General features: G+C 66.7%; 55 protein-coding genes (2 of these 55 running past the window's edge). 27 read left to right on the top strand and 28 right to left on the bottom strand.

From position 1 onward, the window contains the following. Positions 1-121 carry the final stretch of an alanine racemase gene (gene alr / locus ACT531_RS02905; protein WP_476016405.1) on the top strand. 995 nt of this gene lie to the left of the window's left edge, so only the last 121 of its 1116 coding nucleotides appear in the window; its start codon lies off the left edge, out of view; its stop codon occupies positions 119-121. 135 nt (positions 122-256) lie between these two features. After that, the gene (locus ACT531_RS02900; RefSeq protein WP_476016404.1) at positions 257-1126 is read left to right on the top strand and encodes a hypothetical protein; all 870 of its coding nucleotides are present in this window, start codon (positions 257-259) and stop codon (positions 1124-1126) included. Between the two features lie 94 nt (positions 1127-1220). Here the strand turns inward: ACT531_RS02900 and ACT531_RS02895 are convergent, their stop codons facing one another. Beyond that, a complete protein-coding gene (locus ACT531_RS02895) occupies positions 1221-1712 on the bottom strand; it encodes a MarR family winged helix-turn-helix transcriptional regulator (RefSeq protein ID WP_476016403.1) in 492 nt (163 codons plus the stop codon). A 71-nt stretch (positions 1713-1783) separates the two neighbouring features. Here ACT531_RS02895 and ACT531_RS02890 point away from each other — a divergent pair, with 71 nt between their 5' ends. Further along, entirely contained in the window at positions 1784-2593 is an 810-nt protein-coding gene (locus tag ACT531_RS02890; protein ID WP_476016402.1) for a siderophore-interacting protein, read from the top strand. A gap of 33 nt (positions 2594-2626) precedes the next feature. On the opposite strand, the gene ACT531_RS02885 is transcribed toward ACT531_RS02890, so the two are convergent. Further along, positions 2627-3514, bottom strand: coding sequence for a LysR family transcriptional regulator ArgP (locus ACT531_RS02885; RefSeq protein ID WP_476016401.1), 888 nt, complete (start codon positions 3512-3514; stop codon positions 2627-2629). A 77-nt stretch (positions 3515-3591) separates the two neighbouring features. Between ACT531_RS02885 and ACT531_RS02880 the strand changes: the two genes are divergently transcribed. Next, positions 3592-4200 carry a LysE/ArgO family amino acid transporter gene (locus ACT531_RS02880; RefSeq protein WP_476016400.1) on the top strand — a complete coding sequence of 203 codons (609 nt, stop codon included), beginning with the start codon at positions 3592-3594 and terminating at the stop codon, positions 4198-4200. A gap of 88 nt (positions 4201-4288) precedes the next feature. Next, a complete protein-coding gene (locus ACT531_RS02875; protein WP_476016399.1) occupies positions 4289-5869 on the top strand; it encodes an ABC transporter substrate-binding protein in 1581 nt (526 codons plus the stop codon). Between the two features lie 77 nt (positions 5870-5946). Here ACT531_RS02875 and ACT531_RS02870 read toward each other — a convergent pair whose 3' ends face one another. From ACT531_RS02870 to hpaI, 3 genes are all read right to left on the bottom strand, one after another. Further along, positions 5947-6570 carry a glutathione S-transferase family protein gene (locus ACT531_RS02870; RefSeq protein WP_476016398.1) on the bottom strand — a complete coding sequence of 208 codons (624 nt, stop codon included), beginning with the start codon at positions 6568-6570 and terminating at the stop codon, positions 5947-5949. Positions 6571-6761: 191 nt separating this feature from the next. Continuing rightward, on the bottom strand, positions 6762-7739 hold the full coding sequence (locus ACT531_RS02865; RefSeq protein ID WP_476016397.1) for a 2-dehydropantoate 2-reductase: 978 nt from the start codon (positions 7737-7739) through the stop codon (positions 6762-6764). 34 nt (positions 7740-7773) lie between these two features. Continuing rightward, positions 7774-8604, bottom strand: a complete 831-nt coding sequence (hpaI, locus tag ACT531_RS02860) for a 4-hydroxy-2-oxoheptanedioate aldolase (RefSeq protein ID WP_476016396.1) — start codon at positions 8602-8604, stop codon at positions 7774-7776. A 114-nt stretch (positions 8605-8718) separates the two neighbouring features. Between hpaI and radA the strand changes: the two genes are divergently transcribed. From radA to ACT531_RS02825, 7 genes are all read left to right on the top strand, one after another. After that, positions 8719-10098: a DNA repair protein RadA gene (radA, locus tag ACT531_RS02855; RefSeq protein WP_476016395.1), complete on the top strand. Its 1380-nt coding sequence runs from the start codon at positions 8719-8721 to the stop codon at positions 10096-10098. A 60-nt stretch (positions 10099-10158) separates the two neighbouring features. Further along, positions 10159-10578: a glycerate kinase gene (locus ACT531_RS02850; protein WP_476016394.1), complete on the top strand. Its 420-nt coding sequence runs from the start codon at positions 10159-10161 to the stop codon at positions 10576-10578. A gap of 114 nt (positions 10579-10692) precedes the next feature. Beyond that, positions 10693-11643, top strand: coding sequence for a branched-chain amino acid transaminase (locus tag ACT531_RS02845; RefSeq protein WP_295942608.1), 951 nt, complete (start codon positions 10693-10695; stop codon positions 11641-11643). Between the two features lie 163 nt (positions 11644-11806). After that, on the top strand, positions 11807-12013 hold the full coding sequence (locus ACT531_RS02840; protein WP_056057299.1) for a zinc-finger domain-containing protein: 207 nt from the start codon (positions 11807-11809) through the stop codon (positions 12011-12013). 15 nt (positions 12014-12028) lie between these two features. Continuing rightward, positions 12029-12844 (top strand): glycosyltransferase family 2 protein, encoded by an 816-nt coding sequence (locus ACT531_RS02835; protein WP_476016393.1) that lies wholly within the window; start codon positions 12029-12031, stop codon positions 12842-12844. Further along, positions 12841-14124 (top strand): O-antigen ligase family protein, encoded by a 1284-nt coding sequence (locus tag ACT531_RS02830; protein ID WP_476016392.1) that lies wholly within the window; start codon positions 12841-12843, stop codon positions 14122-14124. The genes ACT531_RS02835 and ACT531_RS02830 overlap by 4 nt, the downstream gene beginning before the upstream one ends. Positions 14125-14136: 12 nt before the next feature. Continuing rightward, positions 14137-15111: a glycosyltransferase gene (locus ACT531_RS02825; RefSeq protein ID WP_476016391.1), complete on the top strand. Its 975-nt coding sequence runs from the start codon at positions 14137-14139 to the stop codon at positions 15109-15111. A 202-nt stretch (positions 15112-15313) separates the two neighbouring features. Here ACT531_RS02825 and ACT531_RS02820 read toward each other — a convergent pair whose 3' ends face one another. Together ACT531_RS02820 and ACT531_RS02815 are read right to left on the bottom strand one after the other, a co-directional pair. Beyond that, positions 15314-16435 (bottom strand): NAD(P)H-dependent flavin oxidoreductase, encoded by a 1122-nt coding sequence (locus ACT531_RS02820; protein WP_476016390.1) that lies wholly within the window; start codon positions 16433-16435, stop codon positions 15314-15316. A 32-nt stretch (positions 16436-16467) separates the two neighbouring features. Beyond that, entirely contained in the window at positions 16468-17352 is an 885-nt protein-coding gene (locus ACT531_RS02815) for a LysR substrate-binding domain-containing protein (protein ID WP_476016619.1), read from the bottom strand. A gap of 72 nt (positions 17353-17424) precedes the next feature. Between ACT531_RS02815 and ACT531_RS02810 the strand changes: the two genes are divergently transcribed. Further along, positions 17425-18669 (top strand): YbfB/YjiJ family MFS transporter, encoded by a 1245-nt coding sequence (locus ACT531_RS02810; RefSeq protein WP_476016389.1) that lies wholly within the window; start codon positions 17425-17427, stop codon positions 18667-18669. 24 nt (positions 18670-18693) lie between these two features. Here ACT531_RS02810 and ACT531_RS02805 read toward each other — a convergent pair whose 3' ends face one another. Both ACT531_RS02805 and ACT531_RS02800 read right to left on the bottom strand, forming a co-directional pair. Then, positions 18694-19950 (bottom strand): HAMP domain-containing sensor histidine kinase, encoded by a 1257-nt coding sequence (locus ACT531_RS02805; protein ID WP_015012130.1) that lies wholly within the window; start codon positions 19948-19950, stop codon positions 18694-18696. Between the two features lie 41 nt (positions 19951-19991). Then, positions 19992-20714 (bottom strand): response regulator transcription factor, encoded by a 723-nt coding sequence (locus ACT531_RS02800; protein ID WP_291446498.1) that lies wholly within the window; start codon positions 20712-20714, stop codon positions 19992-19994. A gap of 546 nt (positions 20715-21260) precedes the next feature. On the opposite strand from ACT531_RS02800, the gene ACT531_RS02795 reads away from it, so the two are divergent. Beyond that, positions 21261-21947: a response regulator gene (locus ACT531_RS02795; RefSeq protein ID WP_476016388.1), complete on the top strand. Its 687-nt coding sequence runs from the start codon at positions 21261-21263 to the stop codon at positions 21945-21947. Between the two features lie 226 nt (positions 21948-22173). After that, complete coding sequence (locus tag ACT531_RS02790; protein WP_476016387.1) at positions 22174-23859, top strand: sensor histidine kinase; 1686 nt, start codon at positions 22174-22176, stop codon at positions 23857-23859. On the opposite strand, the gene ACT531_RS02785 is transcribed toward ACT531_RS02790, so the two are convergent. After that, complete coding sequence (locus tag ACT531_RS02785; protein WP_476016386.1) at positions 23741-25171, bottom strand: AmpG family muropeptide MFS transporter; 1431 nt, start codon at positions 25169-25171, stop codon at positions 23741-23743. The genes ACT531_RS02790 and ACT531_RS02785 overlap by 119 nt on opposite strands. Before the next feature lie 130 nt (positions 25172-25301). On the opposite strand from ACT531_RS02785, the gene ACT531_RS02780 reads away from it, so the two are divergent. Next, a complete protein-coding gene (locus ACT531_RS02780; protein ID WP_476016385.1) occupies positions 25302-26153 on the top strand; it encodes a M48 family metallopeptidase in 852 nt (283 codons plus the stop codon). Between the two features lie 28 nt (positions 26154-26181). Here ACT531_RS02780 and ACT531_RS02775 read toward each other — a convergent pair whose 3' ends face one another. The 8 genes from ACT531_RS02775 to ACT531_RS02740 form a co-directional block, all read right to left on the bottom strand. Then, a complete protein-coding gene (locus tag ACT531_RS02775) occupies positions 26182-27285 on the bottom strand; it encodes a GGDEF domain-containing protein (protein WP_476016384.1) in 1104 nt (367 codons plus the stop codon). Between the two features lie 245 nt (positions 27286-27530). Beyond that, complete coding sequence (locus tag ACT531_RS02770) at positions 27531-28169, bottom strand: MBL fold metallo-hydrolase (protein ID WP_476016383.1); 639 nt, start codon at positions 28167-28169, stop codon at positions 27531-27533. Between the two features lie 170 nt (positions 28170-28339). After that, entirely contained in the window at positions 28340-28954 is a 615-nt protein-coding gene (locus ACT531_RS02765) for a chemotaxis protein CheC (RefSeq protein ID WP_295942565.1), read from the bottom strand. Position 28955: 1 nt separating this feature from the next. Next, positions 28956-29318 carry a response regulator gene (locus ACT531_RS02760; protein WP_343736196.1) on the bottom strand — a complete coding sequence of 121 codons (363 nt, stop codon included), beginning with the start codon at positions 29316-29318 and terminating at the stop codon, positions 28956-28958. 23 nt (positions 29319-29341) lie between these two features. Then, complete coding sequence (locus tag ACT531_RS02755; RefSeq protein WP_476016382.1) at positions 29342-31003, bottom strand: sensor domain-containing diguanylate cyclase; 1662 nt, start codon at positions 31001-31003, stop codon at positions 29342-29344. Next, positions 30984-31532 carry a putative pterin-binding protein gene (locus tag ACT531_RS02750; RefSeq protein WP_476016381.1) on the bottom strand — a complete coding sequence of 183 codons (549 nt, stop codon included), beginning with the start codon at positions 31530-31532 and terminating at the stop codon, positions 30984-30986. Before ACT531_RS02750 ends, ACT531_RS02755 begins: the two co-directional genes overlap by 20 nt. A 196-nt stretch (positions 31533-31728) precedes the next feature. Continuing rightward, positions 31729-33636 carry a GspE/PulE family protein gene (locus ACT531_RS02745; RefSeq protein ID WP_476016380.1) on the bottom strand — a complete coding sequence of 636 codons (1908 nt, stop codon included), beginning with the start codon at positions 33634-33636 and terminating at the stop codon, positions 31729-31731. Positions 33637-33661: 25 nt separating this feature from the next. Next, positions 33662-34465 (bottom strand): exodeoxyribonuclease III, encoded by an 804-nt coding sequence (locus ACT531_RS02740; protein ID WP_476016379.1) that lies wholly within the window; start codon positions 34463-34465, stop codon positions 33662-33664. Positions 34466-34475: 10 nt separating this feature from the next. Between ACT531_RS02740 and pyrE the strand changes: the two genes are divergently transcribed. Next, a complete protein-coding gene (gene pyrE, locus ACT531_RS02735; RefSeq protein ID WP_060986588.1) occupies positions 34476-35174 on the top strand; it encodes an orotate phosphoribosyltransferase in 699 nt (232 codons plus the stop codon). A gap of 5 nt (positions 35175-35179) precedes the next feature. Continuing rightward, the gene (locus ACT531_RS02730; RefSeq protein ID WP_476016378.1) at positions 35180-35878 is read left to right on the top strand and encodes a DUF4124 domain-containing protein; all 699 of its coding nucleotides are present in this window, start codon (positions 35180-35182) and stop codon (positions 35876-35878) included. A gap of 108 nt (positions 35879-35986) precedes the next feature. Here the strand turns inward: ACT531_RS02730 and gatB are convergent, their stop codons facing one another. The 3 genes from gatB to gatC are packed head-to-tail and all read right to left on the bottom strand — an operon-like array spanning position 35987 to position 39242. Further along, positions 35987-37435, bottom strand: coding sequence for an Asp-tRNA(Asn)/Glu-tRNA(Gln) amidotransferase subunit GatB (gene gatB / locus ACT531_RS02725; RefSeq protein WP_476016377.1), 1449 nt, complete (start codon positions 37433-37435; stop codon positions 35987-35989). A 1-nt stretch (position 37436) separates the two neighbouring features. Beyond that, positions 37437-38930: an Asp-tRNA(Asn)/Glu-tRNA(Gln) amidotransferase subunit GatA gene (gatA, locus tag ACT531_RS02720; protein WP_476016376.1), complete on the bottom strand. Its 1494-nt coding sequence runs from the start codon at positions 38928-38930 to the stop codon at positions 37437-37439. A gap of 12 nt (positions 38931-38942) precedes the next feature. Next, positions 38943-39242 carry an Asp-tRNA(Asn)/Glu-tRNA(Gln) amidotransferase subunit GatC gene (gene gatC / locus ACT531_RS02715; RefSeq protein ID WP_015012145.1) on the bottom strand — a complete coding sequence of 100 codons (300 nt, stop codon included), beginning with the start codon at positions 39240-39242 and terminating at the stop codon, positions 38943-38945. A gap of 207 nt (positions 39243-39449) precedes the next feature. On the opposite strand from gatC, the gene ACT531_RS02710 reads away from it, so the two are divergent. The 4 genes from ACT531_RS02710 (at position 39450) to mrdA (ending at position 44145) form a co-directional block, all read left to right on the top strand. After that, entirely contained in the window at positions 39450-40493 is a 1044-nt protein-coding gene (locus ACT531_RS02710; RefSeq protein WP_008907364.1) for a rod shape-determining protein, read from the top strand. Positions 40494-40625: 132 nt separating this feature from the next. Then, positions 40626-41549, top strand: coding sequence for a rod shape-determining protein MreC (mreC, locus tag ACT531_RS02705; protein WP_060986583.1), 924 nt, complete (start codon positions 40626-40628; stop codon positions 41547-41549). Positions 41550-41592: 43 nt separating this feature from the next. Further along, positions 41593-42111 carry a rod shape-determining protein MreD gene (mreD, locus tag ACT531_RS02700; RefSeq protein WP_476016375.1) on the top strand — a complete coding sequence of 173 codons (519 nt, stop codon included), beginning with the start codon at positions 41593-41595 and terminating at the stop codon, positions 42109-42111. 93 nt (positions 42112-42204) lie between these two features. After that, a complete protein-coding gene (gene mrdA / locus ACT531_RS02695; protein ID WP_476016374.1) occupies positions 42205-44145 on the top strand; it encodes a penicillin-binding protein 2 in 1941 nt (646 codons plus the stop codon). 83 nt (positions 44146-44228) lie between these two features. On the opposite strand, the gene ACT531_RS02690 is transcribed toward mrdA, so the two are convergent. From ACT531_RS02690 to ACT531_RS02670, 5 genes are all read right to left on the bottom strand, one after another. Next, positions 44229-45116: a DMT family transporter gene (locus ACT531_RS02690; protein WP_476016373.1), complete on the bottom strand. Its 888-nt coding sequence runs from the start codon at positions 45114-45116 to the stop codon at positions 44229-44231. A gap of 79 nt (positions 45117-45195) precedes the next feature. After that, complete coding sequence (locus ACT531_RS02685; protein WP_015012150.1) at positions 45196-45951, bottom strand: amino acid ABC transporter ATP-binding protein; 756 nt, start codon at positions 45949-45951, stop codon at positions 45196-45198. After that, positions 45948-46730 carry an amino acid ABC transporter permease gene (locus ACT531_RS02680; RefSeq protein ID WP_110960436.1) on the bottom strand — a complete coding sequence of 261 codons (783 nt, stop codon included), beginning with the start codon at positions 46728-46730 and terminating at the stop codon, positions 45948-45950. The genes ACT531_RS02685 and ACT531_RS02680 overlap by 4 nt, the downstream gene beginning before the upstream one ends. Positions 46731-46861: 131 nt before the next feature. Then, positions 46862-47626, bottom strand: coding sequence for an ABC transporter substrate-binding protein (locus ACT531_RS02675; protein ID WP_476016372.1), 765 nt, complete (start codon positions 47624-47626; stop codon positions 46862-46864). Between the two features lie 262 nt (positions 47627-47888). Then, entirely contained in the window at positions 47889-48647 is a 759-nt protein-coding gene (locus ACT531_RS02670) for a sulfite exporter TauE/SafE family protein (RefSeq protein WP_015012153.1), read from the bottom strand. A 351-nt stretch (positions 48648-48998) separates the two neighbouring features. On the opposite strand from ACT531_RS02670, the gene ACT531_RS02665 reads away from it, so the two are divergent. Both ACT531_RS02665 and ACT531_RS02660 read left to right on the top strand, forming a co-directional pair. Further along, complete coding sequence (locus tag ACT531_RS02665) at positions 48999-50351, top strand: ammonium transporter (RefSeq protein WP_476016371.1); 1353 nt, start codon at positions 48999-49001, stop codon at positions 50349-50351. 78 nt (positions 50352-50429) lie between these two features. Continuing rightward, positions 50430-50759 carry a hypothetical protein gene (locus tag ACT531_RS02660; RefSeq protein WP_015012155.1) on the top strand — a complete coding sequence of 110 codons (330 nt, stop codon included), beginning with the start codon at positions 50430-50432 and terminating at the stop codon, positions 50757-50759. 36 nt (positions 50760-50795) lie between these two features. On the opposite strand, the gene ACT531_RS02655 is transcribed toward ACT531_RS02660, so the two are convergent. Next, positions 50796-51146, bottom strand: coding sequence for an antibiotic biosynthesis monooxygenase family protein (locus ACT531_RS02655; RefSeq protein ID WP_476016370.1), 351 nt, complete (start codon positions 51144-51146; stop codon positions 50796-50798). A 14-nt stretch (positions 51147-51160) separates the two neighbouring features. After that, entirely contained in the window at positions 51161-52852 is a 1692-nt protein-coding gene (locus ACT531_RS02650) for a GMC family oxidoreductase (protein WP_476016369.1), read from the bottom strand. A 286-nt stretch (positions 52853-53138) separates the two neighbouring features. Between ACT531_RS02650 and ACT531_RS02645 the strand changes: the two genes are divergently transcribed. The 3 genes in view from ACT531_RS02645 to ACT531_RS02635 are tightly spaced (each overlapping or abutting the next) and all read left to right on the top strand, a layout consistent with a single transcriptional unit that may run on beyond the window. Further along, positions 53139-54263, top strand: coding sequence for an MlaE family ABC transporter permease (locus ACT531_RS02645; RefSeq protein ID WP_476016368.1), 1125 nt, complete (start codon positions 53139-53141; stop codon positions 54261-54263). Beyond that, positions 54260-55135 carry an ABC transporter ATP-binding protein gene (locus tag ACT531_RS02640; protein ID WP_291446464.1) on the top strand — a complete coding sequence of 292 codons (876 nt, stop codon included), beginning with the start codon at positions 54260-54262 and terminating at the stop codon, positions 55133-55135. Before ACT531_RS02645 ends, ACT531_RS02640 begins: the two co-directional genes overlap by 4 nt. Continuing rightward, positions 55135-55599, top strand: partial view of an MlaD family protein gene (locus ACT531_RS02635; RefSeq protein ID WP_476016367.1) — the 5' end (the start) only. 504 nt of this gene lie beyond the right edge of the window; only the first 465 of its 969 coding nucleotides appear in the window; the start codon lies at positions 55135-55137; its stop codon lies off the right edge, out of view. Before ACT531_RS02640 ends, ACT531_RS02635 begins: the two co-directional genes overlap by 1 nt.

The following is a 55599-nucleotide window of genomic DNA, read 5'->3' as shown; positions in this document are numbered from 1 at the left end:
CGCCAGCAATGGCGTGGTGTTGTCCATCGACGAAGTGGCGCAGGCGGCTGGCACCGTGGGCTATGAGCTGATGTGCGCCCTGGCGCAGCGCGTTCCGGTGGCGGTGGACGGCGGGGCCTGAAGCCCCCTCATTGGCGTGCGGCAGGGCGCGGTTCGCGCACAAGTTCACGCCGCAGGGCCCGCCGGTGTGGGGCGCGGCCTGAAACTGGTGTGAAATGGCGCCGTCTGTTTGCCACCGCGCCAGCGCGCTCCTTCCATGGCCACACCCCGCAGCAACCCCTCAGCTTCCAAGAAGAAAAGCAGCTCCACCTGGCGCTCAGTGCGCATGCCGCACCACGGCGCGGTGGCGCGCACCCTGCAGCAGCGCTACAGCCTGCGCTGGCATGGGCTGCTGATCGGCAGCTTCACGCTGCTGCTGATGTGGGCCACCTCGCACCTGCAGATGGTGCTGGGCGTGGATTCGCTGGCGCTGCGGTACTTGATCACGCTGTCGGTGGGCTACGTCGGCTATCTGCTGGTGCTGCGCGCGTGGGCGGCGCGACTGGTGCAGCGGGACGGGCCGTCGGGCGACGGCAGCAGTGTGGAATTGCCCGACATCTCCTGGCCCAGCGGCAATGGTCCCTCCGGGGGCGGCCAGGTGCCCCTGCCGCGCACCGGTGGGGGCGACTATGGCGGTGGTGGCGCATCGGGGGACTTTGGCGGCGGGTGGACACAAGGCCTGTCCAGCGGGGGCTCCAGCAGCGACTCCAGTGTGCTGGGCGACATTGCCGGGGGCGCGGCCGATGCGCTAGGCAGCGCCGATGAGGGCGCCGTGGTGGTCGTGCCCGTTGTGGCCATCTTTCTCATTGGCGCGGCGCTGATCCTGGGCGCGGGCTCGCTCGCCATGCTGTTCTTTGGCTGGGACGTGCTGCTCACGGTGGCGGTGGAGATCGCCTTTTCGGTGGCCACGGCCCGCGCCGCCGTGGGGGTGGAGCGCGAGGGCTGGCTCAGCGCCGCTGTGCGCCTGACCTGGAAGCCCCTGCTGGGCGCCCTGGTCTGCGCCGTGCTGCTGGGCGCCACCATCGACCACTTCCTGCCCCATGTGCATTCGCTGCCCGAGGCGTTGCGCGTGATCCAGGGGCGGTGACTTGCTCTCTATTTGATAGCTGTTAGGACATATTGCACTAGCGCTTGGGGCAAAAATCCCTTCAAAAAGCGTCGGAAGCGTCTCCGAGAGGGCCCTACCGAGAGGACCGGCCCTTGCCGTGGCCGCAGTCCTCGCCAGTCTCCAGGGGTGGCAGCGCATCCAGGTTGGTCCGCACCCGTGCCAGCAAGGCGAGCAACTGCGCCTGGGTGTAGTCGTCGCAGCCCGCCAGCACCTGGGCCGACAGGGTTTGCCGCGCGGCCTGCAGCGCCTGGTACAGCGCCTGGCCCTCGGCGCTCAGCGTGAGGCACAGGCTGCGCCGGTCTTCGGCGTGGGGTTGGCGCTCCAGCCAGCCCTTGTCCTGCAGCAGGCCCAACATGCGCGCCACCTGGGCCTTGTCGGCGCCGCTGTGGCGTACCAGTTCTTTCTGTGTGGCGCCGGGGTGGCGGCCAATGAAGTTCAGCGCGCGCACCTCGTTGAAGGTCAGGTCCGGGTGCACGGAGGTCATCGCGCGAACCATGCGCGCCCGGTAGGCGTGCATCAGGTCGTGCAGGGCTTCAAACACATCGGGGCGGGCGCGTGGGGGCATGGCGTGGCTATCGGTTGACAAAGTCAACTGAATGGCGGATGATTTGGTTGATTAAATCAACATTTTACGCCATGAACGCTTCCTTGCCCTTGGCCGCCACGGCCCCCTCCCTCGCTATCGAGCGCATTCGCCATCCCCTGCAGGGCCGCCATCTCCAGGTGGTGCGCCGCACCCAGGTCAGCCCCGGCTTTGTGCGGCTGACCCTGGCCGGCCCCGAGCTGGCAGGGTTTGTGAGCGCCGGGTTTGACGACCACCTCAAGCTCATCCTTCCCTCGCCCGGTCAAGACCGCCCCACCTTGCCCACGCTGCAGGACGGCCGCCCCGTGTTCGACGGCCCCCGCCCCGTGCTGCGCGACTACACCCCCGCGCGTTTTGACGCCGCTGCGGGCGAGCTGGATATCGAGGTCGCCCTGCACGACGCCGGCCCCGCCACCGACTGGGCCGCCAGCGCCACCGTCGGCCAATGGGTGGGCATTGCCGGGCCGCGCGGCAGCATGGTGGTGCCCACCGGGTTTGACTGGCACTGGCTGCTGGGCGACGAAACCGCGCTGCCCGCCATCGCCCGCCGCCTGGCCGAGCTGCCCGCCAGCGCGGTGGCCACCGTGCGCATCCAGCTGAGCAACTCGGCCGACCAGCGGGTGTTGACCAGCGCGGCGCAGGTGGATCTGCAGTGGGTGAGCGCGCTGCCTGCCGCTGTGGAGGCGTTGGCGCTCCCCACCGGCGCGGGCTTTGTCTGGGCTGCGGGCGAACACAGTGACATGGCCGCCGTGCGCCGCGCCGTGCTGGCCAAGCCGGGCGTGGACCCGAAACGCATGCGCATCTCCGCCTACTGGAAGCGCGGGGCGGCGGACCACCACGAGGACCTGGCGAATGCTGCGTAGTCGGCGCTTGCTACGCCACTCTCGACTTTCCTCTCAGCGCAGCAGCGTCAGCGCCGCCGCCTTCTGCACTGCTTGCGTCATGTGCTGCAGCGCCTGCACGTTCAGGCGCCAGCACTGCCAGTACAGCGGCACATCCACCGGCTTGTTCGCAATCAGCTCCACCAGTGCGCCGGTCTTCAGGTCGTCCTCCACCAGCGGGTCGGGCGTCATGCCCCAGCCCAGGCTGGCGCGGGTGGCTTTGACGAAGGCGTGGGCCTCGGGCAGCCAGTGCACGGGTGGTGCGAGCTTGCGGCGCGTGATGCGGCCCACAAAACGTGCCTGCAGCGCATCCTTGCGGTTGAACACCAGCATGGGCGCCTGCGCCAGCGTGGTGGCGTTCACCCCCTGCGCAAAGTGGCGCTGCATGAAGGCCGGGCTGGCCAGCGCACGGTAGCGTAGCGTGCCCAGCGGCAGCACCTGGCAGCCCTGCACGGGCTGGGGGTCGGCCGTCACGGCGGCCATCACGCGGCCTTCGCGCAGCAGGTTGGCCGAATGGTCCTGGTCCTCCACATGGATGTCGAAGGTGATGGCCTGCCCCTCGGCCGCCTGCGCCATGGCGTGGGGGAACCAGGTGGCCAGCGAGTCGGCATTCACGCCAATCGCCAGCCGCGTGGTGCTGTGCTGTCCGCCGCCAATGGTGGCCAGCGCGTCGGCCTCGCTCAGCGCCACCTCGCGCGCATGGCGGTACAGGGCCTGCCCGGCCTCTGTGGGCGTGCAGGGCGTGGCGCGGCGCACCAGCACCTGGCCCACGCGCTCTTCCAGCAGCTTGATGCGCTGCGACACCGCCGAGCGCGTGACATGCAGCACGACCGCCGCTCGCTCGAAGCTGCCCTCGTCGATCACCGTGGCAAAGGCATTGAGCTGGGCGGAGTCGAGTTGCATGGATGGTTAGCGATTCTGACGGATCGTTAAAAAGTATAGCTGGCGTCAACGCAGGGGCTTGGCCAGAATCCGTGCCCATGGTCTCCACTGCCTTCGTCCACGGTTTCACTTCCACCGCCATGCTCATCATGGCCATCGGCGCGCAGAACGCGTTTGTGCTGCGCCAGGGCTTGCGGCGCGAGCATGTGATGCCCGTGGTGCTGGTGTGCGCGTTGTCGGACGCGGTGCTGCTGCAGGTGGGCGTGTGGGGCATGGGCGGCGTGCTGCTGGCCCGGCCCGAGTGGGCGCAGTTCATGCGTTGGGCGGGGGCGCTGTTCCTGTTGATGTATGCGGCACAGACGGCCGCGCGGGCGTTGCGCCCGGGCCAGTTACTGGTCGCTACCAACGGCCCCGGTACCAGCCTGCGCACCACGCTGGCCACGGTGGTGGCGCTCACCTGGCTCAACCCGCATGTGTACCTGGACACTGTGGTGCTGCTGGGCACCATGGCCACGCCGTACCCGGCCTGGGGGCGTGCGCTGTTTGCCGGAGGGGGCTCGCTGGCCAGCGCGCTGTGGTTCTTGCTGATCGGCCTGGGCGCCCGCTGGCTGGCCCCGTTGTTTGCCACATCGGCGGCGTGGCGGGTGCTGGATGGGGTGACGGCCACCACCATGCTGGTGCTGGCAGGGGTGATGGCTCTAAGCTAAGAAGAATAAGTTCGTTTTCTAAAAGCGCCGCTTGGGGGATAGTCTGGCCATTCAGCATTCTTTGGCGTTTTTGCCTATCCTCCCGCCCATGCGCTTCAAACACCTTCTCCTGGCCGCCGCCGTTGTTGCGGCCCTGCCCCTGGCCGCACAGTCCGCCACCTTCCGCTGGTCCCGCTCGGTGGACATTTCCACCTGGGACATCCACACCCAGAACGTGGGCGTGAACAACACCATGCACGGCGCGGTGTACGACACGCTGGTGGAATACAACAGCAAGACCTTCAAGCCCGAGCCGTCGCTGGCCACCGAGTGGAAGCTCATCAAGCCCACGCAGCTGCGCCTGACCTTGCGCAAGGGCGTGAAGTTCAGCGACGGTAGCGAGTTCACCGCCGACGACGCCAAGTTCTCGCTGGAGCGGGCCAAGGCCAAAAGCTCCAACTTCGCTGTCTACACCCAGGGCATCGACCGTGTGGAAAAGGTCGATGCCTACACCATCGACATCCACTCCGACCTGCCCAACCCCGTGCTGGTGAACCAGCTCACCGAGCTGCGCATCATGAGCAAGGCCTGGGCCGAAAAGAACAAGTCGGTCGAGCCCAAGGACATCAAGACCAAGGACGAGAACTTTGCCCACCGCAACGCGCTGGGCACCGGCCCCTACCAGCTCAAGCAGTGGACGCCCGACCAGCGCGTGGTGCTGGAGCCCAACCCGCACTGGTGGGGCAAGGGCAAGTACCCCACCAACCTGACCGAGATCGTCTACACCCCCATCAAGGCCGACGCCACGCGCACGGCGGCGCTGCTGTCGGGTGAGGTGGACTTCGTGATCGACCCCAGCCTGCAAGACCTGGCGCGCATCAAGCAGACGCCCAACCTGCAGGTGCTGGAAGGGCCGGAGTACCGTACCATCTTCCTGGGCCTGGACCAGTTCCGCGACGAGCTGCCCGGCTCGGACGTGAAGGGCAAGAACCCGCTCAAGGACCTGCGCGTGCGCAAGGCGCTGTACCAGGCCATCGACATCCAGTCCATCCAGCGCGTGGTGCTGCGCGGGCTGGCCCAGCCCACGGGCACGCTGATTGCCAATCAAGTGAACGGCTGGACCAAGAAGGCCGACGTGCGCTACCCCTACGACCCCAAGGCTGCGCAAAAGTTGCTGGCCGATGCGGGCTACCCCAACGGGTTTGAGGTGGATTTTGCCTGCAGCGCGGGCCGCTACATCAACGACGAGCAGCTGTGCCAGGCCATCACCTCGCACTGGGCCAAGGTGGGCGTGAAGGCCAAATTGCGCTCGCTGCCGTTTGCCACCTACTTCCCTATGATCCAACGCAACGAGGCCAGCATCTACCTGCTGGGCTGGGGCGTGCCCACGTTTGACGCGTTCTACAGCCTGCAGTCGCTGGTGCGCTCGCCCGGTGCGGGCGGCGATGGCAACTTCAACCTGGGCCGCTTCTCTGACCCGCAGATGGACGCGCTGATCGAGCGTGTGAAGAAGGAGACGGACACTGCGACGCGCAACGGCCTGATCGAGCAGGCGTTGATCAAGGAGCATGAGCTGGTGTCGCACATCCCGCTGTACAACCAGGTGATTCCGTGGGCGGGTACCAAGAAGGTGGAGATCATCCATCGCGCGGACAACCGCATCGACTGGCGGTATTTGAAGGTGAACTGATCCCCGTCGCAAACAAAAAGCCCCGGTGCTTCTGACCCGAAGCACCGGGGCTTTTTTGCGCCTGCTGAAGGGGCGTATCAGGCCATTGCGCGCTGCACCGCCGGGCGCTGCAGCATGCGCTGCGTGTGTGCAAACACCTTCGGAAACTGGGTTATGTCCACACCGTCGCTGTGCAGCCAGGTGCCAATGGTGAACAGGTAGCCGTCGGCCACCGTGTATTGCTCGCCCATCACCCACGGACCCTGGTCCGCGTTCGGCAGGTAGTGGCTTTCGATGAGGTTGAAACAGTCGGTCATGTTCTGCGGCACCTTGCGCTGCATCGCGGCCTGGGCCTCGGGCTCGTCGGCCCAGCGGCTGGCGCGGGGGCGGTGGGCGTGGGCAATGTGCACGGTGGACGCGAGGTAGCTGTGGAACTCCTGCAGACGCGCAAAGCCGTAGGCGTCGGCGGGCGCCAGGCGCGCTGCGGGAAAGCTCTGCGCCACATAGGCCAGCAGTGCAGGGGTCTCCGTCAGCGTGCCTTGCGGCGTGGCCAGTGCGGGCACGCGGCCCTTGGGGTTCACCGCCAGGTATTCGGGTGTGCGTTGCTGGCCGGCCGCGAAGTCCACGCGCACCAGGTCGTAGGGGGCGCCCGCTTCTTCCAGAGCGATGCGAACGGCCTGCGCGCAGGTGCCGGGGGTGTAGTACAGCGTGAGTTGGGTCATGGTTGATGTGCTATGAATTAAATAGCTGCTTGCGCATATTCCACTTGCGCCTGCAGCCGATATTGCTTGAGATGACTCAGAGCGGCAAACAAAACTCAGCGAAGCGGTTCTGGCTAGGCGCTGTGTCGCAGGCAGTACGAGCAGTACGACAAGACACAGCAACGACGCCAGAAGAGTTTTGTTAGCCGCTCTCAGTACAGGCCGCGTGTGCGCGCCATCAGCCGCACCAGGCCCAGCAAGGCGTCGGTGTGGGGCGTGGGCGTGTGGGTGATCTGCCCCAGCTCGCGCACGGCGCCCACCAGGGCGTCGATCTCCAGGGGCTTGTTCGCTTCCACGTCCTGCAGCATCGAGGTCTTGAACGCGCCCAGCTTGCGCGTGACGGCGTGGCGGTCTTCGGGCTGCTGGTCGATCGGCAGGCCCAGCTTTTCGCCAATGGCCTTGGCTTCCAGCATCACGGCGCTCACAAAGCCGCGCACCAGGTCGTCGTCCAGGATGCGGTCGGTGGTGGCACCCGTCAGGGCACTGATGGGGTTGACCGTGAGGTTGCCCCACAGCTTGAACCAGATGTCTTTCTGGATGGTGGTGCTCACCTCCACATCGATGCCACCGCGCTGCAGCGTGTCGGCCAGTGCTTGCAAGCGCTCGCTGCGGCTGCCGTCGGGCTCGCCCACGATGAGGCGGTTGCCGAAATGTTGTTTGACGAAGCCCGGCGCCTCCAGCGAACAGCTGGTGTGCACCACGCTGCCCAGCACATGGCTCGTCGGGATAGCGCTGGCGATCACGCCGCCCGCGTCCACGGATTCCAGGGCACGCCCCTGCGCCGCGCCGCCAAAGCCGTCAAGGAACCACCACGGCACGCCGTTCATGGCGGTGAGCACGATGGTGTCGGGCCCGATCAGCGGGGCCATGGCACGCGCCACGTCAGGCAGGCCCGGCGCCTTGACGGCGACCACCACCAGGTCTTGCACGCCCAGGGCCGCCGGGTCGTTGTGGGCCGTGACGGCCACCTGCGCCAGCGTGCCGTCGGGGCGGCGCAGGCGCAAGCCATCGGCCTGCAGGGCGCGCAGCGTGTCGCTCCGCGCCACCATGCTGAGGGTGTGGCCTGCCTGCGCCAGGGCCACGCCCAGCCAGCCGCCGATGGCGCCCGCGCCGTAAATACATGCTTTCATGGATGTCTGTCCTTGGGTCTGGAAGAAGAAAAGTTCAGTAGCCTGCGGGCCGGGTGGGGGCGGCGTCTGCCGCGCTGCGGTAGCGTGCCAGCAGCTCCTGCGCAGCGCTCACCAGCAGCATGGTGTCCACGCCCACGGCCACAAACAGCGCCCCGGCCGCCAGCCATTGGCGCGCCTGCGATTCGGTGGTGGCCAGGATGCCCGGCGCCTTGCCTGCACGCAGGATGCGCGCAATGCCGTCGTGGATGGCGGCCTGCACATCCGGGTGCCCCGGGTTGCCGGGGTGGCCCATCGAGGCCGACAGGTCGGCCGGGCCGATGAACACGCCGTCCACACCGGGCGTGGCGGCAATCGCATCGAGGTTGGCCATGGCTTCCTCGGTCTCGGCCTGCACCAGCAGGCAGATCTGCTGGTTGGCCTCGTGCACGTACTGCGGGTAGGCCTGCCAGCGCGACGAGCGGGCCAGCGCACTGCCCATGCCGCGCACGCCTTCGGGCGCGTAGCGTGTGGCGCGCACCAGTTGCTGGGCCTGCTCGGGCGTATCGACCATGGGCACGAGCAGGGTCTGTGCGCCGATGTCCAGGTACTGTTTGATGAGGGCTGTGTCACCCACCGGCACCCGGGCGATGGGGTGGGGCGCCTGCATTCCGGGGGGCAGCGCGCTGGTGGCGCTGGCGATGGCCTGCAGCTGGTGCAGGATGGAGCGCAGGTCGTTGGGCGCGTGCTCGCCATCGACCAGCAGCCAGTCGTAGCCGGTACCCGCGAGGATTTCGGCGCTGTAGCTATTGGCCAGCCCGAGCCAGAGGCCGATTTGCGCCTGGCTTTGCGCCATGGCCTGTTTGAAGCGGTTGGTGGGTGTCTGCAATGTCAACTCCGTGCGGTGCCAAGCCCGCCATCGTACGGGCTGTTGTCTTTGTGTGCGGGGCGGGTCGCTATAGTCGGCTGCCCCTGCTTTTGCGTTCGCCCACCGACACCTGCCATGGCCAAAGAAAAAACCACCTTCACCTGCACCGAGTGCGGCGGCACCAGCCCGCGCTGGCTGGGCAAATGCCCGTCCTGCGGCGCCTGGAACACGCTGATCGAGCAGGTGGCCGAGGCCGGGCCGGGCAAGAACCGCCTGAGCACGCCACAGGGCTACGCGGGCCTGGCCAATGCGCAACCCGTCCTTCCGCTGGCGGCCATCGAGGCCCAGGACGTGGCCCGCACCCCCAGCGGCATCGACGAGCTGGACCGTGTGCTGGGCGGCGGCATTGTGGAAGGGGGCGTGGTGCTGATTGGCGGAGACCCGGGCATTGGCAAATCGACGCTGCTGCTGCAGGCCATGGACGCGCTGCAGCGCGCGGGCCTGCCCACGCTGTATGTGACGGGCGAGGAGAGCGGAGCGCAGGTGGCGCTGCGTTCGCGGCGCCTGGGCATCGACGGCAGCCAGGTGCAGCTGCTGGCCGAGATCCAGCTCGAAAAGATTCTGGCGACCGTGGAGGCCACGCAGCCCGCCGTGGTGGTCATCGACTCCATCCAGACCACCTATTCCGACCAGCTCACCAGCGCGCCGGGCTCCGTCGCCCAGGTGCGGGAATGCGCGGCGCACCTCACGCGCATGGCCAAGGGCACGGGCATCGCCGTGATTCTGGTGGGCCATGTGACCAAAGAGGGCGCTCTGGCCGGGCCGCGCGTGCTGGAGCACATGGTGGACACGGTGCTGTACTTCGAAGGCGATACCCACAGCCAGTTTCGCCTGGTGCGCGCCATCAAGAACCGCTTTGGCGCCGTCAACGAGATTGGCGTGTTCGCCATGACCGAAAAGGGCCTCAAGGGCGTGAGCAACCCCAGCGCCATCTTCTTGAGTCAGCACTCCGAGCCCGTGCCCGGCAGCTGCGTGATGGTGACGCTGGAGGGCACACGCCCCCTGCTGGTCGAGATCCAGGCCCTGGTGGACAGCGGCGGCCCCAGCCCCCGGCGCCTGAGTGTGGGCCTGGACAAGGACCGCCTGGCCATGCTGCTGGCCGTGCTGCACCGCCACGCGGGCGTGGCCTGCATGGACCAGGACGTGTTTGTGAACGCGGTGGGCGGCGTGCGTATCAGCGAGCCTGCTGCCGATTTGGCGGTGATGTTGTCTATCACCTCCAGCCTGCGGGGCAAGGCGTTGCCGCGCGGCTTCCTGGCCTTTGGCGAAGTGGGCCTGGCGGGCGAGGTACGGCCCGCTCCGCGCGGCCAGGAACGCCTGAAAGAGGCTGCCAAGCTGGGCTTCAGCGTGGCCGTGGTGCCCAAGGCCAACGCGCCCAAAAAGCCCATCGAAGGCCTCACCATCCACGCGGTGGAGCGGGTGGAAGAGGCCATGGACGTGGTCCGGGGCTTGTAAACCCCCGTCTACGCAATGCCCACAGCGCTGCGCCTGCGCCGTCGTATGACAATCGGGCCCATGAATTTGCGCAACATCTTGGTGCCCCTGGGGGCGGTGACCCTGATCGGTTTTGGTTTCTCGGCCTATGGCTGGGCGGGCGTGGCGGCGGTCGTGGGCGGGCTGGTCATGTGGGCGCTGCTGCACTTCACGCGACTGGTCAATGTGATGAAGAAGGCCGCCAAGCGCCCCATCGGCTACGTAGGCAGCGCCGTGATGCTGAACGCGCGGCTGGCCGAGGGCGTGAACCTGATGCACGTGGTGGCCATGACGCAGGCGCTGGGCGAGCTGCTGTCGGCCGAAGGGGCCGACCCGGAGATCTACCGCTGGACCGATGGCACCCGCTCGCACGTGACCTGTGAATTTCGTCAGGGCAAGCTGGTGAAGTGGACGCTGGAGCGCCCACCGGCAGACGCTGACACCCCCGCCCAAGGGGCATAGGCCTCGACCTTGTTCCGGCGGGTTTGCTGCGCTGCACGGGCGGGCGGCGGTTCCTGGCGGGCTGGGGGCCCGTAAAATCCTGCTTTTGCGACCCACAGCAACCAAAGGACACCCATGAGCCCCGTAGTTCCCTCGATGGCCGACCGTGACGGCAAGATCTGGATGGACGGCCAGATGGTCGATTGGCGCGACGCCAAGATCCATGTGCTGACCCACACCCTGCACTACGGCTGCGGCGCCTTCGAAGGCGTGCGCGCCTACAACACCGCCAACGGCACGGCGATCTTCCGCCTGGAAGAGCACACCGACCGCCTCTTCAACAGCGCCAAGATCCTGCGCATGAAGATCCCGTTCACCAAGGAAGAAGTGAACGAGGCCCAAAAGGCCGTGGTGCGCGAAAACAAGCTCGAATCCTGCTATCTGCGCCCATTGACCTGGATCGGCTCGCAAAAGCTGGGTGTCTCGCCCAAGGGCAACCAGATTCACCTGATGGTCGCTGCCTGGGCCTGGGGCGCTTACCTGGGTGAGGAAGGCCTCAAGCGTGGCATCCGCGTCAAGACCAGCAGCTACACCCGCCACCACGTCAACATCACCATGACGCAGGCCAAGGCGGTGAGCAACTACACCAACTCCATCCTGGCCAACATGGAAGCCACGGACGACGGCTATGACGAGGCCCTGCTGCTGGACAGCTCGGGCTTTGTGTCCGAAGGCGCGGGCGAAAACATCTTTGTGGTCAAGAACGGCGTGATCTACACGCCCGACCTGTCGGCCGGTGCCCTGAACGGTATCACCCGCAACACGGTGTTCCACATTGCCAAGGACCTGGGCTTGGAGATCGTGCAAAAGCGCATCACGCGCGACGAGGTGTACATCGCCGACGAGGCCTTCTTCACCGGCACGGCCGCTGAAGTCACGCCCATCCGCGAACTCGACCGGATTGAGCTGGGTAAAGAGGACTATGTGGGCTCGCGCGGCCCGATCACCGAAAAAATCCAGAGCGCCTTCTTCGACATCGTGAACGGCCGCAATCCCAAATACGCCCACTGGCTGACGAAAGTGTGACAACCCCCTGAGCCGCTGCGCGGCTTCCCCCTTCTCTCGGCTGCGCAGGGAAGGGAGACGGCGCCAGTGGCCGGGCAAAGCCCGTTCCACGGCGTCCGCTGGCCGAGGACGCGGCCAGTTTCAAGCACCGCACCCCAGAGTGCGCCAAAGAGAACCCAACCCTATGTCACAAGCTACCGTAGAACTCCTGGCCAAAGACCTGAATGCCCAAGGCGGCGTCTTTTGCCCCAGCCCCAAGGCCGACATGAAGCTGTGGAACAGCCACCCCAAGGTGTACCTGGACGTGGCGCGCACGGGTGAAGCCAAGTGCCCGTACTGCGGCACGGTGTACCGGCTGAAGGCCGGAGAGCATGTGCACGCTGGCCACTGACCGGTTGATGGGTTGATGCCAGTTGCAACCGGCGGCGCATCGGTGCCGCCCACGTTGACCGTGGCGGTGCTGACCCTCAACGAGGCGCACCGCATCGAAGCCTGCCTGCAAAGCGCCGCGTTTGCCGACCAGTTGCTGGTGGTAGATAGTGGCAGCACGGACGACACCGTGGCCATTGCCCAGCGCCTGGGCGCGGAAGTCCACAGCTACCCCGACTGGAAGGGCTTTGCCGTGCAGCGCAACCGGCTGCTGGCCCATGCGCGGGGTGACTACATCTTCTTCCTGGATGCAGACGAGGTGATGACTCCGGCGTTCGCCCAGGAGCTGCAGGCCATCGTGCGCTCGGGCGCGCAGGCCGTGTGGACCATCCGCTGGCGCATGGTGGCCTACGGGCACGAACTCAAGTACTTTCGCTCGCAATCGCAGATCGAGCGCCTGTTCGTGCGCGCCATGGTTCGCGAGTTCACGGGCGTGGTGCACGAGCAGGCCGAACTGTTGCCACCGCCGGGCGGTGGTGCCGTGCCGCGCCGCCTGATCCAAGCGCGGCTGCTGCACTACTCGCGCACCACCGTGCGCGGCAGCCTGGAAAAGCTCACGCAGTACGCGATGCTCGGCGCGGCCAAGCGGGCCGCGACCGGCAAGAAGGGCGGCGTGGTGCGCGGCCTGGCCTCGGGCACCAGCATGTTCCTGCGCCTGTATGTGTTCCGCCTGGGTTTTCTGTGTGGCGGGGCCGGTTTTTTGTATTGCCTGTTTGTGGCGCTGGAGGCGTTCTTCCGGTACGCCGCCCTGGAGTACGACCACCAGCAACTGAGTGAGAGCGTGCGCCGTTGACCAAAGCTGACGATCTTTTTGTGCGCCTGTCGGGCGTGGCGGCGTTCATGGTGCCGGGTCTGGCGCTGTGGGTGCGCTCGGGCTACTCTTGGGGCGCGGTGGTGCTGCTGTTGTGCAGCCTGGCCACCGCCGGAGTGTGGATGCGGCGCCGGCCAGGGCGCGATGCCTGGCTGCTTTTTGGTTCCATCGTGGCGATGGGCACGGTCTGGGCTCTCGACTTTGACCCCGCCCAGGGCAGCTGGTCCAACCTGGACCGGCCTGCCAAATACCTGCTGGCGCTGCCGTGCCTGCTGTACGTGCTGGCCTATCCCCCGCGGGTGCGCTGGCTTTGGGCCGGTATCGCGGTGGGCGCTTGCGGGGCGGGCCTGATCGGCATGTACCAGGCCCTGGTACTGCACCTGCCACGCGCCAACGGCTTTACCAATGCGATCCAGTACGGCGGGCTCAGCCTGCTGCTGGGGTTGATGTGCTCGGTGGCACTGCTGGTGCTGTGGGACCGCTGGAAGCCCTGGCAACGCGCGGGCTGGGCGGTGGGCATTCTGCTGGGCCTGGAGGGGTCGCTGCTGTCCGAGTCGCGCGGGGGCTGGGTGGTGCTGCCCATGGCGCTGCTGTTGTGCGTCTGGCTCCAGGGGCGCTCTGGCCAACCCCGCAGGGCCATTGTTGGTGCCGTGCTGGTTGTCTTGGGGGCTGTGGGCCTGATGGCCTTCAAGGCCAACGAGGTGCGCCTGCGCGTGGATGAGGCGCGGCAGGAGATCACGCAGTACGAGTCGCGGGGCGACGCGGCCAGTTCGGTCGGCCAGCGTCTGGCGCACTGGGGCCTGGCCTGGCGCATGGGCCTGGACCGCCCCCTGACCGGCTGGGGCCGCTACGGTTACGAGGCTGAAAAGCAGCGCCGCGTGGCTGCCGGCGAGGCGCACCCGATTGTTTTGCAGTTCAGCCACGCCCACAACGAGCTGCTGGACATCTTTGCCAAGCGCGGCATCCCTGGCGTGGTGGTCTTGCTGATTTTTTATGGGGTGCCGCTGGTGCTGTTCTGGCCCACGCGGCGCCGCGTGTTCCCGGGTGCTGCGGGCGTGCTCGATGCTGAAAGGCTGTGCCTGCGCATGATCGGCGTGCTGCTGCCCGTGTCGTATATTGGCTTTGGCACCACCCAGGTGTTTTTGGGGCACAACAGCGGCACCATGTTCTACCTGTTCATGGGCATGCTGGTGCTGGCCATCCTGCAAGGCCGCGAGCGCCTGCGGCTGCAAACGCCCGGGCAAGCCGCCTCCCTTTCCTGAAGGACCTCTGCCATGCACATCCTGCTGGTCAACAACTCTCCCATCCCGGTGTACGGCTACGGCGGTACCGAGCGAGTGATCTGGGACCTGGGCAAGACGTTGGTGCAGCAGGGCCACCGCGTGAGCTATCTGGTGCCCGAGGGCTCGACCTGCGACTTCGGCCAGGTGCTGCCCATCCGGCCGGACGAGCCGTGGGAGGGGCAGATCCCGGCCGACGTGGACATCACGCACTTTCAGTTCAACCCGCGCTCCGAGCTGTCCAAGCCCTACCTGGTGACTGAGCACGGCAACGCCCGCAAGCCCAAGCCGCTGCCGCGCAACACGGTGTTCCTGTCGCGCGACCACGCGGCGCGTTATGGCTCCAGCGAGTTCGTCTACAACGGGCTGGACTGGGCCGGTTATGGCCCGGTGGACTTTGACCGCCCGCGCTCGCACTACCACTTCCTGGGCAAGGCGGCCTGGGGCGTGAAGAACGTGCGCGGCGCCATCAAGGTGGCCAAGATCGCCGGGGTGGAGCTGGACGTGCTGGGCGGCAACCGCATCAACTTCAAGCGCGGCTTTCGCTGGACGCTGTCGCGCAAGATCCACTTCCACGGCATGGTGGGCGGCACGCAGAAGACGGGCCTCCTCAACGCCTCGCGCGGGCTGATCTTTCCGGTGCGCTGGCACGAGCCGTTCGGGCTGGCGGTGATCGAAAGCCTGTACTTCGGCTGCCCCGTGTTCTCCACGCCTTACGGCGCCTTACCCGAGCTGGTGCCCGTGCACTGCGGCGTGCTGTCAGACCAGGCGTCGGTGCTGGCCGAGGCGGTGCGGGGCAACCGCTTTGACCCGCGCGCCTGCCACCAGCATGTGGTGGAGCACTTTGGCGCCGAGCGCATGGCGCGCAACTATCTGCGCATGTACGAACGGGTGCTGGCGGGCGAAACCCTCAATGCCCAACCACCCATGATCCAGGGCCCGGCGCGCGAACTGCCCTGGAGGCAGTGAAGCCCACCTGAGTCGCCTGCGGCGCCTCGCCCCTAGGGGAAGCCCCCCGTGGCTTGGCAAAGCCCGCTCCACGGTGGCACGGGTTTCACGGCGCGCCAGTTTTTAGCGCCCTGCTCATATCGGGAGGCTACTGCGCGGGTTCTGGGGCGTTTTTGGCCGCAAGCGCTAGTTCAATATGCCCTTGTTGCTATGAAAATGATAGTTATTGGTGGCCGATAGGGGAGTTGCCACGCGGCGCGGTGGCCTGCTGCCACTCCTGGGCCAACAACGCCACCAGCTGCGCCGCTGGCATGGGCCGCACCTGGGCCACCCCCTGGCCTGCCCACAGCGACAGGCAGTCGGCCTGGCCCGCCTGGGCGGCCGCGCGGCGCAGCGCGCCGGTCAGCGCGTTCTGCACGGGGTAGGGCGGCACGGTGGCCTCGTCCGCCTGCAGCGCTTGCATCATGCGGTTGACGATGCCGCGCGCAGGCCGGCCCGAGAAGATCCGGGTGGTGCGCGTGTCGGTGGCCTGGGCGTGGGTCAGGGCCTCGCGGTAGGCGGTGCCAATGGCCGACTCGGGGCAGGTGAGGAATGCCGTGCCCATCTGTACCGCCTGGGCGCCCAGCGCCAGGGCGCCCGCCATGCCGCGCCCGTCCATGATGCCGCCCGCAGCAATCACCGGGATGGACAAGGCCTGCACGCATTGCGCCACCAGCGGCAGCGTGCCCACCATGCTGGCCGCAAAGTCGGCCAATGAAGGCGCCACGCCGGTGGCGCCGGGCTGTGTGGGTGTCAGGAACGTGCCGCGGTGTCCCCCGGCTTCCATGCCCGATGCGCAAACCGCATCCGCGCCCACGGCGGCCCAGGCCTGCGCCTCGGCCAGCGTGGTGGCGGTGCCGATCACGTAGCTGCCTACGGCCTGCAGCCTGGCCACCTGCGCCGCCGTGAGGATGCCGAAGGTGAAGCTCGCCACCGCCGGGCGTGCAGCGACGAGGGCATCGAACTGCGCGGCAAAGTCTTCGCACCACTGGGCGGGCCGCTCGGGCACCAGGCCGAACTCGGCATAGAACGGCGCCAGGCGCTGCAGCGCGGCCTGCACCGTGGCGTCGTCGGGCGTGGGCGTGGCCTGCACAAACAGGTTCATGCCAAAGGGCCGGTCGGTGCGGCGGCGCACTTCGGCGGCGGCCTCGGCCATGGCGGCGGGCGAGCGCATGCCGCAGCCCAGCATGCCCAGGCCACCGGCCTCGGACACTGCGGCGGCCAGGGCAGGGGTGTCCGACCCGGTCATCGGGCCCTGGATGATGGGCAGCGCAAGGCCCAGGGGGGTGGTGAAGGCGGCGGGCATGGGGGCTCCTTGTGCGATCTGTGGAAAAGGGGTCAGGTGGATGCAGTGGGACGGGGCGCTTCGCTGGCGGTCAGGGCGGCGTGCAGCGCGCCCAGCGCGGGCGACTGGTAGCCGCGCCGGCGCACCAGCACTGTGTCGCAGGTGGCCAGGGGCACCAGGCGCAGGGCAGGCGGTTCGCGCATCAGGTCGATCACGGCCTGGGGCACCACCCCCGCACAGCGCCCGGCAGCCACGCAGGCCAGGATGGCGTGGTACGAGGCCAGCTCCAGCACGCGCGGCGGGCTGCCGTCCTTTTGCTGCAGGAAAGTCTCGCCCATGCGGCGGTAGGTGCAGCCGGGGCTGAAGGCGGCCAGGGTGTCCAGCTGCAGGTCCTGGGGCGTGTCCACGGGCGGGTGGTCGGCGGGCAGGGCCAGCAGCAGGGCCTCGGCAAACACGGCGGTGCGCTCCACCGGCGCATCGGTGTCGATGCCCGGCGGAGGCCAGGCCACCAGTGCGCAGTCGAGGGTGTGGGCCAGCACCTGCTCCACCAGCTGGCGCGAGGGGGCGGTGGACAGCTCCAGCACCAGCCCCGGCCACTGTGCGTGCAGCCGGGCCAGCGGCTGGGGAAGGCGTGCGGCGGCCGTGCTTTCCATAGCGCCCAAGCGCAGTCGGCCGCCGGGCTCGCGGGGGTGCACCGATTGGCGCGCTTCTTCGGCCAGCGCCAGCAGGCGGTCTGCATAGCCGCGCAGCGCCTCCCCGGCAGGGGTCAGCACCATGCGCTTACCCTCGCGCAGGAACAGCGTGGCGCCGAGTTGCTCCTCCAGCTGTTGCACGCGTGTGGTCACGTTGGACTGGACGCGGCCCAGCCGCTCGGCCGCGCGGGTGACGCTGCCTTCCTGCGCCACGGCCCGGAAAATTTCGAGGGCGGCAAAATCCATCATGATTCTTGTTATGAGATGATTAATAAAAAATAAATCTCAAAACAGAATCATAGACTGGAAACCGCCCGCATGGAACCGCGCACCGCCCCCCAAGACCGTCCCCTGTCCGTAGCGTTGGCGGGCATGGCCGCGTTGGCGGTGGCGATGGGCGTGGGCCGGTTTGCCTTCACGCCGCTGCTGCCCATGATGCTGCACGACGGCGTGGTCACGCTGGCGGGCGGCAGCTGGCTGGCCACGGCCAATTACCTTGGGTACCTGATCGGGGCGCTGGCCTGCATGGCGCTGCCCTGGGTGGCGCCGCGTGCGCGGCAGCGGTGGCATGCGGCGCGGCTGGCGCGCTGGGGGCTGGCCGCCACGGTGCTGCTTACCCTGGGCATGGCGCTGCCACTGCCGGGCGCCTGGCCCGCGCTAAGGTTTGCGGCAGGGGTGGCCAGTGCACTGGTGTTTTTGAACGTCTCGGTGTGGTGCATGCTGCGGTTGGTGGCGCTGGGCCAGGCTGCGCTCGGGGGTCTGATCTTTTGTGGCCCTGGGCTGGGCATCGTGCTCACCGGGCTGTCGGCCAGCGCCATGGTGGCGCTGCAGTGGCCTGCCGCAGCGGGCTGGGCGGTGTTCGGGCTGCTGAGTGTGGGCTTGTGTGTCGCCATCTGGCCCGTGCTGCAGGGTGTTGCCGCGCCAGCGTCGGCTGCGGCCACCGCACCGGTGGCAGATGGCTCCACCCCCGGCCACGGATTCTGGGCACGCACGGGGCTCGCGCTGGCCTATGGGCTTGCGGGGCTGGGGTATATCGTCACCGCCACCTTTTTGCCCGTGATTGCGCGCGCTGCCTTGCCTGCCGGGTCGCCCTGGCCCGACCTGTTCTGGCCGCTGTTTGGTGCGGGGGTGGCGATGGGCGCAGCGTTGTCCACCCGCACGCCGGCCGCGTGGGACCGGCGCTGGCTGCTGATGGCGGCCTACGTGGTGCAGGCCGGGGCCATTGCGCTCAGTCTGGTGTGGCCGGGGCCTGCGGGGTTTGCGCTGGGCAGCCTGCTGCTGGGCTTGCCTTTCACTGCCATCACCTTCTATGCGCTGCAAGAGGCGCGGCGGGTGTGGCCTGAGGCGGGCGACAGTTTTCCGGGGCTGCTCACGGCCGCCTACGGCATCGGCCAGATCGTAGGCCCGCCCATGGTGGCGTGGATGCTGCACCACGCTGCCACGCAGGGGCAGGGCTTTGTCTACGGGTTGGCCGTGGCGGCCGCAGCGCTCGGTGTGGGTGCGGTGCTGTTTGCCGCCATGGCTTGGCGCTGGCCCCTGGCGCCAAGCCCGGCAGCGCGCTGATTCGCACGCCTGTTCCCTTCTCGATCAGTGCGTGGACGGGGCCAGCGGCAGCGCCAGCACAAAACACGCGCCGCTGTCGCCGTCAGCCCGGTCCTGGCAATGCACGGTGCCGTTATGGCGCCCGGCAATCGACCGCACCAGCGCCAGCCCCAGGCCCACGCCGCCCGCACGCTCGCTGGCGCCCGGCAGGCGGTAGAAGGGCTCGAAGATGCGCTCGCGCTGGCTGGGGGGTACGCCCGGGCCGTGGTCACACACATGCACCTCAGCGCGGCCCTGGCGGCGGTGCACCACCACCGTGATCTCGCCCGTGCTGTAGCGGCGTGCGTTTTCCAGCAGGTTGCGGATGGCCCGGCGCAGCAGCTTGGCCACGCCGCGCACCTCCAGCGAATCGGGGCTGGCGCTCACGTCCAGGTCGGCGTCCACGCGCGCACATTCCTCGGCGGCCAGGCCAATCAGGTCCACCAGCTCCACGGTGCCCACGTCGGCTTCGCGCGCGTCGAGTCGGCTGGCCAGCAGGATTTCGTCCACCAGCTGGTCCAGCTCGGCAATGTTGCGCAGGATCTCTTCGCGGAACGCAGGCGAGGGCTGCTGGCCGCCCATCAGCTCCAGCCCCATGCGGATGCGGGTCAGGGGCGAGCGCAGCTCGTGCGAGGCATTGGCCAGCAGCGACTTGTGCGACTTGACCAGGGTTTCCACACGCTCTGCCGCCGCATTGAACTGGCGTGCGAGGTCGGCCACCTCGTCCTGGCCTTGCTCGGGCACGCGCACCGACAGGTCGCCCTCGCCAAACTTCTTCACGCTGCGCTGCAGCGCCTCCAGCCGCTGCGTGAGGCGGCGGATGATGGGGTACACCCCCACCGCCACTGCCAGGCCCACGATGCCCAGCAGCCACAAGAAGCCGAAGGGCGGCCGGGTCCAGAAAGCGGCCTCGTCCTGGCCGGGGCCACCGGGTCGGCCGCCGTTGCGGCCCATGCGGGGCTGGCGCGGCGCCATCTGCAGGGTGAAGATCTGGCCGTTTTCTGCCTCGATGTGGAATTCCACCACCTCGCCCGGCTCGGACGGCTGGCGTGTGGCCATGCCGCGCAGCACCAGGTTGCCCGACGGGTCGCGCACCGCCATCTCGCGCGAGGGCGGCACAAACGGCTGGTTGTTCTGGGCCTTTTGCTCCTCGGCGATGCGCCAGGCCCAGCCCACGGTGAGCGTCAGCACCGCCATGCCGCCGACCACAGCGAGCCAGATGCGCAGATAAAGGCGGCGGGAGAATGGGTTGGACAGGGACATGCGTGGAGCGGCAGCGCAGGCAGCAGGGGCTGCGTCAGCGATCAATCCTGCTGTTTGGCAAAGACATAACCGACACCGCGCACCGTGAGGATGCGGCGCGGGTTCTTGGCGTCCTGCTCGATGGCCGCGCGAATACGGCCCATGTGCACGTCGATGCTGCGGTCAAACGCCTCCAGCTCGCGGCCGCGCACGGCCTCCATGATCTGGTCGCGGGTGAGCACCCGGCCCGCGCGCTCGGCCAATGCCACCAGCAGGTCGAACTGGTACGAGGTGAGGTCCGCTGCCTGCCCCGCCACGGTCACGGTGCGCGCGTCGCGGTCGATCTCCAGCGTGCCAAAGCGCAGCACCTGGGTGGCAGCGGCCGCACCGCCGCCGTCCGTGCGCCGGCGCAGGATGGCGCGGATGCGGGCCAGCAGCTCGCGGGGCTCAAAGGGCTTGGGCAAGTAGTCGTCAGCGCCCAGCTCCAGCCCGATAATGCGGTCCATGGGGTCGCCCTTGGCGGTGAGCATGAGCACCGGCACCTGCGCCGCGTTGCCCTGCAGCGAGCGGATGCGGCGGCACACCTCCAGCCCATCCATGTCGGGCAGCATCAGGTCCAGGATCACCAAATCGGGCAGCGGCCCGGCATCGGGGCCCTGCAGCTGCGCCAGGCCACTTTTGCCATCGGCGCGGTGCGTGACCTGCAGGCCCGACTGGGCCAGGTACTCGCCCACCATCTGCGCGAGGCGGGCGTCGTCTTCGATCATCAGCAGTTGGGAGCTCATGGGGGCAGTGTAGTAGCTGTATTGTTATGGTGGGGACGCTGCTTCACCCTGTTTTGTCGGAGAGGTAAAGCTACCGTAAAGCTGAGGAGATTCGTACGGAGTACGATTTCAAAATGGCGCAAAAAGCGTGCGATCTCAGTGCACAAGTGAGTTCTCTTATCTACATTTCCTTGAATGGAACGACTTCTAGGACTTGGGGCACTGTGCCAGAGGATTCCCGGAGTCGAGACTTGCCTCTTACCCTTTTGAGCGGAGTGCAGCGCGCTGCGACTTGCCTTTGTCGAAGCCCTAGGGCGCGACGGAGGCTGTAGTGAGGTTTGGGGAATGCGTATCCCCTGAATTGGGGGCTCTCATTCTTGTATGCGCTGCACTTTCCCTCTACGCTTCGGAGCATGAAAATTGACTTCAACCCTCAGACGGATAGGCGCCGAATTTCGGAGGAAATGCTCAGTTGCCCAACACCTAGGGGTGGAGGACCTTTGCCAATCATTCGGCGCCGAGCGCGAGGGCGCGCGTGAGGGGCACGAAGGGCATCTCAGTCGCAGCATGACGAATTCAAGAACTCCGCCTACAGCACCGCAGGGTCAGGGGGTTTCTATTGCCCTTGTGGAGGATGACCCACGCACGCGGGAGTGTTTCGTGCAGGCTCTCGCGCGTACAGAAAGACTTCACCTGGCATACGCCGCAGCGACTGCAGGCGAGATGATGTTGTGGCTTCGACAGAACAGTGCAGATGTGCTCTTGGTGGACTTGGTCTTACCCGATAGATCAGGCTTGGATGTGATCAGCGAATGCCAGAAATTGTCGCCAGAAACGGAGATCATGGTGATCACCATGTTTGGGGATGAAGCGAACATGATGCGTGCTTTTGAGGCGGGCGCCAGGGGATATCTGCTCAAAGACGGAACGGAAGAAGACCTCGCAGAACATGTTTTGAGCCTCAACGCAGGGGGCTCTCCCATGGCTCCGATCATCGCGCGCCAGTTACTGACTCGTTTGTCGCCGCCTCCTTCAGTGCGAATGAGTACAGCCGCCACCGTTGAGCCCCTGACAGCAAGGGAGCGCGACATTCTGGCCAAGCTTGCCCGTGGCTACACCTACGCGGAGACCGCAGAAATTTTGGGGGTTGCTGCGTCGACCGTGCAGTCGCATGTCAAAAATATATACAGCAAGCTAGCCGTCCACTCCAAGACCGAAGCGATCTATGAGGCGCGACAGCTTGGGCTTTTGTAGTGCGCTACTGGACCTCCATGCGTGGAGGCTTTTTTGTCTTTTCTGGGGCATGGGCTTTTGCGCGCTGTGGTCGGAAGCAGTTTGCGCGCAGGAAAGTATCCGCACTATTGATGTGGCATACGTGTATCTGGAGCCCGAAGGCCTGGAGGCTTGGTCAGGGACCGTGACCCTCCCTCACCTCTGGGACAAAGCTTACCCAGGCCGCTCGGGTCGAGCCCGTTACCACATGGAATTGCCGCCGGTGGCGTCAGATGGCGTCTTGAGAGGGCTTTTCTTTCCCCGAGTAGGGAACCAGGTGGAAATATATGTGGGTGGGGATCTGATTGCGCACCGCAGTTTCTTGGGTGATACCCGTCACGATGCGACCAAGGCGCCACTTTGGGTACCTGTTCCAGCCAGCCTCCTCTCCGCAACAGCGTCTACTACGCTGGAGGTTCGAGTGACGGCCCAGCCCGTGCGGTGGGGAGGGTTAGCGGCACCACGCTTCGGGCCCGAGTCCAAGTTGCTGCAACTGTACCGAGAGCGCTATGTTTGGAGGCAGTGGGGCGCGGTGGCAGTGGTATTTGCGCTTGCGCTCACTGGAGTGATTGCCTGTGGACTCTGGCACCTGAACCGAGAGCCGGTCTATGGCTACTTTGCGCTCTGTGCACCGTTTGGAATGCTCAGATATGGAGATCGGCTTTGGGATACCCCACCGTTGGGTTGGCCATTGTGGGGTGGCATTGTAGCCTTTTCATTGATTGTGCACATGCTACTGGTTGTGCGTTTCTCGCTCGCTTTGGTGGACCGCGATGACGCATTTGTGCGGCGGGGATTCTGGACTATTTTTGCCGTCGAGGCTGTTTTGGTACTGCTGGCCTACGGCAGCGGGTTGCCCTGGAGTTGGACCGCTGGTCTGGCGCTCCTTTTTGTGCCCGCGCTTTGGGCCTACTTGGTGGCTGTCCGTCGAGCTATTACAGTCAAGCAGCCCGAAGCAGTGGCATTGTGCCTTGCCAGTTTCATTCCTATTGGCGCTGGACTCTATGACTTCCTGGAGATTCGGGTGTCCACGGAAAGCGTAGGACGTTCATCGTATCTGCCTGTAGCCACCATGCTGTTTGTACTGCTCATGGGGTGGCTGATTTTGAGTCGCTACGCAAGGCAGGTGCGCGCCTACGAAGGACTACGCAACTCACTCGATGACAAGGTGCGCCAGAGAGAAGAGGAGTTGAAAGTCAGCTACGCCTTGCTGCAACAGGAGCATGCCCAGCATGCGGCGCTTCAGGAACGGCAGCGCATCATGCGCGACATTCACGATGGGGTGGGCTCGCAACTGGTTGGGCTGCTCAGCCTCATCGGCAAAGGCCGTGTCAATCGGAAACAGCTGCGTGAGCACGCGAATGCAGCGTTGGATGAACTCCGTATGGCGGTAGATGCTATTCAGCCCGTGGGCGGCGACCTGGCGACCGTGTTGGCCACTTTGCGCTACCGGTTGCAGCCGCGTTTGGCGGCCTCAGGCGTTCAAGTGGATTGGCATGTGGAGGAACTCCCAACCCTTGAGACCCTGACACCACACATGGTGCTCCAGATTCAGCGCATCTTGCTCGAAGCTTTCACCAATGTTTTGCGTCACGCCCAAGCCACCAAGGTAAGAGTGAGCGCCGTTCATCAATCGGAATCAGCTGAGGACTCGTCTCTCTTGGTGCTTGAGATCACCGACAACGGAGTTGGCTTCGAGAGTTCAACAAAGGCAGGTGGTCAGGGGCTCATCAACATGCGTGCAAGGGCTCAAGCCATTGGGGCGCTATTGGATATTAAGGGCGTTCCGGGGCAGGGGGTTGCGGTGCGGATTGCGCTACCGCTGGTGTCCGCAACCTTGATGCCAGCCACACCAGCACCAGCACCGGCAGCCCCAGCAGCGCCGTGGAGGTGAAGAACTGGGCGTAGCCAAACGCATCCACGTAGTCGCCCGAGAAGCCCGCCACAAACTTCGGCAGCAGCAACATCATCGAGCTGAACAGTGCGTACTGCGTGGCTGAGTAGCTCACGTTGGTCAGGCTCGACAGGTAGGCAATGAAAGCCGCCGACGCGATGCCGCTGGCCAGGTTGTCGGCCGAAACCACGGCGATCAGCGCCGTCACATCGTGCCCGTGGCCCGCCAGCCAGGCGAACAGCAGGTTGCTGGCCGCGCTGAGGATGGCGCCGAGCATCAGGATGCGCATCACGCCAAAGCGCATGGACAACACGCCGCCCACAAAGGCGCCCGCCAGTGTCATGATCACACCGTAAATCTTGGTCACGGCGGCCACTTCGTCCTTGGTGTACCCCATGTCCACGTAGAACGGGTTGGCCATAATGCCCATCACCACATCGCTGATGCGGTACACGGCAATCAGCGCCAGGATGAGCGCCGCATGCCAGCCGTAGCGGCGCAGGAAGTCGGCAAACGGCGCCACCAGTGCGCCCTGGATCCACTCGGCAGCGTTCTTGGCGGGGGGCAGCGCCACGGGCGCGGGCTCACGCGAAAACAACACGGTGACCACGCCCACGGCCATCGACGCCGCCATGGCCAGATAGGCCGCCTGCCAGGCGCCGTTCTGGTACGCCGCGGCACCCAGGGCCACGGCCTGGCCGGCCGCGGGCGCGGCCTCGGAGCGCGCGGCAATCCACAGCACACCGGCTCCGGCCCAGATCATCGCGAGGCGGTAACCCGTCTGGTACGACGCCGCCAGCGCGGCCTGGTGGTTGGCGTCGGCCGATTCGATGCGGAAGGCATCGAGCGCAATGTCCTGCGTGGCCGAGCCAAACGCCACGGCCAGCGCGCACCACACGATGGGGCCCAGTGTGAGGCGCGGGTCGGCCAGCGCCATGCCGATGAGTCCCGCCACCACCACCAGCTGTGCCAGCAGCAGCCAGCTGCGCCGCCGCCCGAGCAGCCGCGTGAGCACCGGGATGGGCATGCGGTCCACCAGCGGCGCCCACACCCACTTGAAGCCGTAGGCCAGGCCCACCCAGCTCAGGTAGCCGATGGTGCTGCGGTCGATGCCCGCCTCGCGCAGGCGAAAGCTCAGCGTGCCCAGCACCAGCAGCAGCGGCAGCCCGGCCGAAAAACCCAGCGTCAGCATGCGCAGGCTGGCGGGCTCCAGGTACACGCGCAGGGTTTGCAGCCAGGGGGTACGCGGGGGCTTGTCCGGGGCGGTAGCGGGAGCGAGGCTGGGGGTGGAAGATGTGGAGGTGTCTGACATGGGCGAGCGGGGGTTTTGTCTATCATCGCCGACGCACCCTTGTAGCCATCCTGTCAGCCTCCATCTGCGCGGCAGGCTCTGGTGTGTGGTGTGCCAGCGCTGCTCATTATTCCTTCTGGGATTGCCTTGTATGTGTCTTTTCTGCCCCGCTCCTTCCGTCGCGCCGTCGTCCCCCTGGTCCGCACGCCGCGCGTTCCTGCTGGCAGCGGGCGCCGCTGCGGCCACGCCGGTGCTGGCGCAGGTGGACGTGGGTTCGTCATCCAGCCTGCGCAAGCTCGTGCCCGCCGAGACGCTGGAGCAGTCTGCCGCCCAGCAGTACCGCCAGATGCTGGAGCAGGCCCGCGCCAAGCGCGCGCTGGCGCCCGACAACCACCCCCAGCTGCAGCGCCTGCACGCCATCGCCAAGCGGCTGATCCCGTACGCCATGCCCTGGAACGACCGCGCCCGCCAGTGGCGGTGGGAGGTCAACCTGATCGGCAGCTCGCAGATCAATGCGTTTTGCATGCCCGGCGGCAAGATTGCGTTCTACACCGGCATCCTCGACCAGCTCAAGCTCACCGACGACGAGGCCGCGATGATCATGGGCCACGAGATGGCCCATGCGCTGCGTGAGCACGCACGCGAGCGCATTGCCAAGACGCAGGGCACTAACCTGGCGCTGCGACTGGGCTCGCAGCTGCTGGGGCTGGGCGACCTGGGGCAGGCGGCTGCGGGCCTGGGCGGGCAATTGCTCACGCTGCAGTTCAGCCGCTCGGACGAAAGCGAAGCCGACCTGGTGGGGCTGGAGCTGGCTGCGCGCGCGGGCTACCAGCCGTCGGCCGCCGTGAGCCTGTGGCAGAAGATGGGCAATGCCAGCGGCAGCAAACAAGGCGGGCTGGCGTTTTTGTCCACCCACCCATCGGGCCCCGCGCGCATTCGCGAGCTGGAGCAGAACGTGCCCAAGGTGCAAGGCCTGTACGAGGCCGCGCGCCGCAACGGTTGACCTGCGAGATTCCGCAGGCCCTCAGCCTCTAAGACTGAGCCGCCAGGGTGCTGCTGGCGGCGTCTTCCCCCGCGAGCTGCACCCGGTTGCGCCCCGCGTGTTTGGCGGCATACAGCGCCTGGTCTGCGCGGGCAATGGCGGCCTGCAGGTCGTCGGGCCCGTGCACCAGGGCCACGCCAAACGACAGCGTCAGGGCCAAGGGCTCGGGGCCGACGGGCAGCGGTGCCCGGGCGACAGCGGCACGGATGCGCTCGGCCGTGGCGCTGGCGGCGTCCAGCGGGCTGGCGGGCATCAGTGCCAGAAACTCTTCGCCACCCCAGCGCGCCAGCACATCGCCCTCGCGCAGGTTGTCGGCCAGCACCTTGCCCATGGCCACCAGCACCTGGTCGCCCACGGCGTGGCCGTACTGGTCGTTCACTCGCTTGAAGTGGTCCACATCGCACAGCAGCAGCGTCACTGGCACACCGCTGCGCCGGCTGCGCTCCAGCGCCTCGGTGGCCTGCGCGTCAAAGTGGCTGCGGTTGGCCAGGCCGGTCAGCGGGTCGCGCGTGGCCTGCTTGCGCAGGCGCGCCTCGGCAATGAGGATGGTGCGGCGGTAGAACGCCGACAGCGCTGCCGACATGGCAAACACCACGCAGATGTGCACCCAGTTCACGATCTTCACGCTGTGCGCGGGCAGCGGGTCCAGCGGCCCCACGGCGTCGCTCAGCATGTGCAGGCCCAGGTAGTAGGCCAGCAGGGCCAGCACCATGGGCGCGGCATAGCCGCGCGTGTTGGCGATCACGATGGCGGGGATGAACATCAGCAGGTAGTAGTGAAAGCCGCTCTCCCAGCCGATGAGCAGCGAGCCCAGGGCCGAGTGCCCGATCACCTCCAGCCAGATCAGGGCCAGTGCAGCGGTGTTGTAGCGCTTCTGGATGAGCCGGTAGGCGCCCAGATACATGGTGATGCTTAGCACATTGATGGCCGCCAGCGGCATCGAGCCCAGCCACAGAAACAGCAGGATGTAGCCCGCGTCGATGGCGGCTGCTGTCAGCGCCACCCGCTGCACCATCGCCCAGTAAGCCTTGCCCGCGAGGCTGGAGCCACGCTGGGGTTCAAGCGGGGGGCGCGATGCGTTGGATGGGGTCATGGCACAGGGGCATGGGCGGCCCGCAGGGGTGGCAAACCACACCATCGTAGCCCCCGGCGGTGTCGGAGGTCCGGCGAACTGGCCGGTATCCCCGGACCTGATCGCCGCTGCGCCCCCCAGCGGCGCGGAGCACGCCCCAGAGGCCTGCGACGGCCTCCTGCAACCCATTTCAAGCCAAATCAGCCGGATGCGCTAGTGCAATATGCCTGAAATGCTATGAATACAGGAGCATTTGCGATCAACGCTCAGGTCCCGCCCACGTAGGGATTACTTTGCCGTTCGCGCCCGAAGGTGCTCTCGGGCCCGTGGCCGGGAATGAACACCGTCTGGTTGCCCATGGGCCACAGCCGCTGCGTGATGCTGTCGATGAGCTGCTGGTGGTTGCCCTGGGGAAAGTCCGTGCGGCCGATGCTGCCTGCAAACAGCACGTCGCCCACAAACGCGCGGTCGATCTGCGGCGCGTGGAACACCACGTGGCCGGGCGTGTGGCCAGGGCAGTGGCGCACGTTCAAGGTCTCGTTGCCAATCTGCACCGTGTCGCCGTCTTGCAGCCAGCGTGTGGGGGTGAAGTGCTGCGCGGGCGGAAAGCCGAACATCGCGCTTTGCTGCGGCAGCCCGTCGATCCAGAACTGGTCGCCCGGGTGGGGGCCGACGATGGGCAGCGACAGGCGCTGGGCCAGCTCGCCCGTGCCGCCCGCGTGGTCGATGTGCGCGTGGGTGAGCCAAATCTGCGACAGCGTCAGCCCGCGTTCTTCCACTGCGGCCAGCAAGGTGTCCAGGTCGCCCCCCGGGTCGATCACGGCGGCCTGCCGGGTGGCGTCGCACCAGACGATAGAAGCGTTCTGCTGAAAAGGAGTGACTGGGACGGTGAGGTAGCGGAGCATGGGATGGAGGCAGTAAGCCCAGCGCCCGTCACGCCAGGGCCGCTATCCCAACCCAGGGTGACAGCGAGCTGGCGCGGTGGCGGCAGGGCCGGAAGGCAACAGCCGCGAGTTTCGCACAGGGCCTGTGCAGCGCCCGGCGCCCGTTGGCGGCCGCTTGGCCGCTTCGGGCCTCAGTCGGCGTCCACAGGCCGGCCCAGCAGCCGGTTCACGGCGGTGCGCAGGCCTTCCAGCGACGTGGTATTGAGCACGAACACCACGAAGCCCTCGATCTGGCTGCTGAGCAGCTCAAAGCGGATGTGCAGGAACACCACCAGGTGGTTCTGGATGCGGGTGCCCAGGATGGTGCGGCTGTCGCCCATGTCGAACCGTGGTGGGCTCAGTTCGAACTCGTGGCCCAGCAGGTCGGACAAGGCGGCGATGCAGGCGTTGAGCATCACATTGCCCACCTCGGTCAGCGCATCCTGTTCGATGGCGCTCAGGTCTTCGCGCGGCACGTTCTGCCCGGCGACGATGCGCACGATCTCCAGGCTGCGATGCCCCGGAAAGATCAGCAAGGCATCGCCATTGAGCACGCCGCGAAACGGCTGCCGCACGCCATACATGGGGTGGCCCTGGGTGCCCAGCTGCTGCGCCGCCTCGCTCACGGTGAACACGCTCACATGCGGCACCGACAGCAGCACTTCGTCGCGCAGCAGGCTGCCCATGGCGGCAGCGGCCTTGCCCACGCCGATGTTGAAGATCTCGCTCAGGGCATCGATCTGTTCGGCGTCTAGCTGAATGGGCATGTCAGGCTCCTGCGAGGGCGGCGAGCTGTTGGGCGGCTTGCGCGGTGATGGGCTTGGCGATGAACACCATGCCGGCTTCTTCGATGCGCTCCTGCACCGCAGTCTGCACATTGGCCGTGAGGATGGCAATGGGCACCTGGGGCAGCAGCTGGCGCAGCGCCAGGGCTGCGTCCAGGCCGTTCATGCCGTGCATGTTGAAGTCCATGGAAACGAGGTCCACAGGGCTCTCGCGCACCTGCTGCAGGGCTTCTTCGCCGCTGCTGGCATGCACGATGGTCCAGTCGGGGTGGGCCTGCAGCACCAGGCCCTGCAGGATCAGGCGGGACATGCGGCTGTCATCCACTATCAAAAGGCGAAGGCTCATGGTCGTTGTGTCGTGGGTGGAGATCAATGGGCGGGAAGGGCGGCCTCGTGGGCCAGCACCCGGTTGCGGCCGGTGGCCTTGGCGCGGTAGAGCGCCGCGTCGGCATCGGCCAGCAGCGGCTCGATGCCTGTATGGTGGCGCTCGCTGGCAGCCATCCCGATGGAGATAGTGAACATGACCGGATGCCCGGACGGGGACACCAGCCCCAGCTGCGCGATGGCGCCCCGGATGCGCTCGGCCACCTGGCGGGCGCTGTCGGCACTGGCGTGGGGCAGGAGCGCGGCAAATTCCTCGCCCCCCAGGCGGCCGAGCAGGTCTGCCTCGCGCAGGGCCTGGCCGATGGCGTCTGCGCAGGCGCGGATGGCGGTGTCGCCCATCTGGTGCCCATGCTGGTCGTTGATGCGCTTGAAGTGGTCGATGTCGATCATCAGCACGGTGCACGGTTGTCCGTGGCGGCGGCAGTGGTCGAACAAGGCCGTGCTGCGCTCCATGAACGCCCGGCGGTTCAGCAGTCCGCTGAGGGCATCGCGTGTGGCCAGCTCGCGCAGCTGGGCCTCCAGGGCCTTGTGGGTGCTGATGTCGAAGCCCCACAGCAGGTGGGCCAGCCGGCCCTCGACATCGATGAGGCGTGCCGACAGCGAACTCCAGCGCAGGGCATGCGTACCGATCTGGGCCTCCATGGCATCGACCTGGCCGTACTGGTCCAGGGTCTGCATAAAGCGCTGGCGGGTATCAGGGTCGTGCAGCAGGTCGGGCAGGAACAGGGTCTGGGGCGCGGCCGGGAGGCCCAGCCGCTCGGTCAGCCGGTGGTTGATGAAATGCACGCGGCCGCTCTCGACCTCGGCCAGCAGCACATCGCTGGGGCTGGTGTCCAGGATGAAGCCCAGCAGCGCACGGCTTTCTTCGAGCTTGCGTGTGCGGCGGGCCACGCGGTCTTCCAGCTCCCGGTTGGTCTGCGCCAGTTGCCGCGATGCGGCGGCGGCGGCGCGTGCGTCCTGCACCAGCCGCGCAATCAGCAGCGTGGTGCCCACCAGCAGGGCGCTGAGCACCACGCTGAGCACGATGAAGCGCTGGTGCAGCTGCCGGCGCGCCTGGTCTGTCTGCTGGGTGCTGAACAGGTGCACGGTGGCCACCGCCTGGCGCAGGCGCTCCAGCAATGCGTCGGACTGGCGGGTGATGTCCTCGGCCACGCGCAGCGCTTGGGGTGGTGCGGCGGTCGGGTTTGTGCGCCGCGCTGCGGTGCTGCCGGATTCGTGGGGCTTGGTGTTCGTGTTCGCGCTGGCCAGTGCCGACCAGCGCTCGACCTGGGTGCGCAAGTTGTCCAGGCCTTGTGCGGTGTCCGGCAGCGCATCGCGCAGCTGGGTGCTCACATGCGGTCCACGGCCCGTGGTGTCCAGCGTGCTGTAGAGCACGTCCAGCCGGTCGATCAGGTCTTGCGCGCTGGCCTCGCGGGCCCGCAGCTGGCGTGCCAGCAGGCTCACCCGCGCCAGCTCGTTGTGCACGCTGGCGATGTACCAGAGGTCGTTTTGCTGGTGGGGCTGCGCAAGGTCCTGTGCCTGGCGCAGCGTCCACCACAGGGCCACCGACGTACCCAGGGCCATGGCCACCACCAGGGCGAGCAGCCGGTAGGCCGTGCGCGGGCTGCCGGTGGTGGGCGCCTGCGGCTTAGCGGACGGAGACGGCATGGACCTGCCAGATGGTGCGGTTGACGTAGTCCTGCCCTTGCTGCAGGGCAGGATGGGCATCGAACGGGTAGATCAGGATCAGCGGCCCCTTGTCGCGGATGCCCATGCGCTGGCCGTCGCGCCGGTAGGCCAGCACGGGGTTGTAGCGGAGCAGGTCGCTCCAGGGGATCTCGACGGCATAGTCGTTCAGGGCCGTCAGCACGATGCGGCTGCGCTCGCTACCGCCAAGCTGCTCGACCAGGTGGCGCAGCGGCACACCGGTCCAGCGGTGTTCGCCCGCCAGGCCCAGCGCAGGGGGCAAGGCGGTGGTGATGTCGCGCGCTGGCAGCCGCTCCAGGGCCTGCAGGTCGCAGGCCTGTGCCGGGCCGTCGCCCGCAGGCTGCAGTCGCAGAACGCTGCGGCCCTGGGGGGCGGGGCACACCGGAGCGGGGTGGGCCCACAGCGGCAGGCACAGGCTCAACGGGCCCAGTAGGGTCACCAGGGCAGTGCCTGTTCGGGCCCGCAGGGCCGCCAGAAATCGGAACAACATCGTCACCACTTTCACATCCCACCAGCACGGCAGGGCCCGGAATGGCTCCAGGTACGGCGGCTGGCACGGCTTGACTATGCCCGTGAAAGCAGGAAAACCGATCGCCGTCCAACGGAGAATTGCCGCGAGATGGGTGGTTTTGACAATTGTTGACGGTATTTGACGATGGGTTGGCGGCCTGGGGCCGCTGTCGGGGCTAGAGGTTGGTGGCGGCCACCACTTCACTCATGTCGGTCAGGCCTTGCAATACCTTTTCGATGCCGTCCTGGCGCAGGGTGAGCATGCCGGCGGTCAGGGCGGAGTGCCGGATGTCCGAGGCCGGGGCCCGGTGGCGGATGTGCTGGCGAATGGTTTCGTCACTCATCATCAGCTCGTGGATGCCCAGACGGCCGTGGTAGCCGTGGCCTTCGCATTTGGCGCAGCCTACGGGGCGCCACATCCGCAGCTCGCCCTGGGTGCCGCCATACTGCTGGCGCCAGCGCCCGATCTGTGCCTGGCGCGCTTCGGCGGTGTTGTGGGTGCCACTGTCCAGGTACTGCGACGCCAGGCCCGTCAGCATCTCTTCGTCGGCCACGCGCGGCTCGCGGCAGGCGGTGCACAGGCGGCGCACAAGGCGCTGCGCCAGGATGGCCAGCAACGAGTCCGAGAAGTTGAACGGGTCCAGGCCGATTTCGAGCAGGCGCGCAATGCTTTCGGGCGCCGAATTGGTATGCAGGGTGGACAGCACCAGGTGCCCGGTCAGCGAGGCCTCGATGGCGATGCGCGCCGTCTCTTCGTCGCGCATCTCGCCGATCATGATCACGTCCGGGTCGGCGCGCAAAAAGGTGCGCATGGCGGCGGCAAAGGTCCAGCCGATGCGTGGGTTCACCTGCACCTGGCGCAGGCCTTCCTGGGTGATCTCGATGGGGTCTTCGGCCGTCCAGATCTTGCGGCCTGCGGTGTTGATGTCGCGCACCACCGAGTGCAGCGTGGTCGTCTTGCCGCAGCCCGTGGGGCCACACACCAGCACCAGACCATAGCTTTTTTGCACTACCGCGCGCAGCGCCAGCAGGTTGGGCTGGCTCAGGCCGATGTTCTCCAGCGGCAGCGGCTTGGCACCCGCCAGTAGGCGCAGCACCACGTCCTCCAGCCCGCGCGAGGTGGGCACGGTGACCACGCGCAGCTCCACGGGCGGGCCACCAAAACGCGCAAAGTCGATCTTGCCGTCCTGCGGTTTGCGGTGCTCCGAGATGTCCATGCTGGCCATGATCTTGATGCGCGCCACCATCGCGAAGCGATAGCGCGCGGGCAGCTCCAGGTAGGGCACCAGGTCGCCGTCGATGCGCAGGCGCACGCGCACGTTGTGCGGGGCGGGTTCGGTCTCGATGTGGATGTCCGACGCCCGGTGGCTGATGGCCTCGTCGATCACCGAGTTGATGAGCCGCACCAGGGTGTTGTCCGACTCGCTGATCACGTCGGCCTGCTCGGTATCGGCGTCCGGCGACGCGGTGGCCAGGTTGGTCAGCAGCTCCTGCGAGGTGGCACGTGCGCCGGCTGCCGCTCCGCCCGCGTCGGCAGGGCGGGTGCGGTAGGCCTTGTGGATGGCGGGCATCAGCGTGCCGGGCGATGCCCGCAGCGGAATCAGACGCCGTTGGGTCAGAAAGCGGATCTCGTCGATCAGCACCCGGTCCCAGGGGTCGGCCATCAGCAGCACCAGGGCGTCATCGCGCGCGATCAGGGGCAGCACGGATTCCCGCTCCGCCACGGCGCGGGGGATGAGGGCCAGGGCCGACGCTTCGGGTGTGATGTCGCCGGGGTGCACGGTGTATTCGCCCAGCCAGGTGGCAATCACGCTGCGCAGCTGGTCTTGGGTGAGCGCTCCCCGGTCCACCAGTATCTGGCCGATGGGCCGCTGCACGCCGTTGCCGCGCTCCTCCTGCTGCGCCTGCAGGCCCTCTGCCAGGTCCGGTGTGGACAGCAGCCCTGCGTGGACCAGCGCCTCGCCCAGGTGCCGCGCCTTGCCCACCGTGGGGTGGGGGGTGGAGATCTGGCGCCACAGCGCCTCGGCGCTCTGGGGGCGGAAACTGTGGGCGGGAGGCGGGGCGGAAATGCTGGCGTCGGTCATCGGGGCAAAGGGGCTGGGGCGGGGCTTATAGGGTCAGTGCGTAATCCACCGTAATGGGTGCGTGGTCCGAGAACTTTTCGCCCTTGTAAATGTGTTCAGCGCGCGCCAGCGCCGCGATCGCAGGGGTGGCCAGGTGGTAGTCCAGCCGCCAACCCACGTTGTTGGCATAGGCCTGCCCGCGGTTGCTCCACCACGTGTACGCGGTGTCGGTCGCGGTAGGTTGTAACTGACGGTAAACGTCTATGATGCCGCCGCCTTCATCAGTTGTGTGCAACAACTTTGTCATCCAGGCGCGTTCTTCGGGCAAAAAACCACTGTTCTTCTGGTTGCTGCGCCAGTTTTTGAGGTCGATTTGCTGGTGCGCAATGTTGATGTCGCCGCACAGGATGAAGTCGCGCTCTGCCTTCAGGCGCATAAGGTGGGGGTGGAATTCGGCCAGAAAGCGGAACTTGGCCTGCTGGCGCTCTTCGCCCGACGAGCCGCTCGGAAAGTACGCACTGATGATCGACAGCTTGCGGGCGGGCGTGTCAAAACGCAGTTCGACATATCGGCCTTCTGCATCGAACTCGGCAGACCCATAGCCAACGACTACATCCGACGGCTCGTGCCGCGTGTAGATGCCCACGCCCGAATAGCCCTTTTTTTGGGCAAAGTGAAAGTGCCCCTGCAGGTCTGCGAGGCGCTCGAACCGGTTGGCCATGTCGGCCGCCTGGGCCTTCACTTCCTGCACACAAATACAATCCGGCCGCGTGGCTGCCATCCAGCTTTCCACGCCTTTGCTGGTGGCAGAGCGGATGCCATTGAGATTGAGGCTGGTTAACTTGAACAAGGATTTCCCCATGGTGGATGTTGGCGTGCAAACCCCCGAACAGGGCCAGCTGGCGCAGGATTTCGTGCGTTTTGCAGTGGAGTCGGGCGTGCTGCGGTTTGGCGAATTCAAGACCAAAGCCGGGCGCCTGAGCCCCTATTTTTTCAACGCCGGACTGTTTGACGATGGCCGCAAGATTGGCCGCCTCGCGGAATTCTATGCAAAAGCCCTGCTGGCCAGCGGCATCGAATTCGACATGGTGTTTGGCCCCGCGTACAAGGGCATTCCGCTGGCTGCCACCGTGGCCGTGGAGCTGGCGCGCCTGGGGCGCAACGTGCCCTTTGCCTACAACCGCAAGGAGGCCAAGGACCACGGCGAAGGCGGCACCCTGGTGGGCGCGCCCCTCAAGGGCCGGGTGCTCATCGTGGACGATGTGATGTCGGCCGGCACCGCCGCCCGGGAGTCCATCGCCATCATCAAGGCGGCAGGCGCCACGCCCCATGCAGTGGCCATTGCGCTGGACCGCCAGGAAAAAGCCACCGAGAATGGCCAGGACGTAGACCACAGCGCGGTGCAGTACGTGCGCAACCAGCTGGGCATGCAGGTGTGTGCCATTGCACGGCTGGCAGACTTATTGCTCTTCCTGGAGCAAAACGGGGAAGAGGGGATGCGTTCCCATCACGAAAAGGTGCTGGCCTACCGCCAGCGATACGGCGTCAACGAGGGGTAGACGGATTGAGCAAATCGGCGTGGATCGTGGGCGGGGTTCTGTTGGCCACCCTGGGCGCTGATTTAGCGTGGGCGCAAGCCCCCAGTCCGTCGGGTGGCATCTACACCTGCGTGGACCGCAATGGCCGGCGCCTGACGGCAGACCGTCCGATTGCTGAATGCCTGGACCGCGAGCAGCGCGAACTCGGGCCCTCGGGCATTGTGCGGCGGCAAATTGGCCCTTCGCTGACCGAGCAGGAGCGCGCCGCGCAAGAGGCTCAGCGCCGCAAGGAGGCCGAAGCCCGTGCCCGCGAGCTGGAGGAGCGCCGCCGCGAACGCGCGCTGACCGCCCGTTACCCGGACAAGGCAGCACACGATGTGGAGCGCGCTGCGGCCATCCAACTGGTGGACGATGTGACCGCCACCGCCGAAAAGCGCCTGGTCGAGCTGACACAGCAGCGCAAGGCCTTTGACGTCGAGATGGAGTTCTACAAGAAGGACCCCAGCAAGGCGCCCATGTCGCTGCGCCGCAAGATTGCCGAGAACGAAGAGAGCATTGCCGAGCAGCAGCGGTTCATTGCCGGGCAAGACCAGGAAAAGCGCCGCGTACACCAGCGGTTTGACGTGGAGCTGGCACAACTCCGCAAGCTGTGGGATGCCCAGCGCATGCCGTTGTCGGGCGCAACGCCCGCCAGCGATGCCGCTGCACCCGCCGCCACGCGCTAGGGCCATGCGCTGAGAGCGCTCCCGTCACCTACGCCGTTCACCCGAAGATCCAAACAACAAAGGGCCGCGAGGCCCTTTGTTGTTGGTGTTGCAGCCGATGGGCGTGCGTCAGCCCGCCAGCTTGGCCCGCAGCAGTTCGTTAACCTGCGTCGGGTTGGCCTTGCCCTTGCTGGCTTTCATGATCTGGCCCACTAGGGCATTGAACGCCTTATCCTTGCCCGCACGGAACTGCGCCACGTTGTCGGGGTTGGCGGCAATCACCTCGTCGATGATCTTCTCCAGCGCGCCGGAGTCGTTCATCTGCTTGAGGCCCTTGGATTCGATGACGGCGTCCACGTCGTTCGACTCCCCGGTCCACAGCGCATCAAACACCTGCTTGGCGGCGTTGTTGGAGATCGTGCCGTCGGCAATGCGGCCGATCAATGCGGCCAGCTGCGCTGCAGTCACGGGAGCCTGCTCGATACCGGTCTCCGCCATGTTCAGGCGGCGCGACACCTCGCCCATGATCCAGTTGCTGGCCAACTTGGGCTGGCCGCAGGCCTTGGCTGCCGCCTCAAAGTACGCTGCCATCGCCTTGCTCTGCGTGAGCGTGGTGGCGTCGTACTCGGGCAGGCCGTAGTCCGCCACAAAGCGTGCTGCCATGGTGCGGGGCAATTCGGCCATCTGCGCCCTTTCTTCCTGCACCCACTGCTCCGAAATATGTAGCGGTGGCAGGTCGGGATCGGGGAAGTAGCGGTAATCCGCCGCGTCCTCCTTGGTCCGCATCGCACGCGTTTCGCCTGTGTCGGGGTCGAACAGCACGGTGGCCTGCTGGATGGCGTGGCCGTCTTCGATCTGCTCGATCTGCCAGCGGATCTCGTAGTCGATGGCCTGCTGCATGAACTTGAACGAGTTCAGGTTCTTGATCTCGCGGCGGGTGCCCAGCGGCTGGCCGGGCTTGCGCACCGACACGTTGGCATCGCAGCGGAAGCTGCCTTCCTGCATATTGCCGTCGCAGATGCCGATCCAGGTCACGATCTTGTGCAACTCTTTGGCGTACGCCACGGCCTCTTCGCTGCTGCGGATGTCGGGCTCGGTCACGATCTCCAGCAGGGGCGTGCCTGCGCGGTTCAGGTCGATGCCCGACTGGCCGATGAAGTCCTCGTGCAGCGACTTGCCCGCATCTTCTTCAAGGTGGGCGCGCACCAGGCGCACGGTCTTCTTTTCGTCACCCAAGAAGAACGACACTTCGCCGCCCTGCACCACCGGAATCTCGAACTGGCTGATCTGGTAGCCCTTGGGCAGGTCAGGGTAGAAGTAGTTCTTGCGCGCAAAAATGCTCACTGGCGCAATGTGGGAGCCGAGGGCCAGTCCCAATTTGATAGCACAGGCCACGGCCTCGCGGTTCATCACGGGCAGGGTGCCGGGCAGGGCCAGGTCCACGGCGCAGGCCTGGGTGTTGGGCTCGGCGCCAAACGCGGTGGCGGCGCGGCTGAAAATCTTGCTCTGGGTGGCGAGCTGGGTATGGGTTTCGAAGCCGATGACGACTTCGTAGCCATGGATCAGTTTGGCGGTCATGTCAGAAGCCCTCCGGACGGCGGAGGTGGAAGTCGGTGACTTGCTGCAGGCGGTGCGCAGCGTTCAAAAGGCGTGCTTCCTGGAAGTAGTTGCCCAGCAGCTGCAGGCCCACGGGCATGCCGCCCTCCCCAAAACCGGCGGGTACGCTCATGCCGGGCAGCCCGGCCAGCGAGCCGGGCAGGGTGAAGATGTCGGCCAGGTAGTCGGCGAGCGGGTCGTTGCCATGGTCGCCCAGCTTCCAGGCCACGGTGGGGGCCACGGGGCCGGCGATGACGTCGCACTCCTTGAACGCGTTCTGGAAGTCGTCGGCGATCATGCGGCGGATCTTCTGGGCCTGCAGGTAGTAGGCGTCGTAGTAGCCGTGGCTCAGCACATAGGCGCCGATCATGATGCGGCGCTTGACCTCGTCGCCAAAACCTTCGGCGCGGGTCTTCTTGTACATGTCCACCAGGTCGGTGTAGTCCTTGGCGCGGTGGCCGAACTTCACGCCGTCAAAGCGGGAGAGGTTGGACGACGCCTCGGCCGGGGCAATGATGTAGTACACCGGGATGGACAGCTGCGTGCGCGGCAGGCTGATGGGCACGAGCTTGGCGCCGAGCTTTTCGTATTCCTTGAGGGCGCCATCCACGGCGGCACGCACATCGGGCGCGAGACCTTCGCCAAAGAACTCGGCGGGGATGCCGATACGCAGGCCGTCGATGCTGTCGTTGAGCTTGGCGCTGAAGTTTTCGGCAGGCACATCGAGCGACGTGGAGTCGCGGTCCGGGTCCGGGCCGCACATGGCGGACAGCAGCAGCGCGCAGTCTTCGGCCGAGCGGGCCATGGGCCCCGCCTGGTCGAGGCTGGAGGCGAAAGCAATCATGCCGTAGCGGCTGGCGCGGCCATAGGTGGGCTTGATGCCGGTAATGCCGCAGAACGATGCGGGCTGGCGGATGGAGCCGCCCGTGTCGGTGCCAGTGACGGCGGGCGCCAGGCGCGCGGCCACAGCCACGGCGCTGCCGCCGGACGAGCCGCCCGGAATGCGGTCGATGGCCCAGGGGTTGCGCACCGGGGCGGGGGCATCAAAGCCCACGGGGGCGACGGCGGAGTTTTCGTTGGCCGAGCCCATGGCGAATTCGTCGCAGTTGAGCTTGCCCAGCGTCACGGCGCCCGCGTCGGCCAGCTTGGTGACCACGGTGGCGTCGAAGGGCGACTGGTAGCCCGCGAGCATCTTGGAGCCGGCGGTGCTGGGGAAGCCCTTGGTGACGAAGATGTCCTTGTGCGCAATCGGCACGCCAGCCAGGGGGCCTGCGGTGCCAGCTGCAATGGCAGCGTCCTGGGCGCGGGCCTGGGCCAGGGTGATCTCGGGGTTCACAGCCACGTAGGCGCCCAGGTTCTGATGGGCCTGTGCGCGGTCGAGGAAATGCTGGGCGGCCTCGACGGCCGAGACGCGGCGCTCGCGCAGTTCGGTGGCCAGCTGGGCCACGCCCAGGTCATGCAATGCGGTGGAAGTCATGCGGCGGGGTTCTTACTCGATCACTTTGGGCACGAGGAACAGGCCTCGTTCGACGGCGGGGGCGCTTTGCTGGTTGGCTTCGCGCTGGTTGGGCTCGCTGGCGACGTCGTCGCGCAGGCGCAGCTGCACGTCCTGGATGGCGGCCACGGGGTGGGCCAGGGGCGTGACGCCCGAAGTATCCACAGCCCGCATCTGTTCCACGATGTCAAAGAAGCCGTTGAGCTGGGTGAGCATGCGCTCACTTTCGGAAGGTGTCAGCTCAAGCCGCGCCAAGTTGGCAATGCGGCCGATGTCCTGGGGGGTCAGTGCCATAGGGAGGAAAATCTAAAGAAACCAGACGTAAAGCTGTGATCCGGCCCGCGCCGGAGGGAGTTATTCACAGGGGATGGGGTATTATCCCGGCTTTGCCGCAAAGCTCCCCGAATGGGAGTCAATTGCGTGAATAAAGCCAATAAACACCCCCTGAAATACCTGGCGATGGCAGGCCGACGCGCATGCCGTGCCCGAGAGGACTTTTGAATGTTCGGAGCTTTCCGTCGGTACTTCTCCACCGACCTGGCCATTGACCTTGGCACAGCCAACACCCTCATCTTCGCCCGCGACAAAGGCATCGTCCTCGACGAACCCTCCGTCGTCGCCATCCGCCACGAGGGCGGCCCGCACGGCAAGAAAGTCATCCAGGCCGTAGGCCACGAGGCCAAGGCCATGCTGGGCAAGGTGCCAGGCAACATCGAAGCCATCCGCCCGATGAAGGACGGCGTGATCGCCGACTTCGTGATCACCGAGCAGATGATCAAGCAGTTCATCAAGATGGTGCACCCGCGCACGCTGTTCACCCCCAGCCCGCGCATCATCATCTGCGTGCCTTGCGGCTCCACCCAGGTCGAGCGCCGCGCGATCAAGGACGCAGCCGAGGCCGCAGGCGCCACGGCGGTCTATCTGATCGAAGAACCCATGGCGGCCGGTATCGGCGCTGGTCTGCCCGTGTCGGAAGCCTCGGGCTCCATGGTGGTGGACATCGGCGGCGGTACCACCGAGGTGGGCGTGATCTCGCTGGGCGGCATGGTCTACAAGGGCAGCGTCCGTGTGGGTGGTGACAAGTTCGACGAAGCCATCATCAGCTACATCCGCCGCAACTACGGCATGCTGATCGGTGAGCCCACGGCCGAAGCCATCAAGAAGAACATCGGTTCGGCCTTCCCGGGCTCCGAAGTGCGCGAGATGGAAGTCAAAGGCCGCAACCTGTCCGAAGGCGTGCCACGCAGCTTCACCATCTCCAGCAATGAAGTGCTGGAAGCCCTGACTGACCCGCTCAACCAGATCGTCTCGGCCGTGAAGAACGCGCTGGAACAAACCCCCCCCGAGCTGGGCGCCGACATTGCCGACCGCGGCATGATGTTGACTGGCGGCGGCGCACTGCTGCGTGACCTGGACCGCCTGCTGGCCGAAGAAACCGGCCTGCCCGTGCTGGTGGCCGAAGACCCGCTGACCTGCGTGGTGCGCGGCTGCGGCATCGCCCTGGAGCGCATGGACCGCCTGGGCAGCATTTTCACGAGCGAGTAAGCCGGCAGGCCTGTATGCTGCAGGCACTTTTTTTGCGCTCCGAATTGCATGACTGCCCCTGCTCCAATGCTTGTTTCTGAGCACCCGCCCGTGGAGCCCGCTCCGCGCGGCAGACACTGATCGCTGCGCACCATGCCCCTGGGTACTCTGGAGCGCAGCGCTCCCCCTTTCTTCAAACAGGGCCCTTCGGCCCTGTCGCGTTTGGCCGTGTTCAGTGCGCTGGCGCTGTTCCTCATGGTGGCCGACGCACGCTTCCAGATCACCGGCCCCTTCCGCCAGGCCGTGGCCACCGTGCTGTACCCGGTGCAGTGGCTCATGCTGCAGCCGGTGGAATTTGCGAGCCACGGGCGCAGCTATTTCCAGTCGCTCCAAACCGCGCAGGAAGACCTCGATGCCGCCCGCAAGAAGATGACCGTGATGGGCCAGCGTGCCAACCAGGCCGACCAGCTGGCCATGGAAAACCAGCGGCTGCGCAAACTGCTGGAGCTGCGCGACCGGCTGCAGACACCCGCGCAGGCGGCCGAGGTCATCTATGACACCGCCGACCCCTACACGCGCCGTGTGGTGCTGGACCGGGGACAGCTGGGCGGCGTGGAACTGGGCGCTCCCGTGATGGACGAGGCCGGCGTACTGGGCCAGGTCACCCGCGTGTTCCCGCTGGTCAGCGAAGTCACGCTGCTGGTGGACCGTGACCAGGCGATCCCGGTGCTGAACATCCGCACCGGCGTTCGCGGCGTGGCCTATGGCGACCCGGTGGCGGGCCATGGTGGCGGCATGGAGCTGCGCTTCATGCCCGCCAATGCTGACATCCGCGAAGACGACCTGCTGACCACGAGCGGCGTGGACGGCTTGTACGCCCCCGGCCTGCCCGTGGCACGCGTGGTGAAGGTGGAGCGCCGGGCCGACTCTGCTTTTGCGCGCATCTACTGCGCGCCGTTGGCCCAGGTGCAGGGCGCGCGCCACGTGGTGGTGCTCAAGCCGCTGGGCGACAACGAATTGCCCCGCCCGGATGCGGCCCCGGCCGCGCCTGCGACCAAGCGCGGTGGCCGCAAATGAGCCACCGCCTCACCCCGATGACCCCCACACAAGGAGGCCCGCGATGATCATGCCGCGGGGTGAACCCCTGTTGATGCCGGTGAACCCGGTGTTCATCTGGGCCAGTCTGGCTGCGGGCCTGGCCATCAACATGCTGCCGCTGGGCCGCGTGGTGTGGATGCCCGATCTGCTGATGGTGCTGCTGGTGTTCTGGGGCGTGCACCAGCCGCTGCGCATTGGCATGGGGGCAGCGTTTGTGTTGGGCCTGTGCATGGACGTGAGCCAGTCTGCGCTGCTGGGGCAGCATGCGCTGTCCTACACCGTGCTGTCGTTTGGCGCCATCGCCATCCACCGCCGTTTGCTGTGGTTCAGCGTGCCGTCGCAGGCGCTGCAGGTGTTTCCGTTGTTTTCGATTGCCCATGCCATCGAGCTGATGCTGCGCATGGCGGCTGGCGGAATTTTCCCGGGGTTCTGGAGCTTTCTGGCCCCGTTCCTGGAGGCGCTGCTGTGGCCCCTGGCCAGCTGGGTGCTGCTGGCACCCCAGCGCCGCCCGCCTGACAGCGACCAGAACCGGCCTTTGTGACATGACGCACCGTGTGAGCTGCTTCGCGTCGTTGTGCTGGGCTGCGCCTGTGGCGCGGTCTTCTGCGTCCGTGTGGCGCCCGGGAGTTGGCGCATGACCGAGGTGCGCAGCAGCGAAGCCGACGCCTCGCGGTTCCGGGTCCGCGCCGTGGTGGTGGGCCTGGTGGTGATGGCAGCGTTCTGCCTGGTGGCGGCGCGCCTGGTGTACCTGCAGGTGGTGCGCCATGAGGACCTGGCTGCCCAGGCCGAAAGCAACCGCACGGCCGTGGTGCCCATCGTGCCCAACCGGGGGCTCATCCTGGACCGCAACGGTGTGGTGCTGGCCACCAACTACTCGGCTTACACGCTGGAGATCACGCCCTCGCGCGCGGGGGTGCTGGACGAGACCATCGACGCCCTGTCCAAGGTGGTAGACATCCAGGCGCGCGATCGCCGCCGGTTCAAGCGACTCATGGAAGAGTCGCGCAACTTCGAATCCCTGCCCATCCGCACCCGCTTGACCGACCAGGAGGTGGCGCGGTTCACCGCCCAGCGCTACCGCTTTCCGGGCGTGGACATCAAGGCGCGGCTGTTCCGCAACTACCCGCTGGGCGACGTAGCGAGCCATGCCATTGGCTACATTGGCCGCATCAACCAGACCGAGAAGGCGCGCATCCAGGACTCGGAAGACGAGGCCAACTACCGGGGCACGGAGTACATCGGCAAGCTGGGCATCGAGCACAGCTTCGAGTCGGCCTTGCATGGCGCCACGGGCGTGGAGCAGATGGAAACCTCGGCGGGTGGGCGTGCCGTGCGCAAGCTCTCCAGCCACGCAGCCACACCGGGCGACAGCGTGATGCTGTCCATCGACATCAAGCTGCAAAAACTCATCGAAGACCTGTATGGCACCCGCCGGGGCGCGCTGGTGGCCATCGACCCGCGCAATGGCGAGATCCTGGCGCTGGTGAGCAAGCCCACCTTCGACCCCAACCTGTTCGTGGAGGGCATCGACGCTGAAAACTGGGCCGCACTCAACGAGTCCATCGACAAGCCACTGCTCAACCGCGCCCTGCGCGGCACCTACCCGCCCGGCTCCACCTACAAGCCCTTCATGGCCCTGGCGGCCCTGCAGCTGAACAAGCGCTCGCCCAGCCTGGTGGTGAACGACCCCGGCTTCTACACCTTTGGCGGCCACACCTTCCGCAGCCACGAAGGCGGCCTGGGCGGTGTGGACATGCACCGCGCCATCCAGTTCTCCAGCAACACCTACTTTTATTCGCTGGCCGTGGACATGGGCGTGGATGCGATCCACGACTTCATGAAGCCGCTGGGTTTCGGCCAGTTCACGGGCATCGACCTCAACGGCGAAGTGCGGGGCACGCTGCCCAGCACCGAGTGGAAGCGCAACACCTATAAGCGTGCCGACATGAAGCGCTGGTTCCCGGGCGAAACCGTGTCGCTGGGCATTGGCCAGGGCTACAACAACTTCACCATGCTGCAGCTGGCGCTGGCCGAGGCCACGCTGGCCAACGGCGGCATCCGCTACCGCCCGCACATGGCCAAGGCGGTGAAGAACTCGGTCACTGGCGCCATCACCGAAATCGTGCAGCCCCCCGGCGTCAACCTGGGCTACCTGCCCAAGAACGTGGAACTGGTGCGCAATGCCCTCGTGGCCGTGAACAAGGGCGGCACGGGCACGCGGGTGTTCATGGGCGCGCCCTACACCTCGGCGGGCAAGACGGGCACCGCCCAGGCCGTGAGCCTGGGCCAGAACGTGAAGTACAACGCCAAGGCGCTGGAAGAGCACCAGCGCGACCACTCGCTGTTCGCCGCGTTCGCACCGGCCGAAAACCCCACCATCGCCCTGGCGGCCATTGTGGAGAACGCCGGCTTTGGCGCCGCCCATGCGGCCCCGATTGCGCGGCGCGTGTTTGACTACTGGCTGATGGGCGAATACCCCAGCGAAGAAGACATTGCCGCCGTGCAGAAGGGCCAGGCCAGTGCGCCCATCGGCAAGCCCCGCAAGGCCAGCGAGGTGCCGCTGGTGGCGCCATGATCAGACGCTAGGTTGCTATAAAAATCATAGCTGTTGGCGCAATATCCACTAGCGCTACCGGCCGTTTTGCTTGCAGAAGGTGCCTAAGCACCGGCGGTGCGCGGTGACGGCTGAAGCTGGCTGAACACCAGCGCCGCCACAATCAGCGCCGCCCCGCTCAGCCCGGCCCAGCCCAGCTGTTCGCCCAGCAACACCCACGCCGTGAGCGCGGCAAACACCGGCTCCAGCCCGAACACGATGGCGCTGCGCATGGCGTCCACGCGCTGCTGGCCCCAGGCCTGCAGCGTCACCACCACCACGCTGGCCAGCAGGCCCAGGTACAGCAAGGCCAACAGGGCGTCCACTGGCAGGTGGGCCGCAGCGCGCAGCCAGTCCATGTTGCCGCTTTGCACCAGCAGCAACGCGGTGGAAGCCAGGGCCATCACCGTGGCTTGGGCGGCGGCCATGCGGGTGGCGCGCAGGGGCTGTGCGGCCGTGCGGCGCGCGCATTCTTCCAGCGCCAGGATGTACAGCGCATAGAACACGGTGCTGGCCAGCGTCAGCGTATCGCCCAGGTTCCAGGGCTCGTTCTCGTGGAACATCAGCGCCATGCCCGCCAGCGCCATCCCACAGGCGGCCCATAGGCGCCAGCCATAGCGACGCCCCAGCGCTGCCATGGCAATCAGCGGTACCACCAGCACGTTCAGGCCGGTCACAAACGCGTTGCGGTTGCTGCTGGTGCGCGCAAGGCCCTCGATCTGCAGCCAGAACGCCAGGAACAGCAGCAGGCCCAAAGCACAGCCCCAGCGCCGCTCGTGGCGCAGCATGCCGCGCCACAGGGGTGCCAGCACCAGCAGCGCGATCACAAAGCGCAGCCAGATGATCTGCAGCGCGTCCAGGTGCGCCGAGAGCAGTTTCATGGCCGGGAAGGTGGTGCCCCACACCACGGTCACGGCCAGCAGGGCCATCAGGCCCCAGCGTTCAGTACGCATCGACAAATTCCTCAATACCAAAAAGAAAAAAGGGCCGCCGGTTGCCCGGGCGGCCTTTGCAGTGCGGCGCGGATTCTGATCAGTGGCTGACCTGGCCCAGGAACGCGCGGATGCGGTCGTTGGCCGGGTTGCTGAAGAACTCCTGCGGCGGCGCATCGTGTGCGATGCGTCCCTGGTCGAAGAACATCACGCGGTCGGCCACCTCGCGGGCAAAGCCCATTTCGTGGGTCACGACGATCATCGTCATGCCGCCACGCGCCAGGCTGCGCATCACGTCCAGCACCTCCTTGACCATTTCGGGGTCCAACGCCGAGGTGGGCTCGTCAAACAGCATCACCTTGGGTTGCATGGCCAGCGCGCGGGCAATGGCCACCCGTTGCTGCTGTCCGCCCGACAGTTGCCATGGGTACTTGTGCGCGTGGTCCTGCATGCCCACGCGGCGCAGCAGCTGCATGGCTTCGTCGTTGGCCTGAGGGCGCGGTGTTTTGCGAATGCGGCGCGGCGCCAGCGTCACGTTGTCCAGCACGCTCATGTGGCCGAACAGGTTGAACTGCTGGAACACCATGCCCACCTCGCAGCGCTGGCGCTGCAGGGTGGCGTGGTCGTCGCTCACCTCCACGCCGTCAATGGTGATGCGCCCGCTGTCGTGGGGCTCCAGGCGGTTGATGGCACGCAGCAGCGTGCTCTTGCCCGAGCCGGAGGCACCGATGATCACCGTGACCTCGCCGGTGTGGAACACGGTGGACACGTCCTTGAGCACCTGGTGTGCGCCAAACGACTTGCACACCCGCTCGGCCACGATGTAGGGCTTGGGCTGGTTCGTCGTCGCGGTCATCGGTTGCGCCCTTCCACGTCAAAGCGGTATTCGACGGCGTTGGAGATCTGCGTGACCAGCGTGGTCAGCAGCAGGTAGGTGATGGCCACCGTGGTCAGCGTGGCGATGGGCTGGAAGGTGGCCGACTGGATGCGGTTGCCCACGTTGGTCAGCTCCACCACACCAATGGCGTAGGCCAGCGACGAGTCCTTGAGTAGCGCCACGAAGTTGCTCACCAGCGGCGGCAGCGAGATCTTGAACGCCTGCGGAAACACCACATCCATGAACACATGCATGCGGCCCAGGCCCAGCGCCCGGGCGGCCTCGGTCTGGCCGCGTGGCACGGCCAGCAGCCCGGCGCGCAGCGCTTCAGCGTTGTACGCGCCCACGTTCAGCCCCAGGGCCACGACGGCGGCGGCAAAGTCTGGCAGGTTCAACCCGGGCACCAGCACCGGCAGGGCAAAGTACACAAACAGGATCTGCACCAAGAGCGGGGTGCCGCGAATGGCCCAGATGTACACGCCAGCAATCCAACGCACGGGCGTCCAGCGGGCCGTGCGGGCCAGCGCCGCGGCCGTGCCCAGCACCAGGCCCACGGCCCCGCTGACCAGCGTGAGCCAGAGCGTGGTGCGCGCACCTTCAGAGAACGCCTGGGCGTTGGGGCCGATGGGGTCAGGAAAGAACGACAGCAATTGGCCCAGCAGCGAGAGGGCCAGCACCATCACGACCAGTGCAGCGACCAGCGTGGCATTGCTGCGCTGCTGTCGGGACCAGCCTTGTGGCCAAAGAGCGAGAAGCATGGATCAGACGACCATACGGTCTTGGTTGGAAATCGGACTGGGTGCGGGGCGATCATGCACCCGCCACCAGAAACGGCAAAGGGTGCGCAGCAGGCCTGGGCCCTCTGCGCACCCCGTGACGCGTTTTTACATCAGTTGCAGCGCACGTCTTCGTTGAAATACTTCTTGGAGACGGCGGCGTAGCTGCCATCGGCCAGCACTTCGGTGAACGCCTTGTTCCAGGCATCGGCCAGGCCGGTGTTGCCCTTGGCCATGGCGGGGGCGATGCGCTCGATGAACAGCATGTCGCCCAGCCTGAAGCCGGCCTTGGCGTTCTTGGCAGCGGCTTCCTTGGCCACGAACTTGTCGCTGACCCAGGCGTCCACGCGCTTGGAGATCAGGGCGCGCTGGGCGTCGGTGTCTTGCGGGAAGTTCTTCACTTCCTTCACGCCGCTGACCTTCTTGACCTGCTCCAGGTAGCTGGTGCCGGTCTGCACGGCCACGACCTTGCCGGTCAGGTCCTTGGCGTTGCGGATCTTGTCGTCCATGGCCACGATGATGCCGCCCGAGCAGTAGTGGGGGTTGGCAAAAGTCACGGCCTTGGAGCGCTCGTCGGTCACGCCGTGCGAGGCGATCACGGCGTCCCAGCGGTTCTGGCCCAGGCCGGTCAGCAGGGCGTCAAAGCCCAGGGTCTTCCATTCGAGCTTGAGGCCCATCTTCTTGACCACCAGCTCCGCCACTTCCACCTCAAAACCCGTCAGCTTGGTGCCTTCGAAGTAATTGAAGGGGGCGAACTGGCCCTCGGTGGCCACGATGATCTTGCCGTCTTTCTTGATTTCGTCCAGCGTGCGGGCCTGGACGGCGAGGGCAGCGCACAGCGCCACGGCGGTGACAACGGCAGACTTGAAAAATTGCATGACAGGTTCCTGTGGGGGGTGGTTCAGGTACAAAAAATCCGGCCTGCGGGTAGGCAGGCCGGAGCGGGTGGATGCGGACATCGCCATTGGCGATGGGCCTCGTCATCAAACGGAAACGTACGGAAATTATAGGACGCGCGTTCACATTCGGGCCATGCAGGGCAACCCCGATGACCTCGGGGCGCCCTGGTGGTAGGCCGTGCAGCGCGTTGCAAGTTGGGTGCCACCCTGGCAACCGACACCTGGTGAGTGAAAAGCAGGCCTACCGCAGGAAAGCGTCGTAACCCGTCTTCAGTATCAGCGTGCTCACCACCACGATGAAGATGCCCCGCACAAAGCCGGTGCCATGCTTGAGCGCCATGTGTGTGCCCAGCAGGCTGCCCAGCACGTTGGCCACGGCCAGCGTCACCGCAAAGTGCCACCACACATGGCCCTTGGCGGCAAACAGCGCAATGGCGGCAATGTTGGTGGCGCAGTTGAGCAGCTTGGCCGAGGCCGATGCATTGAGAAAGTCGTAGCCCAGCAGCCGCACAAACAAGAAGACGAAGAAGCTGCCGGTGCCCGGGCCAAAGAACCCGTCGTAAAAGCCGATGAGCACGCCAATCAGGCAGGCGGCGATCACCTCGGCCCGGCCCGCAAACCGGGGGGTATGGTGCCGGCCCAGCTCCTTTTTGGCCAGGGTGTAGAGCAGCACGCCCAGCAGCACCAGGGGCAGCAGCTTGCGCAGGAAGTCGGCCGACACCACGGTGACGGCCCAGGCGCCGACGAACGAGCCGGCAAAACCGGCGGCTGCGGCCGGCAGCATGGCCGACCAGCGGATCTGCACCTTGCGGCTGTATTGCCAGGTGGCCATGGCGGTGCCCCAGACCGAGGCCGCCTTGTTGGTGCCCAGCAGCGTGGCCGGGGGCGCGCCCGGAAAAGCCGCAAACAGCGCGGGCACCATCACCAATCCACCGCCTCCCACGATCGCATCCACAAAGCCCGCGAGCAGCGAGGCCAGGGTCATCAAAATCCATTCCATCGCAGGATTGTCGCACCGGGCCTGCTATCGATTCAGGACCGCCCAGAATCGAGCGGACAAGAAAAAGGCGCTGGGATCGCCAGCGCCTGAAAGGGTGTACACCTCGTTGGGTGTTTGGACTGTATCGTTGGTAGAAAGGTTGTCTCCTCGGGCCCCTCGCTTGGCACACCGAAGCGCGCTTTCGAGTGCCGTGACTGTAACGGCTGCACCCTGCTGGTGCATTGGGGGTTTCCCGCCCCCCGTTGTTGGGCGCCGGATGGCTTGCGGGGGCGTTCTGTGCCCCGATTCGGTGGCAACCGGCTGGCATGGCTCGTGCAACGCGCTTGTAACAAATTGCGAAAGGGAGCGTGCATGCGTGCAGTCAACCACCGGGTGTTTGCGGTCGTGTCGTTGTGTCTGGGGCTGTGCACCTGCGCGCTGGCCCAGAGCGTGCCAGAGGCTCCCGCCATAGCGGCGCCCCTCACACGCCCCGCCCTGGTGGCCCAGGACACGGTGAATGCGGCCCACACCGGCTGGATGATGACCTCCACTGCTCTGGTGCTGCTGATGACGCTGCCCGGCATTGCGTTGTTCTACGCAGGCATGGTGCGAAGAAAGAACGTGCTCAACACCATGGCCTGCGTGGTGGCCATTGCGGGGCTGGTCAGTCTGCTGTGGTTTGCGGCGGGGTATTCGCTGGCGTTCACACCCGGCAGTGCCTGGCTAGGGGGCTGGGACCGCGCCGGCTTTGCCGGGCTCGACTTTCAGCTGGAGGCGGGCAAGCTGGCCGTGAGCCACATTGCGCCGCTGATTCCCGAGTCGGTGTACGCCATGTTCCAGCTCACCTTCGCCATCATCACGGCCGCTCTGCTGGTGGGCGCGTTTGTGGAGCGCATGCGGTTCTCGGCCATGCTGGTCTTCATTGGGCTGTGGACACTGGTGGTGTACGCGCCCGTAGCGCACTGGGTGTGGGAGCCCGGGGGCTGGCTGGCGCAGATGGGCGCGCTGGACTTTGCGGGCGGCTCGGTGGTGCACGTGAATGCGGGCGTGGCGGGGCTGGTGTGTGCGTGGTTTCTGGGCCGCCGCGCGGGGTATGGGCGCGAGCCGTTTGAACCCTACAACCTGGGGCTCACCATGGCGGGCGCGGGCATGCTGTGGGTGGGCTGGTTTGGCTTCAACGCAGGCTCAGCGGTGGCGGCCGATGGGCGCGCCGGGCTGGCCATGGCCGTGACGCACCTGGCCGCTGCAGCCGGGGCGCTGTCGTGGATGCTGGGCGAGTGGGTGGTGCGCGGGCGCCCGTCGCTGCTGGGGCTGTGCTCCGGCCTGGTGGCGGGGCTGGTGGCCATCACGCCCGCCGCCGGTTTTGTCACGCTGCGCTCGGCCGTCGTGATTGGTCTGGTGGCCGGGCTGGCCTGCTACTGGGGCGCCACGGGGCTCAAGCGGCTGCTGCGGGTGGATGACTCGCTCGACGTATTTGGCGTGCATGGCGTTGGCGGCATCGTGGGGTCGCTGCTGACAGGCGTGCTGGCCAGCAAGACCGTGGGAGGCGCTACGGGCAGCCTGCTGACCCAGGCCATCGGCGTGGGCGCCGTGGCGGCCTACAGCCTGGTGGTGACGGCGGCCCTGTTGTGGGTCGTCAACTTTGCGATGGGCCTGCAGGTGGACGAGCAAAGCGAGCAGACCGGGCTGGACATTGCCCAGCACCGCGAGCGCCTGGGCGGCTGAATGTGTCGCCGCGTCCTGTGATGTGCGGGCCAGCGAATGCAGTCCGATGGATGACCCCAATGCAGTAAGGAGCCGAACATGTCCGATTCCGACAAGCTGGCGATTGCCGCCCACCTGCATGTGCTGTTGCGGCGCAAGACAGGGCGCGTGACCGATACCGAATGGATGGCGGCCAACGCGGACTACGCGCAGGAGATCGTGCGGTTTGCGCGCCAGCGCGCCACCGAAGACAACGCGCCCGACTTGGCCGAATGGGCCGACCGCCTGGAGCAGGCCCTGCACGCAGCGCCCCCTTCCGCCCAGCGCCGACCGCTGCTGGATGCAGCGGCGCAGGCGGTACGTGCGCGCCCCGCACCGCCCCCCGAGCCAGCCCCCGAGGTGCCGCGCTATGTGGGCGGCATCCGCTGACCTGCCAAGAGGCTTCTGCGCCGTGGCTTGAAAAAACTAGTGGGGCGCAGTGCCCTGTGTGAAGAGCCCGGCCGTGGGCAGCAGCCCAACCAGCCGGTTGTCCCCGTAGGTGCGCAGCACCTGCGCAATCACCACCTGGTAGCCATTGAGCCACTGCGCCTGCGCGGCCTTGGCCTTGAGGTGCGCAGGGTGCTGCATCAGCGTTTGCAGCGCCTCCAGCGACTGCCAGTAGTACACGTTGGATACCAAGCCGTTGCCGGTGTCCGTCCACGATTCCTCGCCCAGGTAGCCGTCGATGGAGCGGGCGGCGATGGCAATGGCCTCGTCCAGCCGGTAAAAGGCGTCGTCAAACTGCTTGGTCGCAAAAATGAAGGTGGAGGAATACATCGGCGCGATGGTACTCACGCCGCCCGCCGTGCCTGGATGATCCACTCCGCCGCCTTCTCCGCCATCATCAGCGTGGGCGAGTTGGTGTTGCCGCTGGTGATGGTGGGCATGGCGCCCGCATCCACCACGCGCAGGCCGGCCACCACACCGCCGCGCCCATCGCGCACGCGCAGTTGCGCATCCAGCACGGCCATCGGGTCGCCGTCGCGGCCCATTTTGGTGGTGCCCACGGGGTGGAAGATGGTGGTGGCAATGTCGCCCGCCAGGCGCGCCAGGTCTTCGTCGCTCTCAAACTGCACGCCGGGCTTCCACTCCTGCGGCTGGTACTTGGCCAGCGCGGGCTGGGCCACGATGCGGCGCGTGACGCGCAGGCTGTCGGCCGCCACCTGGCGGTCTTCGGGCGTGCTGAGGTAGTTGGGCGAAATCGCTGGGGCGGCCTTGAAGTCGGCGCTCTTGATGTTGACCGTGCCCCGGCTCGTGGGGTTGAGGTTGCACACGCTGGCTGTGAACGCCGGAAAGCTGTGCAGCGGCTCGCCAAACGCATCGAGCGACAAGGGCTGCACGTGGTATTCGATGTTCGGGTAGGGCTGGTCAGGGCTGCTGCGGGTGAAAGCGCCCAGCTGCGAGGGCGCCATGCTCATGGGCCCGCTGCGTTTGAGCGCGTACTCAAGCCCGATCTTGGCCTTGCCCACCAGCGAGCTGGCCATGGTGTTGAGCGTCTGCACGCCCTGCACCTTGAACACCGCGCGGATCTGCAGATGGTCCTGCAGGTTGGCGCCCACGCCGGGCAGGTCCACCTTGACCTCCACGCCGTGCTGGCGCAGCAGCGCGGCGGGGCCGATGCCCGACAGCTGCAGCAGCTGCGGCGAGTTGACGGCGCCCGCGCTCAGGATCACCTCACCCGTGGCGCGGGCCGTGACCATCTCGTTGCCATCCCACACCAACACGCCCGTGCAGCGCTGGCTGCCGTCGGGCTGGGTTTCGAGGATGAGCTTGGACGCCTGTGCGCTGGTCCACATCTCGAAGTTGGGGCGGCCGTAGCAGGTGGGCCGCAAAAAGGCCTTGGCGGTGTTCCAGCGCCAGCCGCTTTTCTGGTTGACCTCAAAGTAACCCACACCTTCGTTGCTGCCGCTGTTGAAGTCGTCGGTGGCCGGGATGCCCGCTTGTTGGGCGGCGTGGGCAAAGGCGTCGAGCACATCCCAGCGCAGGCGTTGTTTTTCCACCCGCCACTCGCCGGTGCTGCCGGTGGACTTGTTGCCGTGCAGGCGTTTGAAATTTTCGTTCACACCCCCGGGCTGGTCCAGGCGCCAGTGGTCTTCGTGGCGGCGGAAGTAGGGCAGGGCGTTGTCCCAGCGCCAGCTGGCGTCGCCCGTCAGTTCGGCCCACTGGTCGTAGTCGCGGGCCTGGCCACGCATGTAGATCATGCCGTTGATGCTGCTGCAGCCGCCCAGCGTCTTGCCGCGCGGGTAGCGCAAGGTGCGGCCGTTCAGGCCCGCGTCGGGTTCGGTGTTGTAGAGCCAGTCGGTGCGCGGGTTGCCAATGCAGTACAGATAGCCCACGGGGATGTGAATCCAGTGGTAGTCGTCCTTGCGGCCCGCTTCGATCAGCAGCACGCGGTGGCGGCCGTCGGCGCTCAGGCGGTTGGCCAGCAGGGAGCCGGCCGTGCCCCCGCCGATGATGATGGTGTCAAACGTGGTGTCGCTCATGGAGAAGGGGCGGTGCCGATCAAGGGTGGTAACGGTGGGCCATTGTGCGGATGGGGCAGGCCCTGTCGATAGGGTGTGTGCCTATTGCTACATTTTTAGTAGCTGCTGGTGCTTGTAGTAATTGCGCTTGGCGTCGATTTGATAATAATTACACGCTTCGCCGCCTGTCTGTGCTTGACAGGCTGGTGTCCGACAGCGCGTGCAGGATTCGCTCCGCTACCATGCACGCTCTTCCTTGCTGCTTCTTGACGACCCTACCCCTGCGGCTGCCCTGGTGGCCTGACCCATGACTGACCACGCCCCCCACATCGTTCGCGCCTATACGCCCCAAGGGCCGTGCGCGCAGCTGCGTGGGCGCTGGGGCGCGGCCGAGCTGGGCAATGCGAAGCAGTGGCAGGCCGTGTCGGACCAGCTGCGGGGCGCACCGCCCGCACCCACCCTGGGCTGGGACCTGCGGGAGCTGCAGTGGCTGGACCATGTGGGCGCGCAGCTGCTGTGGAACCACTGGCAGCACGCCTGGCCCGCCCAGCTGGCCTGCACCGACAGCCAGCGCACCATGCTCACGCGCGTGGCCCAGTTCACCTGCGTGGCACCGCCGCCCGAGCCCTGGCGGCTGGGCGAGCAGATCGACCACCTGGGCGTGCTGGTGCTGCATGGCGTGGACCACGCCCGCCACCTGCTGGAGATGGTGGGCCAGCTGGTGCTGGACCTGTGCCGCCTGGCGCGTGCGCCGCGCAAGGGGCCGTGGCGCGATGTGTCTGGCCACCTGTACCGCATGGGCGCCACAGCGCTGCCCATCACGGCGCTGGTGGGCTTCCTCATCGGGGTGGTGCTGGCCTACCTGATGAGCCTGCAGCTGCGGCAGTTTGGTGCCGAGTCGTTCATCGTCAACATCCTGGGCATCTCGCTGATCCGCGAGCTGGGGCCCATGCTGGCGGCCATTCTGGTGGCGGGCCGCTCGGGCTCGTCCGTCACCGCGCAGATCGGTGTGATGCGCGTGACCGAAGAGCTCGATGCCATGCGCGTCATGGGCATCCCGCACGGGTTCCGCCTCGTGATGCCGCGCACGCTGGCATTGGCGCTGGCCATGCCGCTCATCAGCGTGTGGACCACGCTGGCCGCGCTGGCAGGCGGCATGCTGGCGGCCGACATCTCCATGGACATCTCGCCGTCGTACTTTGTGCAGGCACTGCCTGCTGCGGTGAAGATCGGCAACCTGGGCCTGGCCATGGCCAAGTCGGTGGTGTTTGGTGCGTTCATTGCGCTCATCGGCTGCCACTGGGGCCTGCGCGTCAAGCCCAACACCCAGAGCCTGGGCGAGGGCACGACGGCGTCGGTGGTGTCGTCCATCACCATGGTGATCATCGTGGACGCGCTGTTTGCGGTCGCTTTCAAGAACATTGGGATATGACTGAGCGCATCGCCAAGCCCGAACACATCGCCGTCGCGCCCGGCGAGCCGCCCATCGTGGACGTGCAAGGCCTCTGGACGCAGTTTGGCAAGGGCGATGAAACCTTTACCGTGCACCAGGACCTGAACTTCACCGTGCAGCGCGGCGAGATGCTGTCGCTGGTGGGGGGCTCGGGCACGGGCAAGACGGTGCTGCTGCGACAGATCCTGGGACTGGCCCGGCCCACGCGCGGGCAAGTCACGGTGCTGGGCCGGCCTGCGTCCGAGATGGGGCGCGAGGGCGCGGCCAGCCGGGTGGGCATGCTGTTCCAGCACGGCGCGCTGTTTTCGGCCTTCAACGTGCTCGACAACGTGGCCTTTGCGCTGCGCGAGCAGGGCACGCTGCCGCCCGAGCTGGTGCGCGACGCAGCGCTGGTCAAGCTGCAGATGGTGGGGCTGAAGCCCGAGCACGCCACGCGCATGCCGGCGGACCTGTCGGGTGGCATGGTCAAGCGCGTGGCGCTGGCCCGTGCGCTCATCATGGACCCGCCGCTGTTGCTGCTCGACGAACCCACGGCAGGCCTGGACCCGAGCAGCTCCGATGACTTCTGCGCCTTGCTGCGCGAGCTGCGCGCAGCGCTGGGGCTGACGGTGATCATGGTCACGCACGACCTGGATACGCTGTTCGCACTCAGCACCCGCGTGGCCGTGCTGGCCGATAAAAAGGTCATCGTCACCGGCCCGCCGCACGAGGTGGCGCACTTTTCGCACCCGTTCATCGAGCACTTCTTCATGGGCGAACGTGGCCAACGGGCCATGGCGCCCGTGCCTTCTGTGCAGCAGGCTCCGGCGCAGGTCGCCCCCCCGCCTGCGCCCCACAAGGAACACCCCTGATGGAAAACAAATCCCACGCCCTCGCTGCAGGCATCTTTGTGCTGGTGGTCGCTGCCATGCTGGCGGGCCTGGCCGTCTGGCTCACGCGCGACAACGCCAACTACGAGCAGTACGAGCTGTCCACCCGCGACGGCGTGAGTGGCCTGCAGCCCCAGGCCGCCGTGCGCTACAAGGGCGTGGCCGTGGGCAAGGTCACGCGCATCGGCTTTGATCCGCAGGTCAACGGCAACGTGCTGATTCGCATCGCCGTCAACGAGCAGGCGCCCATCAGCCCCACCACCTTTGCCGTGCTGGGCTACCAGGGCGTCACCGGCCTGGCCCACGTGCTGCTGGACGACGCCGAGCAGCCCTACCCCGAGCTGCCCCCCGGCCCCAGCGGCCTGCCACGCCTGCCGCTCAAGCCCTCGCCGTTTGGCAAGCTGGCCGAGCAGGCGCCGGCCATCCTGGGCCAGGTCGAAGAGGCC

It is taken from the genome of Acidovorax sp. DMC1 (assembly GCF_056314325.1).
The sequence above is the reverse complement of the archived record's forward strand: the minus strand, read 5'-3'. Positions and strand labels throughout refer to the sequence as shown.

Excerpts from the sequence above, each read along its gene's own strand:
- ACT531_RS02900 (WP_476016404.1), top strand. The coding sequence starts at position 257 with ATGGCCACACCCCGCAGCAACCCCTCAGCTTCCAAGAAGAAAAGCAGC.
- ACT531_RS02895 (WP_476016403.1), bottom strand. The coding sequence starts at position 1,712 with ATGCCCCCACGCGCCCGCCCCGATGTGTTTGAAGCCCTGCACGACCTG.
- ACT531_RS02890 (WP_476016402.1), top strand. The coding sequence starts at position 1,784 with ATGAACGCTTCCTTGCCCTTGGCCGCCACGGCCCCCTCCCTCGCTATC.
- ACT531_RS02885 (WP_476016401.1), bottom strand. The coding sequence starts at position 3,514 with ATGCAACTCGACTCCGCCCAGCTCAATGCCTTTGCCACGGTGATCGAC.
- ACT531_RS02880 (WP_476016400.1), top strand. The coding sequence starts at position 3,592 with ATGGTCTCCACTGCCTTCGTCCACGGTTTCACTTCCACCGCCATGCTC.
- ACT531_RS02875 (WP_476016399.1), top strand. The coding sequence starts at position 4,289 with ATGCGCTTCAAACACCTTCTCCTGGCCGCCGCCGTTGTTGCGGCCCTG.
- ACT531_RS02870 (WP_476016398.1), bottom strand. The coding sequence starts at position 6,570 with ATGACCCAACTCACGCTGTACTACACCCCCGGCACCTGCGCGCAGGCC.
- ACT531_RS02865 (WP_476016397.1), bottom strand. The coding sequence starts at position 7,739 with ATGAAAGCATGTATTTACGGCGCGGGCGCCATCGGCGGCTGGCTGGGC.
- radA (WP_476016395.1), top strand. The coding sequence starts at position 8,719 with ATGGCCAAAGAAAAAACCACCTTCACCTGCACCGAGTGCGGCGGCACC.
- ACT531_RS02850 (WP_476016394.1), top strand. The coding sequence starts at position 10,159 with ATGAATTTGCGCAACATCTTGGTGCCCCTGGGGGCGGTGACCCTGATC.
- ACT531_RS02845 (WP_295942608.1), top strand. The coding sequence starts at position 10,693 with ATGAGCCCCGTAGTTCCCTCGATGGCCGACCGTGACGGCAAGATCTGG.
- ACT531_RS02840 (WP_056057299.1), top strand. The coding sequence starts at position 11,807 with ATGTCACAAGCTACCGTAGAACTCCTGGCCAAAGACCTGAATGCCCAA.
- ACT531_RS02835 (WP_476016393.1), top strand. The coding sequence starts at position 12,029 with ATGCCAGTTGCAACCGGCGGCGCATCGGTGCCGCCCACGTTGACCGTG.
- ACT531_RS02825 (WP_476016391.1), top strand. The coding sequence starts at position 14,137 with ATGCACATCCTGCTGGTCAACAACTCTCCCATCCCGGTGTACGGCTAC.
- ACT531_RS02820 (WP_476016390.1), bottom strand. The coding sequence starts at position 16,435 with ATGCCCGCCGCCTTCACCACCCCCCTGGGCCTTGCGCTGCCCATCATC.
- ACT531_RS02815 (WP_476016619.1), bottom strand. The coding sequence starts at position 17,352 with ATGGATTTTGCCGCCCTCGAAATTTTCCGGGCCGTGGCGCAGGAAGGC.
- ACT531_RS02810 (WP_476016389.1), top strand. The coding sequence starts at position 17,425 with ATGGAACCGCGCACCGCCCCCCAAGACCGTCCCCTGTCCGTAGCGTTG.
- ACT531_RS02805 (WP_015012130.1), bottom strand. The coding sequence starts at position 19,950 with ATGTCCCTGTCCAACCCATTCTCCCGCCGCCTTTATCTGCGCATCTGG.
- ACT531_RS02800 (WP_291446498.1), bottom strand. The coding sequence starts at position 20,714 with ATGAGCTCCCAACTGCTGATGATCGAAGACGACGCCCGCCTCGCGCAG.
- ACT531_RS02795 (WP_476016388.1), top strand. The coding sequence starts at position 21,261 with ATGACGAATTCAAGAACTCCGCCTACAGCACCGCAGGGTCAGGGGGTT.
- ACT531_RS02790 (WP_476016387.1), top strand. The coding sequence starts at position 22,174 with ATGGAATTGCCGCCGGTGGCGTCAGATGGCGTCTTGAGAGGGCTTTTC.
- ACT531_RS02785 (WP_476016386.1), bottom strand. The coding sequence starts at position 25,171 with ATGTCAGACACCTCCACATCTTCCACCCCCAGCCTCGCTCCCGCTACC.
- ACT531_RS02780 (WP_476016385.1), top strand. The coding sequence starts at position 25,302 with ATGTGTCTTTTCTGCCCCGCTCCTTCCGTCGCGCCGTCGTCCCCCTGG.
- ACT531_RS02775 (WP_476016384.1), bottom strand. The coding sequence starts at position 27,285 with ATGACCCCATCCAACGCATCGCGCCCCCCGCTTGAACCCCAGCGTGGC.
- ACT531_RS02770 (WP_476016383.1), bottom strand. The coding sequence starts at position 28,169 with ATGCTCCGCTACCTCACCGTCCCAGTCACTCCTTTTCAGCAGAACGCT.
- ACT531_RS02765 (WP_295942565.1), bottom strand. The coding sequence starts at position 28,954 with ATGCCCATTCAGCTAGACGCCGAACAGATCGATGCCCTGAGCGAGATC.
- ACT531_RS02760 (WP_343736196.1), bottom strand. The coding sequence starts at position 29,318 with ATGAGCCTTCGCCTTTTGATAGTGGATGACAGCCGCATGTCCCGCCTG.
- ACT531_RS02755 (WP_476016382.1), bottom strand. The coding sequence starts at position 31,003 with ATGCCGTCTCCGTCCGCTAAGCCGCAGGCGCCCACCACCGGCAGCCCG.
- ACT531_RS02750 (WP_476016381.1), bottom strand. The coding sequence starts at position 31,532 with ATGTTGTTCCGATTTCTGGCGGCCCTGCGGGCCCGAACAGGCACTGCC.
- ACT531_RS02745 (WP_476016380.1), bottom strand. The coding sequence starts at position 33,636 with ATGACCGACGCCAGCATTTCCGCCCCGCCTCCCGCCCACAGTTTCCGC.
- pyrE (WP_060986588.1), top strand. The coding sequence starts at position 34,476 with ATGGTGGATGTTGGCGTGCAAACCCCCGAACAGGGCCAGCTGGCGCAG.
- gatB (WP_476016377.1), bottom strand. The coding sequence starts at position 37,435 with ATGACCGCCAAACTGATCCATGGCTACGAAGTCGTCATCGGCTTCGAA.
- gatA (WP_476016376.1), bottom strand. The coding sequence starts at position 38,930 with ATGACTTCCACCGCATTGCATGACCTGGGCGTGGCCCAGCTGGCCACC.
- gatC (WP_015012145.1), bottom strand. The coding sequence starts at position 39,242 with ATGGCACTGACCCCCCAGGACATCGGCCGCATTGCCAACTTGGCGCGG.
- ACT531_RS02710 (WP_008907364.1), top strand. The coding sequence starts at position 39,450 with ATGTTCGGAGCTTTCCGTCGGTACTTCTCCACCGACCTGGCCATTGAC.
- mreC (WP_060986583.1), top strand. The coding sequence starts at position 40,626 with ATGCCCCTGGGTACTCTGGAGCGCAGCGCTCCCCCTTTCTTCAAACAG.
- mreD (WP_476016375.1), top strand. The coding sequence starts at position 41,593 with ATGATCATGCCGCGGGGTGAACCCCTGTTGATGCCGGTGAACCCGGTG.
- mrdA (WP_476016374.1), top strand. The coding sequence starts at position 42,205 with ATGACCGAGGTGCGCAGCAGCGAAGCCGACGCCTCGCGGTTCCGGGTC.
- ACT531_RS02690 (WP_476016373.1), bottom strand. The coding sequence starts at position 45,116 with ATGCGTACTGAACGCTGGGGCCTGATGGCCCTGCTGGCCGTGACCGTG.
- ACT531_RS02685 (WP_015012150.1), bottom strand. The coding sequence starts at position 45,951 with ATGACCGCGACGACGAACCAGCCCAAGCCCTACATCGTGGCCGAGCGG.
- ACT531_RS02680 (WP_110960436.1), bottom strand. The coding sequence starts at position 46,730 with ATGCTTCTCGCTCTTTGGCCACAAGGCTGGTCCCGACAGCAGCGCAGC.
- ACT531_RS02675 (WP_476016372.1), bottom strand. The coding sequence starts at position 47,626 with ATGCAATTTTTCAAGTCTGCCGTTGTCACCGCCGTGGCGCTGTGCGCT.
- ACT531_RS02670 (WP_015012153.1), bottom strand. The coding sequence starts at position 48,647 with ATGGAATGGATTTTGATGACCCTGGCCTCGCTGCTCGCGGGCTTTGTG.
- ACT531_RS02665 (WP_476016371.1), top strand. The coding sequence starts at position 48,999 with ATGCGTGCAGTCAACCACCGGGTGTTTGCGGTCGTGTCGTTGTGTCTG.
- ACT531_RS02660 (WP_015012155.1), top strand. The coding sequence starts at position 50,430 with ATGTCCGATTCCGACAAGCTGGCGATTGCCGCCCACCTGCATGTGCTG.
- ACT531_RS02655 (WP_476016370.1), bottom strand. The coding sequence starts at position 51,146 with ATGTATTCCTCCACCTTCATTTTTGCGACCAAGCAGTTTGACGACGCC.
- ACT531_RS02650 (WP_476016369.1), bottom strand. The coding sequence starts at position 52,852 with ATGAGCGACACCACGTTTGACACCATCATCATCGGCGGGGGCACGGCC.
- ACT531_RS02645 (WP_476016368.1), top strand. The coding sequence starts at position 53,139 with ATGACTGACCACGCCCCCCACATCGTTCGCGCCTATACGCCCCAAGGG.
- ACT531_RS02640 (WP_291446464.1), top strand. The coding sequence starts at position 54,260 with ATGACTGAGCGCATCGCCAAGCCCGAACACATCGCCGTCGCGCCCGGC.